Raw genomic sequence first — 57671 nt, 5'->3', positions numbered from 1 at the left:
CGCGCTGCGTCCCCATATTGGCCCATACAGGAGATGAGAAGCTGATCCAGCCTTTGGTAATCATTTCTTCGAAAGCCGGTTGCAGCTCCGGTTTGTACAGCCTTTTGGCTGCGGCGGTGGTAATTCTTTCTATGGCGCCTTTCACGGTTTCGCCTTTCAGCAGGTAGCCGCGGTTCAGCATTTGCTCAGACTCTTCGTTCAGCCACCATATATTGGTTTGTTCTTCCATTGTGTATATTTTTTTAACCCTTGCGGGTCAGCTATAATTATAGGTTCTTATTTGCGTTCAGTGCTTCGTTTTTTTTAGGAGCATCATGTAGGTTGCTTCATCCGGTGTGTGCCACCCGCTTTCCGCTGTATCTTTTCCGGTGATTTCGGCTCCGCTCATTCACCAGAAAAGGATGCCGCTGCAATCGGGGCTATCAAGACGCAGGTTTGTTTTTGCCGGGACATTCTTCTACAAAAGCTCTTTTCGGCGCTCGCTTCGCTCGCGCACACTCTCCACTCTCCACTCTCCACTCTCTAAGTCTCCACTCTCTAAGTATCCCGTCTCACCGCGCCCCGACTTGAGCGGAAATCCTTTTTATGGCTTTCCACAGAGATCACGCTGCTGCAGACAAGCGGCCGGGAGCCATAAAAAGATTGGGAGCGGAAGGCGGAAAAGGCGCCCCAAAAACATCAGAACAAATCGTTCTCTGTGATGCTTTTGTCGTGCTTGGTGTAATCTACCGGTCTTTTGGCAAAGAAATCATCCAGTGAATTGGCAAACACCTCTTCTTCAAACCAGACCATAGGTCTGTATTGTTCCGGCGTGATGTTGTACCGGGTTTTCATACCGATTTTCTTCAGGCTGTCATCTACGCGGTATTTCATAAAATTCAGCAGATCTTCTTTGGTAAAATTATCAATCTCGCCCAGTTCAAAAATCCAGCTCAGGATTTCTTCTTCCAGCTGTATAGAGTGATCTACCAGAGTATAAATATCTTCCAGATCCGAGTCGGTAAGCAGTTCGGGCTGCTCCTCCCGGATTTTATTGATCAGGTAAATGCCGGCATTGGCATGGATTTGTTCATCTACAGAGGTCCAGGCAATGATATTGGACACATTTTTCATGAATCCTTTGAATCTGGTAAAGGACAGGATGATGGCAAACTGCGAGAAGAGGGACACATTTTCAATCAGGATACTGAAGAGCAGCAGTGACGAAACGTATTCTTTCGGGGTGGTAGAATTGGCATGTTTCAGTACATTGCTCAGGAAGTCAATTCTTTTTTTCACTGCCGGAATCTCCACTACGTTCATAAATTCATCATTATACCCCAGCACTTCCAGCAGTCTGGAATAGGCTTCAGAGTGGCGGAATTCACACTCTGCAAAGGTAGCCCCCAGGCCGTTCAATTCCGGCTTTGGCAGGTGGTGGTAGAGATTTCCCCAGAAGGTTTTCACCGAAACTTCAATCTGGGCAATAGCCAGCAGGGCATTTTTCACCGCATTTTTTTCATGCGGCTCCAGTTGCGACTGGAAATCTTGCACATCGGCAGTAAAATCTACTTCAGAATGCACCCAGAATGATTTGTTGATGGCTTCTACGAACTGTAAAACTTCCGGATACTCAAACGGTTTGTAACTTACTCTTTTATCAAAAATTCCCATATATGTCTGCTCTGTTTTGTGTTTAACTTTAAATTTTGTGAAAAGTTCTTCATGAACATGAGAACTTGATACTGTTCTGTTTCCGGCGGGATTTCATCCTGAAAAACAGTCTGAACCGCACGGTTTTGAACGTAAACAAAAGTATAGATTCTTTAGGTCATTTGAAAGCGGGAAAGCCTAAATGGCTGACTTTTAAGCGGAAAAGTTTTCCACAAATGCAGTAAACCTTTTGCTACAGCAAGTTACGGCGAAGCGGCCGCCGCAAACCCCGGTCAATGGCAGAAATTATTTAAACAGCATTGTAAAACCACTTTTTACATGGGATTCCGGCATTAAACATAGGTGGAGACGAGAGACTGAGAGACATGAGACATGAGATGAGAGATTGGAGATTGGAGATGAGAGATTGGAGACTGGAGATGAGAGATTGGAGACTGGGGGACTTGGGGACTTGGCGAGGGGGAGATGAGGAGATGACACAACGCCAAAATGGAAACACAGAAACAACGCAGGAGATTCTTCGGCTCCACTTCGTTCAGCTCAGGATGACAAAGTGCAACTCCCAGCATGACAAAACCTACTGTGCACGTCAACATAAATGACCCCTGCCCCATCCAAGGAGACTTTAATCCGAACCATGTAACATTTTTTTATAAATTTATACTCATTATGAAACAATCAGAAATCCATGCTGAGCATTAAGGACCTTCATAAATCCTACGACACAGGAAAAAGTAAACTGCACGTGCTGAAAGGCATCAACCTGGAAATTGGCGAAGGTGAGTTTGTTTCCATCATGGGAAGTTCGGGCTCGGGAAAATCTACCCTCCTGAACATCATCGGTATTCTGGATGAAAAAGATTCCGGGACTTATGAGCTGGACAGCATTCCCATCGAACAACTTACCGAAGTGAAAGCCGCCGAATACCGCTCGCGTTTTCTGGGATTTGTGTTTCAGTCCTTCAACCTCATCGGTTACAAAACAGCACTGGAAAATGTGGCACTGCCTCTGTATTACCAGAATGTATCCCGTAAGGAAAGAAATAAACGCGCACTGGAATTTCTGGACAAGGTAGGTCTGGCTCCATGGGCAAACCATTTGCCCAATGAACTTTCCGGAGGTCAGAAACAGAGAGTGGCCATAGCCCGGGCACTGATCTCGGACCCGAAAGTAATTCTGGCCGATGAACCTACCGGCGCACTGGACTCCAAAACCACGCACGATATTATGAAATTGCTGCAGCAGATTAACCGCGAAGGCAAAACCATCATTGTGGTAACCCACGAACCCGATGTGGCCGCCCAAACCAAAAGAAATGTAGTGCTGAAAGACGGTATTATAGAAAGTGACGAATTCATCAGCCAGAAAATTCTGGAATAAAGATATCCTAAATACAAAAATAATAGTCGAACATGTTTGATCTGGACCGCTGGCAGGAAATATTTGCATCCATTCGGAGCAATGTCTTGAGAACCGTACTCTCGGGGTTTACGGTAGCCCTCGGCTTGTTCATATTCATTGTGCTGTTCGGAATCGGGAAAGGCTTACAAAATGCATTCACAGATGAGTTTACGCGTGATGCCCAAAACCTCATATCCATTTCTACCGGTAAAACTACCATCGCTTACAGCGGACTGCAGGAAAACCGGACCGTGGTCCTGAACAATGAAGATTACGATGCCCTTGTAGACAGTGAACCTGCAAAAGTGCAAACCTCTACCCCGCGCTACAGCACGACTATGCTGGTAAAATACGGCAAGGAAAGCGGTACCTACCAGATCAGCGGAGCCAATGAGAATGAAGTGGTCATTGAAAACCGAAAACTCCTGAACGGCCGTTTTCTCTCTCCACGGGACATGGAGAACAAGCAAAGTGTGGCAGTAATTGGCCGTATGGTGCAGCGTGACCTTATCAAAGACGGCGATCCTGTGGGCAAGGAACTGAACATTAACGGAACCATGTTCAAAGTAATAGGCGTCTTTTCTGATGACGGCGGAGACTGGGAAGAGCGCTCCATCAGCATCCCCATTACGACGCTGCAGCAGATGAAAAAAGGTTCTGATACCGTAAGCTCTGTGTACATCACCTACCGGGAAGATATGCAGCCCAAAGAAGCCATAGCATACAGTGACCGCCTGGAAAAAGAACTGAAAGCGCGCAAAAAAGTATCGCCGGATGATGAAAATGCCGTGCGGGTAAGGAACCGGGCAGAAAGCCTGGAAGATTCTTTTATGTTTCTCTTTGTGATTACCGTCATTGTAGGATTTATAGGCTTGGGAACACTGTTGGCAGGCATCATTGGCATCAGCAATATCATGGTGTATATTGTAAAGGAAAGAACGCAGGAAATAGGCGTGCGAAAAGCCATCGGTGCCAAACCCCGAAGCATTGTCTCCCTCATCATGCAGGAAAGCATGGTCATCACAGTAGTGTCCGGTCTGGTGGGTGTAGGACTGGGCGTGCTGACCCTGTACCTGATTGGCAATCATCTGGAAGAATACTTTATAAAAAATCCCAGTGTAGGCTGGGGACTGATTATGGTAGCCTTTGTATGCCTGGTGATTGCCGGAATGATAGCCGGATTTGTGCCAGCGTATAAAGCAAGCCGAATAAAACCAATAGAAGCCCTGCGGGCAGAGTAACTAAAAATTAACCTCAAAAGAAGCAAACGTGAACATTATATTCAGATTAGACACGTGGCAGGAAATTTATCATTCCCTCCGGAATAATAAAGTCCGCACCTTCCTCACCATGATTGGGGTGGGCTGGGGCATGTTTCTTTTTGTGAGCCTGCTGGGAGCCGCCAAAGGAATGGAAAATGGTTTTGACAAACTGTTTGCAGGATTCGCCACCAACAGTATCTTCATGTGGGCACAAAGCACCTCTATGCCGTATGACGGATTCCCCAAAGGCAGACAGATGCACCTGCACCTGCCCGATATGGATCTGCTGAAAAACAACATCAGGGAAATTGATTATATCTCCCCTCAAAACTCCCGTGGCAATTTCGGAAGTCCGGGGGAAATCATGAACCGTGCAGGTAAAACCGCCACCTATACCCTGACCGGCGATTATCCTGTGGGCAATAAAATATCTGAGAAAAAGCTGATGTTCGGCCGTTATATCAATGATGCAGATGTAGCCGGCAACAAAAACGTTGTGGTACTGGGCGAAGGCATCTATAAAAACTTTTTTGATTCCGGAAAAAAAGAAAATCCGATTGGCCAGTCGGTAAACATTAAAGGAATATTCTTTAATGTCATCGGTGTTTATAAAGTGGCGCAGAGCGGCGGACCTATGGATAATGACGTCACGGCCTATATCCCGCTTTCCACCTTTACCAAAATGTACAATAACGGAGACAAGGTAGATTTCTTTGCCATTGTAAGCAAGCCTGATGCAGACCTCAGCATTGTGGAAGAACAGGCCAAAAACCAGCTGAAAACAAAAAACAACGTTTCGCCGGAAGACACCAATGCCTTCGGTTCCTTCAATCTGGGAAAAATGTTCGAAAAAATGACCGGCTTTCTTACCGGTATGCAACTTTTAACGATTATTGTAGGATCATTAACGATTCTGGCCGGCGTAATAGCCATCTCCAATATCCTTCTTATTACCGTAAAGGAAAGAACCAAGGAAATTGGAATCCGCAGAGCACTGGGTGCAAAACCGGCAGAGGTCAGAAATCAGATTCTGCTGGAAAGTGTAGTCATTACCGTGGCCTCCGGGATTATCGGATTTATTTTTGGTATTTTCCTGCTCATGATCATCAATGTCATGACGCAGAATCAGGATACATTTCCGTTTTACAATCCCACGGTAGAATATTCGCAGGTCTTTGCTGCCATGGCCATCATGATTGTACTGGGACTGGTCATCGGGATGATTCCTGCACAACGGGCAGTAAAAATACGACCCATAGAAGCCCTGAGAAGTGAGTAACAAGATTAACTATAGAATCAAAAATCCTTTAAATGGTCGCACTGAAACCCTTGAGAATAAAAACGGTGCACAAAACCATTTCACAACAATAAATATATACCTATGAAAAAGAAATTCACCTGGAAAAAAGTGGTTTACATCATTCTCGGACTGATCTTCGCCGGGGCACTGCTTTCTGGAATCGCCTATCTGATCCAATCCAATTCCCGGAAGAACGAAGTATTTCTCACGAAAAAACCGGAAGTTCAGGATATGGAAGACAAAGTGATGGCTACAGGAAAAATTGTGCCGCTGGAGGAAATTGAAATCAAGCCTAATATGTCCGGCATCATCGATAAAGTACTGGTGCAGGAAGGCGACCAGGTAAGTATGGGCCAGCTGATTGCCACACTGAAAATTGTGCCCAGCGTGCAAAATGTGAATGCCACCACCCAGGAAGTGAATAATGCCAATCTTCAGATTTCAAATGCCAAAATAAACCTCAGCAACCAGCAACAGCAGTTTGCCATGCAGCAGCGTCTCTTTAACCAGGGCGTCATTTCACGGCAGGAATACCTCACGGCTCAGCAGGCCTTGCAGAGTGCAGAGATTCAACTGAAAAACGCAAACCTCCAGTTGCAAACCGCACAAAAGAATCTGCAGATTGCCAGGACCGGTGTTACTCCGGAACTTCAGGGCATGGCTACCACACAGATTCGCTCCAAGGCCAATGGAACTGTGCTGGAAGTGCCGGTAAAAGTGGGAAGCCAGGTCATAGAGGCCAATCAGTTCAACGCCGGAACCACCATCGCTTCTGTAGCCAACCTGAACTCGCTTATTTTTGAAGGTGAAATAGACGAGGCCCAGGCCGGTAAACTGAAAGAAGGGATGAATATGAACATCTCCATCGGGGCGTTGCAGAACAAAAAATTCCCGGGCAGACTCACCATGATTGCCCCGAAAGGAAAAGATGAAAACGGAACCATTAAATTCCCGGTGGAAGGAGATGTCTTTAACCCGGATAACGAATTCATCCGTGCAGGATTTTCGGCAAATGGCGAGATCATTCTGAGTTCACAGAAGAATGCATTATTGCTGGATGAATCTCTGGTGCAGTATGAAAAACAAAATGGAAAAGATGTACCCTTTGTAGAAGTAAAACAAACCGACGGTTCCTTCAAAAAAGTATATCTGAAACTGGGCGCCAGCGACGGCATTAAGGTTCAGGTGCTTTCCGGAATCGATAAGAATGCAGAAGTAAAAGTCTGGAACCCGAGTGACCGGGACAAGGAAGCGCTGAAAGAAAAGAACAAATAACAACCCTAAAATCCTGATAACCTCAGGATTTTTTTTTGACAGAATGGCTAACTTTAGTTAGTGCTTTTTGCCCAGCAGTACTATATTTAAGAACAGTAATATCAGACTCAGAACGGTCCAGACTGCTGTTCCTATATCTTCCAGTCTTTTTTCCTGAAACTGCTCCCGTGCTTTGTCTGCCAGTTTAATGCTCTGCATAAGGTAGCTGTTTACTTCCACAATCTGGTCACTGCCGGCATCGGGCACGGCATGTTGAGAGAAGTACACCAGCTTGTCCTTGCCCATCAGTCCGCCAATCCAGTATTCCCGGGAATGATCCATATTGAGATACTCCAGCTGATAATGCTCCGGACGTATTTTCCCGGCACGAATCAGGTCATTCTTTATATTTCCGGAATCGTTTACGGTAATCACAAAAAAATCCAAAGTAGATGGCAATTTGTTGATGATCTGTAGAGACATGGCGTTGCCGCGGTCCGGGTAGCTGCTTTTCTGAACAAACCAGACCACAAAATAAATCAGTGCGCCGGCAACAATGGCGTAGCGGAGCACTCTGACGTGGCGGGCATACGCGGATTTTCTGAAAACCCAGAGTACCAGTCCCAGGCACAGCAGCAAAAAGATAATGAAGGTAAAATGTTCCATGCGGCACAAAGATAAAAAATTATGACATCATCAGCGGTCAGGTTCTCCGTTCCACTCCCTCAGAAACTGATGCAGAAAAATTTCCATAAACCGGTGCCGCTCAGCAGCAATTTCTCTTCCCTTGCGGGTATTCATCATATCTTTCAGCAACAGTAATTTCTCATAAAAATGATTGATGGTAGTCCCCTCACTTTTTTTGTACTCCGCTTTGGACATGTGAAGGCGCGGCGGCTGTACAGGATCATGCATGAGGTTATTTTTAAACCCGCCAAAATTAAATGTACGGGCAATCCCTATGGCTCCTATGGCATCCAGCCGGTCTGCATCCTGTACGATCTGCAGTTCAATGGGCGGATGTTCCGGTGCGTCACTTTTGTTTTTAAATGAAATATTCCGGATGATGTACAAAACCGCTTCACGCACGTCCGGATCCACTCCCACAGAATTAAGAAAATCACCGGCAATTTGGGGTGCCAGCAATTCATCACCCTGGTGAAACTTGGGATCGGCAATATCATGCAGCAGTGCCGCCAGTTCCACTACCGGCAGATTACAGTTTTCTGAAGCTGCAATGTGAACCGACATTTTCCAGACACGCTCTATATGAAACCAGTCGTGACCGGCTTCGGCACCTTTCAGGGTTTCCTTTACAAATGCAGTGGTTTTGTTGATGATTTGTTCCATATTTTATTTCTAAACGGTATCATTTGTGCTGAATCAGGAACAATAATCCAATACCTGTTGCCACAGATTCTGGTTAAAACTTCTGAAAAAGTTTATATGGCCAATCTGATTCTGTGGGCTGTCTTCAGGTTTCAGGAGTCTGTATTCCGGTTTCATCCGCGGGAAAGTTTCTTCCATCATTCTGCGTACTGCTTTTGCGGTAAGCCAGGAATCATCTTCGGCACGGATTACCAGTACTTCCTGTGTGAGCAGCGCTGAATAGTGTTCCGGAAGTTTATGCAATAATTTGTTCGTAGATTGCGGATGTACAATGAGGGTACGCCAGTCACGACCTGCGCCGGCAGGAAGGCTTTCTCCCAGACCAAACCAATGGGCAGGAAAATAACCGGCCAGTCCGGAAAGTACCGGCTGCAGAACTCCGAATCCCATAAAACCCAACATCATAATCTTAAAATTCAGATGGGCGGCGTACGCTTTTTGTGCCCCAAAGAAAACCAGTCGCCGGAACTGAACGGCATCAGGATTCATCCCCATGATCAGTCCGCCTACCGAATGACCTATTGCAAAACAACTGTATTGTTCATAATGTTTTTGCATAAAGGTGGTAGCCGCTTTAAAATCCAGCGTACCCCACTGCCGCATATTCGCTTTAAATCCTTTCAGCGTATCAGGCTTTGACAACCCTACTCCACGGTAATCATAAGTGAGCACCGTGAAGCCTTGCTCTGCAAAATAACGGGCAAAGGCATAATATACATGCTGCCGGACTCCTGTAGCCGAATTGATGAGCAGAAATTTCTGACAGGAAACCTCTGGTTCAAAAAGCGTTGCTGCAACGCTGAAGCCATCATCTGTGATGAGTTTCAGTGATTTCATCTGATGCTGCACAGTGAGAAATTTTATCACAATCCTAATTCCGTCAACGTGGGCAGACCGGCCTGTGAACCTTTCTTACGGGCTACTTTCAGGGATACATCATTGCCAAACTTCACACACGTACTGATGGGATTCTGATGACAATATGCAATGGCAAAACCGCTGGTAAATGCATCTCCCATTCCGATTCTGAACTGTTTGTCCTCATGGTCATTGCGTTTATATTTCATCTCGGTGCCATTATACCAGGTCGTAGAATTACTGTTGTCCCGTACAAAAACCTTATTCGGGTAATTGCGGAGGACATCTTCGGCATTCTCCTCCCCGAAAATCGTGGTCAGCTCACTGCTTTTGGCCACTATAAAAGCGGTATTTTCCAGCACTGCTGTGCTCAGGGGCATGGCTGGCGCCGCGTAAATCATGACTTTTTTGCCATATTTTGAAGCCAACTGCACGGTGTACTCCACCGTTTCCATAGGAATTTCAAGCTGAATAAGAATCAGATCTGCTGTTTCAAAATATTTTTCAGCCAGTGCAACATGTTCCGGTTTCAGGCAGAAATTGGCTCCGGGAACCACCACAATGGTATTTTCACCATCCACAGAGGTCACATATGCAGAACCGGTGGCGGCGTCTTCGGCTTCATAGACATAACCTACATTCACGCCCTCGTCTACCATATTGCGCAACACCTGCTGGCCCAGCGGATCCATGCCTACGCTTCCTATAAAATAGACACTGGCCCCCAGACGTGCTGTGGCTACGGCCTGATTGGCACCTTTTCCTCCGAAAAAACTGTCGGCACGAATGGCCATAACGGTTTCATTGGGTTGCGGATGTTTCGCTGTGAGCAGCACCCGGTCTATGGATGTGCTTCCTACTACAATTATTTTGGGCTGTACGGAACTTAGTTTCATGTGGTCTTCTGAATTAATTTTACAAATAGCTGCAAGTGTAACGCCAAACTACTCCAGGATTTCTATGAATTCGGTGATTAGTTTTACGGGTCTACCTCCCTTTGCAAAACCAATATAACTGGCGTAAAAACCTTCGCCATAGCCGGTTTCGAAGGCAAAGATATTTCCGGCTTTATGCTCGTCCGGTTTCAGGAACGCAAACTGATCTATGGCTCCGTTTTCGTCAAAAAAATGCTCATGGAAAAATTCTTCGTAAATGCCCATGAAATCTGCACCTTTTCTTTGAAACAAACGCTGTTCCAGCCGGCTCAGGTCTTCCTGGGTTTCGGCATCCATCAGACAACCCATGCCGCTTTCTACCGGATATCCGAAGATTTCTTCTCCCTTCAGATCAGCAATATGCTGTCCTTTTGTGGTGGCAAGCTGCCAGGACGCTACCGGCTGTTCACTGAAGATTACCTCTGCATATGCCACACAATTGCTCCCCTTTTCCCTGTGCACCAGTACCGGAAAACGACCTTTAGGAAATACCACCTCAAAAGGAAGCATATCATTGGTAATCAGCGGATCACATGCTACAAGCCGCCCAGTGGAGAGGTATAATTTTCCGGCATCAAAAGTTTCGATAAGAGGATGCTGAACAAAATTTTTAGAAAAGAGTTTATGGATGTTTTCCAGATGCTTCATGGGATTAAATAAAGAAGTAAAGATAATAGAAAAATGGGTTGAAAGCAATGGCACTCTGCAGATTCTATGCACAAAAAAGACTCCGGAATGATTCCGAAGTCTTTATATCCTGAACCGTTTCGGGTTACAAACTTTTTAATTTCTCTTCCAGAATGGCAATTTTATCCAGAGCATCTTTCTGCTTTTTGCGCTCTGTTTCCACCACTTCCGGCTTGGCATTGGCTACGAATTTCTCGTTGCCCAGCTTTTTATCCACCGAAACCAGGAAGCCTTTCAGGTATTTAAGTTCTTCCTCGGTTTTGGCTTTTTCTTCTGCCAGATCCAGATGTTCGCTCAGCGGCACAGAGAGTTCTGTAGCACCCACCAAAAAGGTAAAGCTGGGTTTATCGGTCTTGCTGCCAAAATGTATGTCAGAAACATTGGCCAGTTTGCGGATGACTGACTCACAGGCAAAGGATTGCGCACCGGTGAAAATTTCAACGGTTTCTTTAGGCGAAATCCCTTTGGTCTGACGGTAATTCCTGATTCCTGAGATCATTTCCGTAGCCGTTTCAAAGTTTTTAATGATTTCTTCATCATATGCCTCTGCCTGTTTCTGCTGAGCAATGATCAGGGCCTCGTCTGATGAGCGTTCTGAAATCGTCTGCCATACCTCCTCGGTAAGGAATGGCATGAACGGGTGCAGCAGTTTCATCAGCTCTTCGAAAAACTCAATAGTTTTGACATATACTTCTTTGGATACAGCCTCCCCATAATTCGGTTTGATGGCTTCCAGATACCAGGCGCAGAAATCGTCCCAGATGAGTTTGTATACAAGATGAAGGGCATCAGAAATTCTGAATTTTTCAAACTGTTCATTAATTTCCGCAATGGTTTTATTCAGTTTATGTTCAAACCAGATGATCGCCTCCTGTTCGGTAGTGCCGGCAGGTTTGTCTTCATGATTCCACATATTGATCAGCCGGAATGCACTCCAAATCTTGGTCATGAAATTACGGCCCTGCAGCATCAGGTCTTCATCAAACAGCAAGTCGTTTCCGGCAGCCGAACTGAGTAAAATTCCGACCCGGACTCCGTCTGCACCATACTGATCCATCAGTTCCACAGGATCCGGTGAATTGCCCAGTGATTTGGACATTTTACGTCTTTGTCTGTCCCGTACGATTCCGGTAAAATACACATTTTTAAACGGCACCTCACCACGGTACTCCAGACCGGCCATGATCATTCTGGCCACCCAGAAGAAAATAATATCCGGACCCGTAACAAGGTCTGAGGTGGGATAATAATAGCTGATGTCTTTATTTTTAGGATCCAGCAAACCATCGAACACAGACATGGGCCAGAGCCAGGAAGAGAACCAGGTATCGAGTGCATCCTCGTCCTGTTTCAGGGAATCTGCGGTAAGTGTGTCATTGCCGGTTTTCTCACGTGCCAGTATCAGGGCTTCTTCTGGCGTTTCTGCCACCACGAAATCATGGGCACCCTCACCGAAATAATAGGCCGGAATCTGCTGTCCCCACCACAACTGGCGGGAAATATTCCAGTCGCGGATGTTTTCCATCCAGTGTTTATAGGTATTCTTGAACTTTTCGGGATAAAATTTCACCTCATCATTCATCACCACATCCAGAGCAGGCTTTCCGATTTCTGACATCTTCAGGAACCATTGTACCGAAATCTTCGGTTCTATCACCGCACCGGTACGTTCTGATGTTCCCACTTTGTTCACATAATCTTCTGCTTTCAGCAGCAGTCCCAGCTCATCCAGTTCGCGGGCGATTTTCTTGCGGACGTCAAAACGATCCATACCTGCATAGTGCATGCCGTGTTCGTTCAGGCGTGCCTCATCATCCAGCGCATCAATGATCTCCAGCTGGTACTTCTGGCCCAGTTCATAATCATTCAGGTCATGCGCCGGGGTAATTTTCAGGGCTCCGGTTCCGAATTCGATGTCCACATAATCATCCTCAATTACCGGAATGGCACGGTTTACCAAAGGTACAATCACCTTTTTGCCTCTCAGATGGCTGTATCGTTCATCCTGCGGATTGATGCACACGGCAGTATCCCCAAAAATAGTTTCAGGTCGCGTAGTAGCAACAGAAATATAAGATTCTTCACCTTCAATTTTATACTTCAGGTAATAGAGTTTTCCATTTTGTTCCTTGAAGATCACTTCTTCATCAGAAATATTGGTCCGGGCTTCAGGATCCCAGTTTACCATACGGTATCCTCTGTAAATAAAGCCTTTACGATATAAATCTACAAAAGACTTGATTACCTGCTGAGACAGCTTGGGCTCCATGGTGAAGCGCGTACGGTCCCAGTCACAGGAGCATCCCAGTTTTTTGAGCTGCTCCAGAATGGTTCCGCCATACTGATGGGTCCAGTCCCAGGCATGTTTCAGAAACTCATCGCGGGAGATTTCTGATTTGTTAATCCCTTCAGATTTCAGCCTGGCCACCACCTTTGCTTCTGTAGCAATGGACGCATGGTCTGTACCGGGTACCCAGCAGGCGTTGAATCCCTGCATCCGTGCGCGGCGCACCAGCACATCCTGTATGGTGTTGTTCAGCATATGACCCATATGCAGAATTCCGGTGACATTGGGTGGCGGAATGACTACCGTGTAGGGCGGCTTCTCATTCGGCTCAGAATGGAAATATCGATTTTCCATCCAGTAACTGTACCATTTTTGTTCGGAATCCTGTGGATTGTATTTTTCTGAAATCTGCATATATTCTTTCTTTGTCCTTGTAACAGGTGCAAAAATAGGCAAAAGAAAAATTTATTATGAATATTTAAAATTATTTTTAACTTTGCTTGTCAATTTAAATCCAAAAAACATATTAAAAAGTTAAAGAATATGAAAAAGTTATTAGCAGGTTTTGCAGTAGTAGGTACGTTTTTTCTGGCGTCAGCACAATCCATCAGTTTTGACCAAACCGTACTGGATTATGGAAAAGTAAAACCGGGCTCAGACGGAAACAGAAAATTCATCGTAAAAAACACAGGAGACAAGCCTTTGATTATCTCTAATGTGAGACCAAGTTGCGGCTGCACTACACCGGACTGGACGAAAGATCCTATTCTGCCCGGCAAAACAGGTGAAATCAAAGTACACTACAATACCAATATTGTGGGTCCTGTGACTACCAAACTGATTGAAGTATTTTCTAACGACCCGGAAAATCAGAGATCTGTTGTACACATTAAAGTACACGTAGATCAAAATGCACCCGATCCTAAACCGCTTACGGCCGCTGAAAAAAAAAAAATTGAAATAGACGCTAAGGCAGAAGAAATCTCTAAGGTGGAAACCCAGATTCAGGCCGCTGCTGAAAGCAAAGATAAAACTCAGCTGAAAGCACTGAAAAAGAATCTGAAAACACTGAACAAGGATCTGAAAGCGCTGAACACAGAACTGAAAACACTGGGATAATGCCGGTTTTTCTGTCAGAAATTATTATATTTAACCGTTTCATTCATTTGAAACGGTTATTTTTTGTTCATCATTTAAACAACAGGTATGGATTTGGATTTTAGCGATAACTTCATGGTCAAGGGAAAATTTTCACTGAAGGATTTCAGTACCGAGTACAAGGGAAAACTCACCAAAGATGATGGAGTGCGCCTGCTGCAGTACGAAAAAGCAAAACTTCGGGAGTTACAGGAAAAACTTTATGCAGACGGCAGCCAATCCTTACTCATTGTACTTCAGGCAATGGATGCGGCGGGAAAAGACTCACTGATTGAGCATGTCTTCGGCGGGGTAAATCCGCAGGGCTGCCATGTGACCAGTTTCAAAACCCCCAGTACCAAGGAATATTCGCATGATTTTCTGTGGCGGCACTATATGGCGCTTCCGGCAAAGGGAATGATCGGCATTTTTAACAGGAGCCATTATGAGAGTGTGCTGGTGTGCAAAGTGCATCCGGAATACAATCTGAAAGAAAAAGTATGGGACTCTCCGAAACAGTTTAACAAAAAGTTCTGGGAAAACCGGTATGAAAGCATCCGCAATTTTGAAAAACATCTGGCATCCAACGGCACGAAAATTATTAAAATCTTTCTCAATGTATCTAAAAAAGAACAAAAAAAGCGGTTGATAGACCGGATAGATGAGCAGGAGAAAAACTGGAAATTTTCCATGGGCGATTTACCGGAGCGCGCACTGTGGAAGGAATATATGAAAGCATACGAAGAGGCCATTAACGAAACGCATGACAAGAATGCGCCCTGGTTCGTGGTTCCTGCAGATGACAAATGGTTTGCCCGGGTAGCCGCCATCCAGATTATTATAGATGCTCTGGAAGAGATGGATTTAAAATTTCCGGTATTGTCTGCTGAAGACCGAAAAGATTTACAGACCGCAAAGCAAACGCTGGAAAAGGAATAGCCTTCTAATATGACGACAAAGAAGGACGGATCTTGTGACCCGTCCTTCTCTTCAGAACTATTCTGCTTTTATTTCTTAAGGAATTTCTTGGTAGACATTCCTTTATCTGAAGACATTTGCAGATAATACACTCCGGATGCCAGATCCGCAACATCTACAGAAAAGCGCTCACTTCTCGGCTGCTGAGTCAGTACCAGCCTTCCTTCCGGAGAAAAAATGCGGAATTCTGTGATTTTTTCTGTGGCTTTCACAAACAACGTTTCCGTTACCGGATTCGGATACATTTCAAAATCAACCTTTATGGTTTCTGCGGTAGACATGGAATTGTCGGTAATTTTGGTGAAATACTGGAAGGTACCGCTCTCTATCAGGGTAGAAGTTCCCGTAACAGGATCCAGCAAATGCATGGCATTATTGGAATACAGATAATTTCCGTTTCCAAGCTGGACAACACCGCTGTTTCCGGAGGTTCCGGTACTTGGCCAGTAATTCAATATCGCACCTGTGGTAGGCGACAATTCATAAATTCCGCGATTGTTGCCGCTGGAATGGTTGCTGAAGGTCACAACTACCAGATTATTGGCTGCATTAAAGATCATCTGCTCTACATTGGCGAGGGTAGGCGTCGCAAAAAGATTTCCCTGCACCACACCGTCGTAACCCAGAATTTCTATACCGCCTGAAGCAGTAAAGGAAGAAACAAAAGCAGCCGTGCCGTTATCGAGCACATCAAATGGAGAACTTACGGTAGGATACGTACCGATGGGAACACCGGCTTTGGTAAATCTGCGGATGGAATTGGCCGTAGCGCCGTTTCCGCCACCTGCATTGGTGACCCACACTTCATTATTAACCACATTCAGTCCGCGGATATTATCGAGATTGACCACGGTTCCGTCCAGCGTACTGTGCGGCGTTCCGTCCAGATTATAAATGTAAATGTCATCATTCACCTGATCTGCAATCCAGATTTTATCATCAACCTGTGTAATCCCCTTGGGGGTTCCGGAGGGCAAAGTAATGAAAGCAGGATCGATGATGGTTCCGTCTGTTGCATTTAATTTGTACACCACATCGGTGGACGAATTAAGAACTAAAATACTTGTTTGTGCAGACACTGTCTGAGCGGCAGCGATTGCAAAAACCGAAAAGAAAATAGATTTTAATTTCATTTTTTGTTTAAAGGTATGAAAACCTTATGAAAACCACAAGAAAAACTATAAGCCGGATTCTGTCTGTGCCGAAGCACGAGCCTGTTATTTATCTGCGCGTTACATTGCTGCACCGCTTTAGCTGTTTACCCCTCATCAACGGGCGGGCCGCCCTTAACTGATGATATACTTAACATTGCACCGCAAAGAGTTTACCTGATTTCACTATAAATTAATATACATTCTTTCTGTTGCACTGGTCCTGATCTCACGACCGGCGGGCGTTACCCGCTTTGCTGCCCTGTGGTGTCCGGACTTTCCTACCTCCGCTGATGCGGAAATCAACAGGCCGTTTTTCTTGTGGACGGCAAAGATAGCGAAAACCATTGTGTTCTGTGAACACCGGGTACCGAAAATATAGGAGTCTGATGGCTGCAGTTGATGATTTTTTTAGAATATATGAGTATCTTCGTGCAGAAAAAAAATCATCCATTGATCTCCAGGGAAAAAGAATTTGCAAAACTCATCAGTGATAATCAGGGTCTGATTATCAAAATTTCCCGGCTCTATACCAATACACTGGAGGACGAGGAAGATCTTGTTCAGGAAATAGTGTTACAGTTATGGCGCAGTTACGACTCATTCAAAGGTGAAAGCAAAATTTCTACCTGGATGTACCGTGTAGCACTGAATACCGCCATCACCCTGTTCCGGAAGAAAACCAAATCGCCGCAAACCGATGAACTTCTGGACTTTCACCATAAAGATTTTGAAGAAGAAAACCAAGAAAAGCAACAGCAAATTTCACTGTTATACAAGGTGGTGAAGATGCTGCCAAAAGTAGAAAGAGCCATCGTGATGATGTATCTGGACGATCTGCCCTATCGTGAAATTGCCGGAAACCTGGGGATTTCAGAAGTGAATGCTCGTGTGAAAATGAACCGTCTGAAGAAAAAACTTAAAGAACTAATGGAAAAACATGCCTGAATTTAATTTAGATCAGTTTAAGAAAACGTGGCAGGAGCAAAACGTTAAGGCGAAATACGGCAATTCCGATATTCTGGAAATGCTGAACCGCAAATCGCGGAATTATGTAAAATATATTCTGTGGATCAGCGTAGCCGAGTTTTTGTTTTTCCTGGCGCTTACGGTTTTCTATACCATACTGCCCGAAAATAGTGACAATTTCCTGACCGTGACAGAACGGCTGGGCGTGAAACGAACGCCGGAAGTAGAGCATGATTTCTCTGTGCTGTACATGATTCTGAAAATCCTGAGTCTGTGTGTTACCGCCTTCTTTGTCATCCGTTTTTACACCACCTACCGGAAAATCCACGTGGAATCCAACATCAGAAAATTCATCCTGCAAATCATCAATTACCGCAAAACGGTGAATTATTTTATCCTGAGCAACCTGTTATTGCTGGTCATTTCCACCATGGCCCTCACGCTCTTCATCTTCCGCAAGCTGTCTATACAGCAGGTGGTACTGGAACCTTCTACCCTGTGGGGTTTCCTGCTGGGAATCACACTTTCCCTTTTATTGAGCATTGCACTGATCTGGCTATATTACAGACTGGTGTACGGCATCATCAGCAGAAGACTGGGCAAGACCCTCATTCAGCTTCAGGAAGCCGAAAACGACCGGGAAAACGGAGAATCTGACAATATTTAAAGAACATGCAATGCACAGCAGCTGAAATTTCTAATCGTTTACACTAAAAAAGAAACTGCTGTATCACAAATTTGCAGACACCCCATAAAAAAAGCCGTTTCACAAGGTTATGGAACGGCTTTTTTTGTCATTACAATTCTTTTCTTAAACGTGCCACCGGAATATTGAGTTGTTCGCGGTATTTGGCTATGGTACGGCGGGCAATATTATACCCCTTTTCCTTCAGAATCCCAACCAGTGCATCATCGGTATAAGGTTTTCTTTTGTTCTCTTTTTCTATGGCTTCCTGCAGGTGCATTTTAATTTCTTTGGTAGACACCTCCTCGCCATCATCATTGGTGAGACTGTCTGAAAACAGATCCTTCAGGTACAGAATCCCGTTTGGGGTATCTGCATACTTGCTTTTTACCACCCTTGAAATGGTAGAAATATCAAATCCTGTAATATCTGCCACATCTTTCAGAATCATTGGTTTCAGAGATTTTTCGTCGCCGGTGATGAAGAATTCCTTCTGCAGTTTTACAATAGCGGTAATGGTTTGCAGCAAGGTATTTTGTCTTTGGTTAATGGCATCAATATACCATTTTGCCGCGTCCAGTTTTTGCTTGATGAACAATGCTGCCTGCTTATGCTCAGACGAAGTTTTATCATGTGAGTAGGTAGATAAAATATCTTTATACTCATCAGAAACCCGAAGCGAAGGCGCATTTTTACTATTGAGCAGAGGCGTCACCTGTGGCTGCTCCCCTTTTTTGCCTTCTTTCACCTGAATAACAAAATCCGGGATAATTTCCTGATTAATGGTAATGGTCTGAGTATCAAAATTACCACCAACTCTGGGCGAGAGTTTTGAAATTTCATCCAGCGCATCTTTCAGATCCTCTTCTTCCACATCATACTTCTGCATGATTTTGTTGTAATGCTTATTGGTAAGCGCATCAAACTGATTCCGCAGGATATTGGCTGCCAGCGTAATGGCTTTATCGGCGCTTACTTTCTTTTCGATTTGTAAAAGCAGACACTCCTGCAGATCGCGGGCTCCTACGCCTGCAGGATCCAGCTTCTGAATATAATTTTCAAGGATCTCCTCTACTTTCTCTCTAGTGGTATAGATTCCCTGTGAGAACGCAAGATCATCTACCACAGATTTCACCTCACGACGCAGATACCCATCTGTATCTAAATTTCCGATGATGTATTCTGCTATTTTCAGATCATCATCTTCTATATTGATCAGCCGGATTTGCTCCAGCAGGTAATCATACAGGGACTGACCCTCCGTAAGCAGACTTTCATTGTCAAATTCCTCATCATCTGCCGAGTAATTGCTGGATGCTGTTTTGTAACTGGGTTCATCATCAAAGAGATATTCCTCCACATCAAAATCAGTTTCTATGCTTTCGGTTCCTTCTTCCTCGTATTCCGAAACCTGTTCCTCTTTAATCTCTTCCTTCTCCTCCACTCTTTCAAGTGCAGGATTTTCTTCCAGTTCACGCTCCAGCTCTTCCTCAAACTCCAGTGTATGCAGCTGTATCAGCTTCATGAGCTGTATTTGCTGCGGTGCGAGTTTTTGTCCGAGTCTCAGTTGAAGATTTTGTTTCAGCATTTCGTTTTCTACATTTTATTAGTCATTGGCAAAAATAAAGGCTATTTCCCCTATACTGTTTACAGTTTAAGATCAATACCTTACAGAATTTCCTTAAAATTCAGCATTATTGGGCGTTCTGGGGAACGGAATGACATCGCGGATGTTGGTAAGACCGGTCACAAACAGAATGAGACGCTCCAGCCCCAGACCGAACCCGGCATGCGGCACAGAACCAAATTTGCGTGTATCCAGATACCACCACAGTTCGTGCTCATCTACGTTCATTTCCTGCATTTTGCTGCGCAGTACTTCCAGGCGTTCCTCTCTCTGGGAACCTCCGATGATTTCACCGATTCCCGGGAATAGTACATCCATAGCGGCTACGGTTTTCTGATCTTCGTTCAGCCTCATATAGAATGCTTTGATGTCCTTGGGATAATCAAACAGTACCACAGGTGTTTCAAAATGCTTTTCTACCAGATATCTTTCATGCTCACTTTGCAGGTCTATACCCCACTGCTCTACCGGAAACTGGAATTTTCCTTTTTTGTTTTCTTTGGAGTTCATGAGAATCTCCACCGCTTCTGTATAGGAAACACGCTTGAAGCGCTTCTTTACCACATTTTCCAGTTTCTCAATCAGTCCTTCCTTTGCACGGTCTTTTTCCGGTTTTTGTTTTTGCTCTTCTGCAAATCGTTTATCCAGAAACTCCAGATCGGTTTTACAATGATCCAATACATAGTTAATGACGTATTTCAGGAAATCTTCTGCCAGATCTATATTATCTTCCAGATTGTTGAAGGCCACTTCCGGCTCTACCATCCAGAATTCTGCAAGGTGACGGGTAGTATTGGAATTTTCTGCGCGGAATGTAGGCCCGAAGGTATACACCCGGCCCAGACCCATAGCGGCAGTTTCTGCTTCCAGCTGACCGGATACCGTAAGGTTGGTTTTCTTCCCGAAGAAATCTTCAGAAAAATCGACTGTACCCTCTTCGGTTTTGGGCAGATCATTCAGATCCAGATTGGTTACAGTAAACATCTCACCAGCTCCTTCTGCATCAGCCCCGGTAATGATGGGCGTATTGATATAGAAAAACCGGTTCTGACGGAAGAAATCGTGAATAGCAAAACTCACGGCACTGCGCACCCGGAATACCGCCGAAAAAAGATTGGTCCGGAAACGCAGATGAGCTTGGTCCCGCAGTACTTCCAGCGAGTGTCTTTTGGGCTGAAGAATGGTTTTGTCCCGCTCTTCGGTAAAATTATCACCCAGAATTTCTATTTTCTTTGCGATGATTTCTATCTGTTGTCCGCTTCCCTGACTTTCTACCACTTCGCCTGTGATTTTCACTGAAGAGGCTACAGATATTTTGTTCAGGGTATTTTCATCAAACTGTTCATAATCTACCACAATCTGAATATTATCCATAGCAGAGCCATCGTTGAGTGCAATAAAACGGTTGGAGCGGAATGCGCGTACCCAGCCGTACACCGTGATGTCATGATGGAGTATCTTTTTGTAGTCCTGTAAAAGTTCGTGTATCGTAATTTTTTTCATTGTTTACAATTGGGTATTGATGCAAAAATACAGAATTTTGGCGTAATTTTTGATTAAAATAGCGGTTTTTCCTTAAAATAAAAAGGATTCCAACGTTCTGGAACCCTTATATTTATGAAATGTTAGCTGCTGAAACTTGTTTTTTACACCTGCATTCAAAAATTTTTCATTTTTTATTCATCCTTTACCACCGGTTTGGTGAAAACGTCTATTAATCCTTCCGGCAGTTGCATCCGGATTAGTTTCTGTTCACGGTTTACCTCCAGAATCCAGTCTCTGATGATGGGAACAATAACCTCCTGTCCTTCCAGATTCAGGATGAAATAATGTTGCGCCACAGCATCATTTACCTCGCGGATGATTCCGCAGGATTCACCGTTTTCATTCTGCACTTCAAAACCGATGACTTCATGGTAATAGAACTGGTTTCCGGAGAGTTCCGGCAGTGTAGAGAGCGGCAGAAAAACATTTTTTCCCACCTTTTGCTCGGCAGAGGCCAGCGTGGCATTTTTAAAGAAGATGATTTTGGTATCTTCTTTTGTCCACTGTTGTTTTTCTACAAAAAAGGGCACCAGCAGACCGTTGATCTCCACAAAAACGGCGTCCAGTTTATCATAGAGCTGCGGCTGATCGGTATCCAGCTTCATCATCACATTTCCGGCAAGTCCGTGGGTGCGGGTAATTTTGCCCAGAAAATAGCAGTCTTCTTTTCTCATGTGTACGTACTTTATTTGACAAAGGTAATATTCTTATGACGGACGTCTGCATCCATATTTGCATTTTCAAGAAAAATAAAACGGATGACCAACAAAAAAGGTGCGAAGAATCGCACCTTTATCTGTATAAGTTCAGGAGATTAAGCCTGAGTTTCTTCAGTTCCTTCAGTTCCTTCAGCTTCAGCAGCCGGAGCTTCAGTAGTTTCTTCAGCCGGAGTCTCAGCAGCTTCTGCAGCCGCCTGCTCTTCAGCAAGTTTTGCCTCTGCTTCTGCTTTTGCCTCTGCTTCTGCCTGAGCCGCAGCTTCCAGTCTTGCCTGGTTCACTTTTGCTTCAGCTTCCAGAGCAGCTTTTTTAGCTTCTTCTTTAGACTTCGCCAGACCTTCAACTTTTCCTACCACCTGCTTTTCTTTTTGCTCTAACCAGGCGTTGAATCTTTTTTCTGCTTCAGCTTCATCAAAAGCTCCTTTTGCCACACCACCCATCAGGTGTTTTTTGTACAGCGCTCCTTTGTAAGAAAGAATTGCTCTGGCAGTGTCTGACGGTTGCGCACCGTTATTCAGCCATTGTACTGCTGCATCTACATTCAGTTCGATGGTGGCAGGGTTGGTAATAGGATTGTAGGTGCCGAGTTTCTCGATGAATCTACCGTCTCTTTTTGCTCTTGCGTCTGCAACTACGATGTGGAAAAAAGGCTTCCCTTTTTTACCGTGTCTTTGTAATCTGATTTTTACTGACATAATTGTTTGATTTTGTGGGAACTCGTCCCGTTGATTATTAAGGCTGCAAAGATAATTATTTTTTTGATTTCCCGAAACTTTTTTTGAGCGAATCATACAACTGCCAGTTTATCCGGCTACAGATGATTCCATGCCCGTGAATGAACAAAAATTAACCTTGAAACCGTTTCTTCACAGGGTATATTTGCGCTAAATTTTTTCCAATGAAGTACGCTGCTTTGCTATTGCTGATTTCACTTCAGTCCTACGCTCAGGACTTCACTGTTTTTGCCCACCGCGGATTCCGTGGCCTTCATCCGGAAAACACGGTGAGCGCCTTTAAAAAGACTCTGCATTACACACCCGTTCTGGAAATGGACATCATGATCAGCAAAGACATGGAAGTCGTGGTTACCCATGACGCGGTGCTTAATTCCAAACTATACACCGATGCATCGGGAGAACCTCTGGCAAACGGCTACACGCCCCGTATTTACGAATTGAATGCAGCAGAGATCCAGAAATACCATATCGGCATTACCCCACATCCCGGTTATCCGAGTCAACAACAAATCAAAGAGACCATCCCCACCCTGAACCGCGTCATGGAAGAAGTTACCGCATATGCGAAAACCCATGGAATGCAACGACCAAAGTATTTTATTGAAACCAAAATTTCAGAAAAAACCGATCACCTGAAACATCCGGATCCTAAAATTGTGGTAGAATTACTGATGAAAGTACTTCAAAAACACACCCAGCCACAGGAGGTGATCATTCAGTCTTTCGACCCGCGCACGCTGAGCTATATAGAAAAACATTACCCGGAATATGAAACGTGTCTGCTGGATGGCAAAAAGATTCCGCTGTCTGTCTATCTGGAACAACTGGACTTCAGGCCCGATTATTTCTCGCCCCGGTTTGAACAAATCACCGCACAGACTCTGGAAGAATCCAAACAGTATGGCATTCCGCTCATCGGTGGCAATGCCAATTCCCGAAAAGCAGTGGATCAGATGAAAAAGTGGGGCATCCGCTACGTGATATCAGATTTTCCGTACGAGATGCTCACAGACTGACCCTGCATTACACCATTCCCATATAAAAAAGTCCCAGGCAACGCTGATTCCCGTCCAGGATCAGTGATTCCTTCAGGTGTTCTACAATTTTCGGAGAGCTCCAATAGCAACCCACTCCATTTGCCGTGCATGCCAGGTACATATTCTGCACCGCCATAGAAACCGCCGCTATTTCTTCCCACTCGGGAACCAGGCCGCTGAAGTTTACAACAATTGCGATCACCGCACCCGCCTTGTTGATTTTAAAACCTATATCCTGATATTTTTTCTCCAGGTAGAGTGCGGGAGGCTGCACCGTTTTATAGATCGCCTGTATTTCTGTCGCAAGTGCTGCCTTGTCCTGCCCCTGAAAAACCTTGAACCGCCAGGGCTTCGTCCGTTTGTGATTTGGCGCAAGTACGGCCATACCAAGAATTTCCTCAATCAGTTCATCAGATATAGGTGCATCGGTATAGTCTTTGGGAAAGGTACTTTTTCTTTTCTCCAGAACTTCTTTTAAAACGGCTGCATGATTCATACCTGCAAAAGTACAAAAAAGAACGTGCCGGTCGCCGTCAGATAATGCTCAGAATACTTTTTCTATCAGCTGGTGGATTCCGTTCAGCGTAAATTCATCGCCGGCTTGTTTTCCCATCATCATTCTGGCCATGGGACTTTCGGCTGAAATAGCATAAAACCTTTCCCCATCATAGAAAAATTCACCCAGTGACACAGAGATATAGAACCGTGCTTTATTGGTAATGACCAGCGAGCCCAGTTTCACCACATCAGTGGAAGAGTTGAGCACCTTCTGCATATCGCGCTGCATATTTATAAGCGCAGACATTTGCCGGTCCAGATGGTAAATTTCATTCTGAATTTCCTCACGCATGGAATCGTACTTGGTTGTTTTTTTGATATCGCGGCTGGCTTCCAAAGTAAAATTCCGATAAAACTCCAGAGTTTTCACTTTCCCTGTAATCATATCTTTCACGAAGGCTCTGATATCACTTTTGCTATAATTTTTCAACTGCATACGGCTCCATTCTTTATAACGAAGATAAAACTAAAAAAAATAACGCCGCAAACAGAGCTCCATGACAACAGTTCACACCAGGAATGAATACCACAAAAAAACCGGGAAAAACCCGGCAATGCAAATGAAATGAAATTCTTATTTCTCAGAAAGAACCTTCAGCTGTTCCAGACCGCTTCCGTAAGACTTTTCCATTTCTTTGTCCATAGAAATCCCCATCAGATTAAACGGATAATCCAGTTCGCAATCCATACTCCACGTCACTTTTGTACCATTTCCCTCCGGAGTAAGCACCAAATCTGAAGTAGCCTCACTTTCAAAAGGCACTTCAAACATCAATTTGGTAGAGTGCTTAAGATTTTAGTTCATCAAAGATACCGCATAATTTTCAGTAAATTTGTGCTTCAAAAGTAATTTCATACATGAACAACACACGAAATCCTTTACTGAAACCTTTTCAGACCCCATATCATTCGGCTCCTTTCCATGATATTAAGGAAGAACATTTTCTTCCCGCGTTCCGGGAACTCATCCGACAGGCAGAAGATGAAATCAACGCCATTGTCAATAATCCGGAGCCACCCGACTTTGGGAATGTGGTTGAAACCCTGGCCTACTCCGGCGCACAACTGGATGTGGTTTCCAATATTTTCTTTAACCTGAACTCGGCCGAAACCAATGATGAAATCCAGAAGATTGCACAGGAGGTATCACCGATGCTGACAGAATTTTCCGCAAAAATTTCGCAGAATGAACAGCTGTTTGCAAAAATCAATGAAGTGTACAATCAGAAAGACCAGTACGAACTGGACAGCGAGCAACTAATGCTTCTGGAGGAAACCTATAAAGGATTTGTACGGAGCGGTGCACTGCTGAACGACGAAGACAAGGAAACACTGAAAAACATCAGCATTGAACTGTCTAAAAAATCATTGCAGTTCGGCCAGAACGTACTGGCAGAAACCAACAATTACTTTAAGCACATCACCCGCAAGGAAGATCTTGCCGGAATCCCCGGAGCCATACTGGAACAATACCGGGAAGAAGCCCGCGATCGGAAGCTGGAAGGATACGTCATTAGCCTGCAATATCCCAGCTACATTCCCTTCATGACCTATGCAGAAAACCGGGATCTGCGCAAAGAGCTGGCACTGGCCAACGGAAAAAAAGCCTTCAGCACTAATGAGTTTGACAACCAGCAACTGATTAAGGAAATTGTAACCCTGAAACAACAAAAAGCCGTACTGCTGGGCTATGAAAACTACGCCGAATTTGTTCTGGAAGAAAGAATGGCCAAATCTCCAGATAAAGTGCTTTCATTTTTAAATGAACTACTGGAAAAAGCAACACCATATGCACAGAAAGAAACAGAAGCGCTGAAATCTCTGGCAAAAGTGGACGGAATTTCTGAAATGCAAAGTTATGACCATGCCTTCTACGCCGAGAAACTGCGCAAATTGAAATTTGACCTGAACGACGAAGAACTGAAACCTTATTTCCGACTGGAAGCGGTTCTGGAAGCAGTCTTTTCACTGGCCAAAAAACTCTTTCATCTGGAATTCAAAGAAACACAGGATGTTCAGAAATACCACCCGGAAGTAAGCGTTTATGAAATTTTCGAAGAAGGACAATTCAAATCACTGCTGTACACGGATTTCTTCCCGAGAAAGGGCAAACGGGCCGGTGCATGGATGACCAGTTTCAGAAGTCAGTTCCGGAAAGACGGAAAAAATCACCGGCCGCACATCTCGGTGGTCTGTAATTTTTCCAAACCTACCGCAGACACGCCCAGCTTGCTGACCTTTCAGGAAGTTACCACCCTGTTTCACGAATTCGGGCATGCCCTGCACGGCGTGCTGGCAGACACCCGGTATCCGAATCTCTCCGGAACGTCGGTAAAATGGGATTTCGTGGAACTGCCCTCACAGTTTCTGGAAAATTACTGCTATGAGCCGGATTTCCTGAAAAGTTTTGCCAGACATTATGAAACCGGCGAAGTGCTGCCTGATGATAAAATCCGGAAACTGTCTGACTCCAAAAACTTTATGGAAGGCTATCAGACCCTCAGACAAATCGGCTTTGGATTGCTGGACATGGCTTATCATACCAAAGCAGCACAACTGAACCCGGAGAGCAACACCTCTATAAAAGATTTTGAAGACCAGGAAACAACCCAAGCACAGTTGTATCCCGTGAATCCCGAAACGGCCATGAGCCCTTCTTTCTCGCACATTTTTCAGGGCGGATATTCGGCTGGATACTATTCTTACAAGTGGGCTGAAGTGCTGGATGCAGATGCCTTTCAGTATTTTAAGGACAACGGAATCTTCAATGCAGAAATTGCGGCCAAATACAAGATGCTCCTTTCTTCCGGAGGAACTAAGGATCCGATGGAACTGTACATAGCCTTCCGCGGCAGTGAGCCACGAGTAGAAAGCCTGTTAAAAAGAGCTTTCGGTTAGGCAACAAAAAAAATCAGATGAACAGTTCATCTGATTTTTTTTATAAAGAATCTGCAATTATTTTTTTACCAGTTTGGTGGTCTTTACATTTTTACCATCATCAATTTTTAACAGATAAGTACCTTTTGGCAAGTCACCTACATGGTAAGATTCGGCATATTTCATTGTTTTCACCAGCTTACCGGACAAGTCGTAGACCCCTACAACGGTTGCTGTGCGCTGACTTTCCTTAGGCAACTGAATATGGAACACATCTGCTACAGGATTTGGATACACCACTACCCGGTTATCATACTGCAGGATTTCGTTGGTTCCCAGCACAGAATAGTTCACGATAAACGGAACAGCCTGCGGATAATCTGGTGCGGTGTCTGGAATACCATCATCAATAAGATCAGTCCACGCACCGGTAATGGCATTAAACTGTTTTCCATTAAACTCCGGCAAACCTCTGGTTCCGGGTATCGTAACACCGGGTGAAAAGCCGCCACTTGCAGTAGTAGCGTTCTGCAACTGATATTTAAACCAATATGTCCCCGGAGTCAGATTTACCGCTGCGTTCCCCGTCATTTTCCAGATGGTCCTGGTAGTTCCCGGTGCGCTGCCACCCTGTGCATTAAAGATTCTGTAAAGCATCGTATTGGCAGAAGACGCAAAACGGTTGGTGGTATCATCTCCGAAAACAGGAGTAGCACCTGCCACAGAAGGATCAGAATTGTAGATACTGAAACGCAGGGTATTAAATGGTGCTGTACTGCCCACATAGCCGGTTTGGTAAGCAAACACTTCTACAGAAGTTACTTGCCAGGACTGACCGGCAGGCACCACAAAGTCATCTGCCAGAAAAAAACTGGTTGTGGCCGAATTATACGTACTGGTATACCCCGCATTCGTGTTGGATTCTGTAGTATTTCCAGTGTTCCGCTGAACCTCGGACCATTCATAACCGGCAGGTGCTGCGACACCTGTGCTGGCTGTGGCACCAGTGCTTAGACCTCCGTTGGAGTACTGAGCAAATGCTAAGACTGGAAGAAGCGCCAGCGCTGAAAGTAATTTTGTTTTCATAAGTATATAATTTGATTTGAGTCAAAATTAATAATTTTTATCATTAATTGATATTAAATTTTAACCAAATAACAAAAATGATAACAAAATAACGAATTGCAGCAATCAAAAATTATTCACGAAAGGAAATCACAGGAGCCTGCCCGGGAAACACATGTCACCACTGAAAGAATAAAAAAAGAAGATCTAAATCAGATTTTTTCTGAGGAAAGCATTTTATTTCTAGCTTTCGTAAGGAAAGGAACAGAAATAACACCCACTACAAGCATAATCACAAACTGCATGGTGTGGGAAATAAACGCATACGCCAAACCGGCTTCCGCCCCTTCTTCAAAGGTCTTGCCCATGGAGAGGAATAACGCCCCGATCCCTAACTTAAGAGCTGCATGAAAAGCACCTATCCCTCCAGATGCCGGCACCATCATTCCCAAAGTACCCACTACAATAATGAAGAAACCATCAGCAATGCTAAATTCTGAAGTTTCAGGCAGGGAAAAACAGACCAGATAAGCGGCAAAATAATAACATATCCAGATGGCCAGTGAGAGCAGGATGAATTTTCCTTTCTGTTTAAGTTTAAAAATAGAAGTAATTCCATGGAGAATTCCATTGGCAAAAGAAACAAAACTGCTCTTCTTTTTCACGAAAATATATCCCAGACCCACAATTGCAAGAATAACCAACGCTATTTTAATCGTATTGAAAAATGCCGAAACATCTGCAATACCCCAGCCAGCCAGCAATTGCTCCAGAAAACCTTGTTCAGTACTCACTTCCTTTTTCTGCTCCTGAGTAACATATGAATAGAATGAAAGAATTGCATCATACTTAAACAGAAGGGTAAGCCCCAGAAATCCAACCATACAGACCAGATCAATCACCCGTTCCAGGATTATGGTTCCGAATGATTTATCTACCGGTACTTTTTCTACACCATAGAGCGCTGTAGACCGGGCCAGTTCTCCGCTTCTGGGAATAGTCAGATTCATGAGATAGCCAAACGAAATGGTCCAGAAGGCATTGGCATTAGAAATTTTATACCCCATGGGCTCCAGGAGCAGATTCCAGCGTACTGCTCTGAACCAATACGCAAGAAGGCCAAAAACAGTAGCAGCCACTACCCAGAAATAATTGGCTTTTGCAAAATAGCCGGAGATGGTTTTAAAATCCATTCCCCGCAGGGCAAACCACATAAAAAAAGCAGCGATTCCCAATGACAGCACAATGGTCATCACAGTTTTCAGGGGATTATTCTTTTTAGCTTCGTTCAAAAGGAGTAATTTTAAGGGACTGATGATGGAGCATCAGGAAAGAAGGTTAGTTTTTTCGTCTGGGAAAATAATTTTCGGTTGGAAATCTCTGGCTTCCTCGGGGGTCATCTGTGCGTAGGAAATGATGATGATGATGTCTCCTTTTTGCACCCGTCTCGCCGCAGGGCCATTGAGGCAGATTTCGCCGGATTTCCTTTTCCCTTTAATGGCATACGTATCAAAACGTTCGCCATTGTTTACATTGACAATGTACACCCGTTCGCCCACCATAATCCCGGAAGCTTCCAGTAAATCCTCGTCTATGGTAATGCTCCCTATATAATTAAGGTCTGACTCTGTAACGCGGACCCGGTGTATTTTAGATTTGAAAACTTCAATAAGCATTCTGCAAATTTATTAATAAATATCAAAATACCTCATAAAATTACAGGCACTCTCCCAAAAAAGAAAATTCTGAGATAAACACCACGAATCCGAGATTTTTACCAAATAATTAATAAAAATATAGTATTAATGTAAAATCGCTTAAAATTTAGGAATTCGCAATTGAATATATGAATTTATAAAATATACAAAAATCCGACAGACAGAGGATAAGAGGGCATACCGAACTTCGTAAAAGCCGATGGATTGCCTTTGACTAAAATTATCATTTTTAAACCTTTGTCCATATTTAAGTAAAATTTTGATTAAATTTTTGTAAAAAATTTGCACATATTGAATTTTGTTTTATATTTGCTATTGTAACACAGAACAAACTAACTTTTTAATATTAAAATTATGAACAAGTCTGAATTAATCGATGCAATGGCAAAAGATGCCGGAATTACCAAGGTTGCCGCAAAAGCTGCTCTGGAATCATTTATGTCCAACGTGACCAGTACTCTGAAGAAAAAAGACGGCAAAGTTTCTTTAGTAGGTTTCGGAACTTTCTCTGTAGCCGAAAGAGCTGCGAGACAAGGTATCAACCCAGCTACTAAAAAACCAATCAAAATTGCTGCTAAGAAAGTAGCGAAATTCAAAGCAGGTGCAGAACTGGCTACTGCTGTTGCTGGAGCGAAGAAAAAATAATTTAGATTATTTACAAAAATTAACCTCATCTGCTGATGAGGTTTTTTTTATGGAGCCAAACGAGAAATCTGCCAGTCAAAATCACCCGTCAGGCTATATAAAATCCGGTCGTGCAAACGGTTCGGACGGCCTTGCCAAAATTCAATCTCATACGGACGGGCCATAAAACCACCCCAATACTCCGGTCGTGGAATCTCCTTTCCTTCGTATTCCTGATCTAATTCCTTCAGCTTTTCGCCCAGAAATTCACGATCCGGAATCTCCGAACTTTGTGGGGAAACCAAAGCACCCAGCTGGCTTCCGCGGGGTCTGGCCGCAAAATAGCCATCACTCAGATTCTCCGGAAGTCGCTCCAGTTCAGCTTTAATGATGACTTGACGCTCCAATGGCGGCCAGAAAAAATGAAGACAAGCCCGCTTTGTACGTTCTATAGCCTTCCCTTTCCTGCTGTTGTAATTGGTATAAAAAATAAAACCTTCCCAAGTGTAAGCCTTCAGTAGAACCATTCTGGATCTGGGGCAACCATCTTCCTCCACCGTAGAAATGCACATGGCATTCGCTTCAGAAATGGCAGTATGGTTCTGTGCATCCAGAAACCAGTCCCGGAACTGCTCAATGGGATTGGCTTTCATTTGATTTTCAAAAAGTTCAGATTTCTGGTAAAGTTTTCTATTATCGTGCAGGTTTTCCATCAATAATTTTATTAAATTTGGTACAGGGATTTCATCCTTCAAGCAAAAAAACCATGAATTACTCCTACAAAGGTAAAGTTTTAATCTCTACACCAGATGCTTCGGGCGATATTTTTTCCCGCTCGGTGGTTCTTATTGTAGATCATAATGAAAATGGTGCTTTCGGGTTAATTCTGAACAAAAAAAACGAGCAGGTAAGCCAGACCATAGGTGAGCTCTTCGGCTTTCCGGTTGATGTTTTTGAAGGCGGCCCGGTAGAGAATGATAAAATATTTTTCATTGTAAAAGGAACTGCCGTAAATGAATACTACCTGAAGATTAATGAAGAATTTTACCTTACAGAAGATACAGAAACCATTATAGAAGAAATGATAAACGGCCGGCTGAGCACCGAAAACGTGAAAGTATTTTCAGGGTATTCCGGATGGGCAGCCCAACAACTGGAAGGGGAAATACAACGTAAATTCTGGACGGTGGCAGATGTATATCATCTGGATTATACGGGATTCAACGATCACAACCTCTGGAAAAAAATCATGCAGAATCTGGGCGGAGAATTCCTACTTTGGGCGAATGCACCTGAAGATGTTTCAATGAATTAAATTTTAACATATTTTTAACTTTTAGCCAAACAATTTTCTATCTTATTTTTAGTTTTTAACTTATGTTATTGATAATGAATCAATTTAACAATAAGTCGGAAAAGCTGAAACAGCGACTCAAAATTATTCTGAAAGTAGGCAATAAAATTAAATAATAAATAAAATAGAAAATTTTGATGATGCTCTCACAAGAGAACAAATTACGCAAATATGTGATTTACATAACGAACATTTAGATGAAACTTTTGATTATCTTTTGAACAATGAAACACTAGAAGCAAAAGAGACTGTAACAGTCGAAGATATAAATGATGAAGGAAGATTGTTCAGTCTTAACAAAATTTCAAATGAAATTTCAAATGATGAACTGAGGTCTTACTTTACAGATATTATCAGTAACGATAGTTACGGCGATCCTGTAGATTCATTAAATGAAAATGATAGAGCTTATATTAATCAAATGAATAATTATACGGAATTGCCTTTTGAAGAAATGACCAATCAAATCCAAAATACTCTTAACGAAGTAAATCAGTCAGATTCTGAAAACAAAAACGTTTTAACTCTTTATGGAGAAATGTTGATATCATCTTCTAGATATTTTTTAATTGAAGGTGGCGGTGATAAGTTATTATCTGTTTTTGACAAGTATAAAGTAGAATCAGCGAATAGAAGGGTCGGCGGTGGGCCTAGAGCTCAAGCTGATGGTACAGCAGCTGCAGGAGGCTTTTTAGGTTTAGCTGTTGTAGGAGCCGCTGTAGCTCTGAGTGGTGGAGTCTTGGCTCCTGTTGCTCTATTAGGTATTGTTGTATCTGCTGGTTTTGCATCATTCGTTTGCTGTAACAGATAATAAATTTACGTAAATGAAAATCTCAGTTTGGATTGCATCTTTTATCATTGCTTTTTTAATAATATTTTTTTTGTATTCGAGAGGTGTTTATAATTTAAAAAACACTGCCATATCTTTTGCGATTACGTTGATAGTTTTTGCTTTCGTGCTTTTTACAACTAATAACATTATTAATAAAGATAAATAAAAAGTTTTTTGATGCGATTTTTTCAATGATTTAGTGAAAAATAAATTTACTTTTATTTTGCAATTAAATATAGTTAATTCAAAACCCGATAAACGACTATTAACAATGGTTATTTATTGGGTTTGTCAATTTTATAAAGTGGCTTTCCAACCTTCGATAATTTCTGAAAATCTTTCAAAACCAAATGTTTTATTTCTAATTTTTGAGACCGGAAAAATTCCTTTTTCATCAGAAACTAACAGAATTTCATCTGCCTTCTGACTTTCAAAAGCAATGAGTTCTGTTTCCTGTATGTCTCCCAGTTGATTTTTATGGATAAAGGTAACCAGATTTTCCAGCAGTGGTGAAATATACGCCCCTTCAGAATGTTTCGGAATTTTAATGCTGTCGCCCTGCAGAAAAATCAGATTGCCGGTACCGGCCCGGGCAATGCGCTTGTCCGGATTCAGCAAAATAACATCATCTAATCCATTTTCTCTGGCATAAATTTCAGCATAGGTATTCTCTGCACAATGCACTTTAATATTGCTCAGCAAATTACAGTTGATGTTAATTTCCTTAATCAGATCGAGCTCTACCTCGTTTTGTAGAGCCAGCACAGACTCCTTCTTCTCCACACGGAAATAGTATGCCACTCCGGTTTTGTGAAGCGGGAGACTTGTGATGTTGCGGTACACCATAAACTGTATTACGGCATGTTGTATCCCCTGATCCAGCACATGTTTCTGAAAAAGATCCTGAAAAAAATCCAGCGTGTAGGACAGCGGAATATTCATCCGAAGCTTCCGCATGGATGCCATCAGGAAAAAATAGCATTCTTCGGCCATAATAAGCCGGCCATGGTGCACAAAAAAAGAAACGGTAACGGCATCACCGTTCAGAAATGCACGGTTTACCGGTTGAAAATCTTCGTTGCTGAAGGTAGAAATATTTGACATTTTCTGGAGTTTTCGGAAAAAATAAATGAACGATTGCTCGTCCATGAATTTATATATATAAGGTATATCTTTACAAACAATCAGGCAGCGCCTAGTTTAATCTGAAGATTCTCGATCAGGTTATCCCAGTACAAGCGGTTCTCTTCTTCATCTCCCGGCTCGCAGAAATCCGTGATATTCAGAGACAAATCTTCAGTAATCTCGTCTATCACAATGGTCATTTCAAAGAAACTTTTGGTTCCCTCATCTTCTTCCCAGCGGAAACGCACAAAACTCTCAGGTTTGTACCGGATCAGCGTGGCCTTTTCTTCCGGTCCGCCCCCCCAGCTGAAATAGAAATCGTCTCCTTTTTCTACCACTTCATCGGCAAACCATTCAGAAAGCCCCTCGGCGCTTGCCAGGTACTCATATAAAATTTCTGAAAGACAGTGCATGGGATATTCGTACTGCACTTTCTGCTTCACCATATAGATTTCTTTTTTTATTGTTGCGCAATATATAAATTAATTTCTCAACTATGCAACATAAAGGATATGATTTTTCTAATCTTGATTTAAAACATCTATGATGATCTGACAGCCGAGTCTGATTTCTTCTTCGGAGATGGTTAGAGGCGGTGAAATCCGCATATACTCGTTACGGTATAATTGCCAGAACACAATCAGTCCCTGCTCCATACAGCGGCGGGCTACGTCTAAAGTAATTTCCGGTGTACCCAGATTCACGGCCAGCATCAAACCCTTTCCATTGATATTCCGGATTTTTGGATGCACCAGCATTTCCCGGAAAATCTGTTCTTTCCTTTCTGTCCCGGCCATCAGTCCACTGTTCAGAACTTCTTTCAGTGTGGTGTATGCCGCAGCAGCAATCAGCGGGTTGCCGCCAAAAGTGGTGATATGTCCCAGTTTGGGAGAATGGGAAAGGCTTTCCATTATTTCTGCGGAACTCATAAATGCGCCTACCGGCACACCACCGCCCATCCCCTTGCCCATAACCAGAATATCCGGTACCATGCCATAATGCTCAAATGCGAAAAGTTTACCGGTGCGTCCGAATCCGGGCTGAATTTCATCCAATATCAGCAGTGCTCCAACCTCTTCACAGCGCTTTTTCAGATTGCGGAAATAATCCTTGTCCGGCATCAGAAATCCGGCTGCTCCCTGTATGGTTTCGGCAATAACACAAGCAGTATCTGTGGTAATTTTACTGAACTCCGACTCATCATTAAATGTTATAAAATGAACCAGTGGCAACAAGGGTCTGAATTCCCTTTTGTGGGTTTCATTTCCGGAAACCGAAAGGGCACCGTGGGTATTGCCGTGATAAGATTGTTTCATGGAAATAATTTCCTCCCGGCCGGTGTAACGTTTGGCGAGTTTCAGCGCACCGTCTATGGCCTCGGCACCGGAATTAACCAGATAAGTCACTTCCAGAGGTTCCGGAGTGGCTTCTGCCAGCAATTTGCATACTGCTACCGGCATTTCCTGGGCATACTCTCCGTACACCATCACGTGCAGGTATTTCTCTGCCTGTTCCTTAATGGCTTTCACTATTTCCGGATGCGAATGTCCGAGCGTATTGGCCGAAACTCCGGCTACAAAATCCAGATAACGGCGTCCGTCTTTGCCGTAGATAAAGGAGCCTTCTGCGCGTTCTACCTCAAACCCGGAGGCAAACTGTGTTGTTTTGGCCTGGTACTTAAAGAAATCATTTTGCATGGTGCAAAAATACAAAAAAACCACTGCGTGGCGCTGTTTATAATGAAGATTGCGGGATTCCGGACACGTACGCAGCAGCGCATTAACGCCGCTCCCGCTTCGGATTTTTGGCCTCTTCTGCCGCTCTTATACGGTCTGCTTCAGTTTTTGCTGCTTCGTAAAACGGATTATCTGCAGTATATTGTATGTCCTCGTAACCGGGACTGTCCAGAAAGATGTCCTGCCACCGCTGAAGCCGGTCTTTGGTATTCCAATTGAAACCGGACAGAAATCGCATTTCATCTGATATCTGACTCATGGGATAGACATCTGTGGTAGCGCCGATATTGCAGGAAATAATCTGAACGCGGCGCTCTTCAAACAACGCCTCTATAATTCCGCAGGTAGAGACGGAGACGCCCAGCCGTTCAGTCTCGCGGGTCTGCTCATTTTCATCGTCTGCATAGGTAATGGCCTCACCATTGCCAATGACCTTAGCCATATTCACCTCGTTATCTTCATAATACACAGACATCAGTTTCCCTTTCACCTGGTTGAATTCATCTTTCAGGTTCAAAGAATCTGCTTTACTGATGGCAAATGCATTCCCGATGATATTCAGCGAGTCAATGCTTTCATTTTCGGTATCAAAATAAGCTTCAATTTTATCTCCCGAGACTTGTTTGGCTCCACTCCACGCTATAGGCTCACCTACCAGATGCAGGATGCCGTCGGTTTCATTAAAGCTGAGCGAATCTGCTCTTGCCTGAATATTGGTCTTAAAAAACCTGGCCTTTTTGTAGGCACGTAAAAAACTTTTCTTGACATCCAGAGAATCCGCATGCTGATACGCCAGAATTTTTTCTGCCGAGAAGTAAATGGAATCTTTTTCCAGAATTTTTACCGCATAGGCTTTATCGGTGACCATAGCAGAATCTATTTTTTCATAGATTTCGCCGTATTCGCCTTTAATGTAACGCTTTTCCAAAGGATCATTCAGCGTCACATTTCCCTTCGCCGTACCGAAACCGGTGATCTGGTTGTAATACATTTTATCACCCACCAGTGTCTTTCCGTTATAATAAATAATGGAATTGTAATCCAGCCACGCTTCCTTGGTAGTCTGGTTGTAGGCGCCTTTTTCCGTATAAATTCTGTTGTCCGGGTTGGCCCGGTTGATGATGGTGGTAGGTCCGTTAAATGTAGCGGTATTGGTATTCTGATTCTGAATGATGTTACTGCCATCTATGATGTACTGGTTATTTTCAATTTTAACATTTCCGGTGAAATCAATCAGTTTGGACGCTATATTATAAGTTGCAGATTTAGCATACATAATTCCCTGACCGTCTGTAATGGTGCCCCCTGTATTAAAATACGCTTTATTACTGACGCGGTCATAGTACAGGGTCTGGGTACGGATGGTTTGTTTGGGATCTGTAAGAACCACATCCTTACGGGCGATTCCGCGCTGGGTATTGCCGTCATATTCCATTTCCTGAGAAGTAATCACAGAACCGTCGGCATTCTGAAGTTTCACATTGCCGGTAGCTTTTACAAAGTTTTCTTCTTCGTACCAGATCACAAAATCTGAAGTCACCACAGATCCCTGATGGGTAAACTGCACATTCCCTTCAAAGTAGGTATTTCCGTCAAATTTAGCGGGATCTTTTTTTACAAAATCTGCGTGAACCAGTTTTACTTTTTCACCTTGTTTCTGCTGTGCCTGCTGATTAAAAAAGGGATCTTTCACCAGCGGATTATTAGGGCGGGGCGTAATCTGTGCAAACAACTGTACAGAGGCAAAGAGAAAAAGCGCGAAAAGTTTTTTCATTAATCTTTCTTGGTTCCGTAAAAATACAGGGAGTGAGAATCAATATTTACGCCAAAAGCTTCTTCTATAGCCTCCTTGATTCCCTGTATACGGGGATCGCAAAACTCTATAATCTCTTCTATCTCCTTGCCGGAATCGTTCTTGTAAATGACCAGGTGGTCGTGTTGCTTATCAAAATAAGATTTTTCATAGGAAGACGATGTCAGGGTTTTTTCTCCGAACTGATGTTTGCGGATGAGACCTGCATCCAGAAAAATCTCAATAGTATTGTAAATAGTGGCCTTGGACACATGGTATTTTTTCTGCATCATGATGAGATACAGATCGTCCACATTGAAATGATGGTCCATAGAGTAAATCTCCTCCAGTATGGTGTAGCGTTCCGGAGTATTCCGGAATCCCTTTTCCTGAAGGTACTGTCTTAAAACATCCTTAATCTGTGTTAAATTTTTATCTTTCTGTCCGGGCTCCATTTCTAGTATTTGGTACAAATTTATTGAAATTTTTCCATCTTATGAAAAGCAGTCTGTCCGGCAGGTCACTTTTCTAATTCTCTGATCTGTTGAACGACCCCTGTTCTATTTTCTTTACTGCGATATCATGATCCAGAAGCGGTGCAGATTCTACCACCACATTGTGCGGAGACACGCCCCATGCTTTGAAATCGTCACTTCCTATGTACTTTACGAAATTATAAATATTGAGTGTCAGTTTTTCTTTTACGGTCAGCAGCGCATCATTTATATAGGTATTATCAATGATGACATACTTCAGGTCCGGTGGAATATCATGTGCCCGGAGTGAGGGATGACTGCTGCGCGAAGGAATCACATCGCCGGCCATCAGATCCTTCAGCACATCATCAAAATAATCGTTAATGCGGCGGTCTATTTTGAAGCCCAGCAAAAAATTAACCCGGTAAATGGTTCCCGGCACAATTTCATCTACGGTATATTTAAAGGTGTAAGGATCTTCCTGATTGACAATATTCAGAATAAAATAATGATCGGCGCGCTTGGGCTGTTTACGGATGATGGAATAGATAATTTTTGCTTCAATTTCGTCATCTCTTTTAGAGCGGCTCAGAAACGCAAGATTGGTGGCATATTTGGGAATGGTTTCATCCAGTTTCATGTCTTTAATGACCGGCACATACTTATCAAACCGTACAAACTTGATGAATTTATTTTTAATCTTCCGCCCGTTGTACCACGCGTACATACACACGGCAATAAAACCACCCAGCACAATGGTAAGCCAGCCGCCTTCAAAAAACTTAATCACATTCGCGCTGAAAAATCCAAGTTCAATAAAGAGATATACACAGGCAAACAGTACAATGAGCAACGGGTGCGCTCGCTTGCGGCGCAGCCAGAAAATCAGCAGCACGGTAGTCATCAGCATGGTAATGGTAATGGTAAGACCATACGCCGCTTCCATTTTACCGGATTCCTGAAAATACAGCACCACAATGATGCACATCAGCAGCAGACCCCAGTTGATTCTGGGGATGTACATCTGACCTTTCACCCCGGACGGATAATCAATTTTCTGATTGGGCCAGAAATTAATGGACATACCTTCTGAAAACATGGTGAAAGCACCGGTTATCACTGCCTGGCTCGCAATAACCGCAGCGGCAGCGGCCAGAATAACACCGGGGAGAATAAATAATTCCGGCATTATGGCGAAGAAGGGATTCAGATTCTGAGATTGTACCAGGTCTATATGATCCAGCAACCAGGCGCCCTGCCCCAGGTAATTCAGAATCAGCATAATTTTCACAAAAACCCAACTCACCCGTATATTTTTGATGCCACAATGCCCCAGATCAGAATACAAAGCCTCTGCCCCTGTAGTACACAGAAAAACAGCCCCCAAAATAATGATGGCGCTGGGCGAATGCGTGATCAGCTGATACGCATAATAAGGATTAAAAGATTTAAAAATTTCTATATGATCCGAGATGTGAAGGGCCCCAAATATTCCGAGTGCAAGAAACCAGATGACCATGACCGGACCGAAAAACTTACCAATGAAACTGGTACCGAACTGCTGCACAGCAAACACTACGAAGAGAATTCCGCAGGTAATGAGCACTACCGGGGTTTCCGGATTAAATATTTTCAGCCCTTCTATGGCAGACATCACGGTTAGTGACGGGGTAATAACGCTGTCTGCTACCAGTGTTGCAGCACCAATAATTGCAATGAGATACAGCCACGGTTTGGGGAATTTTTTCACCAGGGAATAAAGCGCCAATATTCCACCTTCTCCTTTATTGTCTGCACGAAGCGCAATAATGACATACTTCAGGGTGGTTTGCAAAGTGAGCGTCCAGATAATGCACGAAAGCGCCCCTTCTATATATTCATCAAGCGGAAGCTCTGTAGTTTCCTGCCTGGCTCCTACAATGGCCTTCATCACATAGAGCGGCGAAGTACCAATATCACCAAAAACAATTCCAAGTGAAACCAGAACGCCCACGAAAGAGAGCTTCTTCAGATTGAGATGCTTAGCTTCAGATTCTGTTGCCATCCAAGTAAAAATAATGGCAAAGGTATTCCATTTGCAGAATTGCAGAAACAACTTTTTATCAATAAAAAAACCTGCTTCCGAAAGTTTTTATCTATTTTAAAACAAGACTGACAGCATCTGAAATTCAATAAAAATGCATCTGAGGTTCAATCTGCCAGCATTTATGTAACACCGAGTAAATTATAACAGCTATCAGATCTATCACAAATTGATGATGGCTGAATTTAAAGCATATGGGAATCAGAATTGCCAAAGACATTTCCGGACGCTTTGGTTTTAACCAAAAAAAACTCCCTTGCGGGAGTTCGATATTATGCTTTGATGTACATGGCTTTTTTTATTTCTTCTTTCACGGTTTCCAGTTTCGGGAACCATTCTGCAAATAATGCAGAAGAGTACGGCGCAGGCGCATCTGGTGTGGTGATTCTTTTAATAGGCGCATCCAGATAATCAAACGCTTTCTGCTGAACCATATAGGTGATTTCTGAGGCAACAGACGCAAACGGCCATGCTTCTTCCAGCACCACCAGGCGGTTGGTCTTCTTCACAGAAGTCAGAATAGTGTCATAATCCAGCGGACGAACAGTTCTCAGGTCAATCACTTCTACAGAGATGCCTTCTTTTTCCATATCCTCTGCTGCCTGCATGGCCAGTTTCATGATTTTACCGAAAGACACCAGCGTTACATCTTTTCCTTCTCTTTTAACATCTGCTTTACCAATGGGTAAATAGTATTCTTCTTCGGGGATTTCCATTTTATCACCATACATCTGCTCAGATTCCATAAAAATGACCGGATCATTGTCCTGAATTGCAGATTTCAGAAGCCCTTTGGCATCATAGGGATTAGACGGCACAATCACTTTCAGACCCGGGCAGTTGGCATACCAGGATTCTAATGCCTGTGAGTGAGTAGCCCCCAGCTGACCGGCAGAAGCAGTAGGTCCCCGGAAAACAATAGGGCAATTCCATTGTCCGCCGCTCATCTGTCGGATTTTTGCAGCGTTATTAATGATCTGATCTATTCCTACCAGCGAGAAATTGAAGGTCATAAATTCTACAATAGGGCGGTTACCGTTCATTGCAGATCCCACGGCAATACCGCTGAAGCCCAGTTCAGCAATCGGAGTATCAATAACTCTTTTAGGTCCGAATTCATCCAGCATTCCTTTCGAAGCTTTGTAGGCTCCGTTGTACTCTGCCACTTCTTCACCCATCAGATAAACGGATTCATCTTTACGCATTTCTTCGCTCATTGCCTGTGCAATCACTTCCCGAAAAGTATATTCTGCCATAATCGTATCAATAATAATTCGTGCAAAATTAACGAATTTTTCTTGATTGCAAGACAAAAAAAAGCAGCTCGTTACCGAACTGCCGTTTCTTCTGTAGCGGAGGTAAATTAATTCACTTTATGCCAGGTCTGGGTTCTGCCTATCAGAGAAAACCCGATGTATCCACGGACATTCAGTTCGTCGCCCTGCCGTTTAATGGTGCATTTGTACACTTTACCCGAAGAAGGATCCATAATGGTACCGCCGGTAAAATCATTACCCTCTTTCTTCAGACCGCGGATGATTTCCAAACCTATGAGTGGCTTGTTCTTGCGGTCGTCAGTGCACTTTACACAATTATTATTGGCCGGTTTATTCACCAACTGAATAATTTTGCCTACATATTGTCCGTTTGAATTCTTTGAAATTTCTACAATAGATTTTGCCTTTCCGGTTTCATCATCAATAGTTTTCCACTTTCCTTCTATCTGCGCAAAGGAAAAGGTGGCAAAAAAAACAGCCAGCGTACTGAAAATAAATTTCTTCATCTTAAATAATTTAATTTTTGATTTGATAAAAGTAATTAAAAAAAGTTAAAAAGCAAGTGTTTTTATTATTCGAACCATACCACAATGACAAAACGTTTTGAAATTCATTAAACATTCCGCAAATACCATACTGCAATACCCTGATTCCGGAAAAAGAAGCGGAATAAACATAGGGAACTCATCCGGACCGATAAAAAGCCTTATTTTTGCGGCATGACGTTTTTGAAAAACAACCTTGCCAATATGTTCACCCTCGGGAATCTGTTTTCCGGTTGTGTGGGCGTGGTGCATCTGCTTGGCGGCGATTATACCGCTGCTGCAATCTGCATCATCATTTCCCTCGTGCTGGATTTTTTTGATGGTTTTGTGGCACGGGCTATGAAATCTGACTCTGCTCTGGGGGTACAGCTGGATTCACTGGCAGATATGGTAAGTTTCGGACTGCTGCCGGGCGTGGCCATGTTTAAATTACTGGAACCCTTCGGAAACCAGGTTGGTGGTATAGAATTCCCGTTTCAATTGCAGTATCTTGGATTTCTGATTACCGCATTTTCGTGCCTGCGTCTGGCCATCTTTAATCTGGACGATGAACAAAGATATTACTTCAAAGGACTGAATACGCCCAGCAATACTGTTTTGATTTTCGGAATATACTATGCGTATCAGTCAGAAGGGGCATTCAGTTTTCTTGCCGGAAACAGCCTTGTTCTGATTATCATTACCCTGCTATCATCATGGCTATTAGTCTCTCCGCTGAAAATGATTGCCATGAAATTCAAATCTACACGCCTCCGGGATAATTATCCAAAACTGGCTTTACTCGTGGGTGGAATTTTGATTCTGCTGGCATTCAGAACTGCGGGAATCCCACTCCTTGTAATATGGTACATGATGATTTCCCTTATTTTTCAGAAACAACTTCAATAATATCTTTTCAATATGATGAACCTAAAACTCCATAAACCCTTCTGCGTCTTTGATCTGGAAACCACCGGAACCAATGTCAGCAAAGACCGGATTGTAGAAATCTGTGTTTTAAAAGTAAATCCAGACGCTTCGCGAGAAAGCAAAACATGGCTGGTAAATCCCGGGATGTTTATTCCGAAAGAAGCCAGTGAGATTCACGGCATTACTGATGAAGACGTAAAAAATGCACCTAAATTCAGTGAAATTGCACCGAAAATAATGGAGATGATTGCCGGAAGCGACCTTGGAGGTTTCAATTCCAATCGTTTTGATGTGCCGCTGCTTGCTGAGGAACTGCTGCGTGCCGGCATTGACTTTGACCTCAGCAAGTTCAAACTCGTAGATGCCCAGACCATTTTCCATAAAATGGAGCCCCGTAACCTGAGTGCCGCCTACCGTTTTTATTGCGGAAAGGAACTGGAAAACGCCCATTCTGCAGAGGCTGATGTGCTGGCAACCTTTGAAGTGCTGGATGCACAGGTGGCTCATTATGAAGATTTACCCAATGATGTTGCGGGATTAAGTGAACTTTCCTTTCATCATAAGTTTGCAGACCTGGCCGGCATGATTCATTTTGATCCGGATGGCCAGGAAATCTTTGCGTTCGGGAAATATAAAGGTCAGCGGGTGAAGGATGTTTTTCAGAAAGACATCGGCTATTATGGATGGATTCAGAACGCGGATTTCCCGCTGTACACCAAGAAAGTACTGACCGGAATTCAGCTCAGAAGCAAATTTTAATAGCATTTTAAACCTCAAATAAAATCTGATGAAACTGATTTGCATTGGCAGAAATTATGCAGACCACGCCCGGGAATTGGGCAATGAAGTCCCGGAAAACCCCGTGATCTTCATGAAACCGGACACCGCTGTTCTGAAAAAAGGCAGTGATTTTTATCTGCCCGAGTTTTCAGATGACGTCCATTATGAGCTGGAAGTAGTTCTGAAAATCAGCAAAGGCGGAAAATACATCACCGAAGAACATGCAGCAAAACACATTGAGGAAATCGGACTGGGAATTGATTTCACCGCACGTGACCTGCAGTCTGAACTGAAAAAGAAAGGACTTCCCTGGGAACTGGCAAAAGGTTTTGACGGAAGTGCTGTGCTGAGCGAATTTTTCAAAAAAGAAGATTACGACCTCAGCCGTCTGAATTTCAGCCTGATCAAAAACAAAGAAACCGTTCAGCGGGGCAACACCTCACTCATGCTGTTTTCACCGGAAAAAATCATTGCATTTGTATCAAAATTTTTCACTTTGCGCACCGGCGATCTTATCTTTACCGGCACTCCGCAAGGCGTAGGAAAAGTGGCGGAAAATGACGTACTGGAAGCATTTCTGGAAGACCGGAAAGTACTGGATCTGCGGATTCAGTAAAACTTTAATACACATCAGCGTTATAAATCAGGACGGGAATCCTGCTGTTTCCGAAAATTTTCTTAACTTTAAAAAACAAAATTTAAAGGTCATGGTAAACATTGTATTACCTGTAGATTTCGGAAATTCTACAGACAAACTGGTAGACGAAGCGGTACAATTTGCTAAGCTAACGAACGGAAAAATCAACCTGATTCATGTGGCACCGTCAGACATCGGATTTGCCATCGGGGATATGGGTTTTCAGTATTTCCCCGAGGTTGAAGAAAACGAAATCAAAGAAGAACTGAAGCAACTAAACGCTATCCAGGAGCGCATTACTGCGCAAGGGGTAGAATGTGAGCACCTGCTGAGACAAGGTATTTCCAAGGACATTATTCTGGAATATGCTGCAGAAAAAAACGCCTCCTATATTGTGATGGGCTCCCATGGGCGCAGCGGCATTTACGACGTTTTTGTGGGAAGCCTAACTAAGGACCTCACCAAAAACTCTCCGGTTCCTGTACTGGTGATTCCGTGTCATGAGTAACCGGGAACTCACCAAACATAAAGAACCGTCTTTCTTATCAGAAAAACGGTTCTTTCTATAGCATCAAATTATTTAATCTTTTTTATAGATTTTGGGGTCGTAGTACGGGCGAATGTCTTTGGATGGCGGTTCGTAATCGTAATCCTTACTGTTTCCCAGTTTTACCACCAAAACATAACACCAGTAAATGAATAATATACTGGCTACTGTAAACAAAATCCAATTGATTACGTTTCCAAACAGATCGTAAAATCCGAAAGACCATCTGAAAACATCACCTAAGAACAGGAAGAAAGACGTCATTATTTTCTTTTTTAGATTAACTTTGCACAAAATTAAGAAAAATGTTCAGATTACTTTCAAAAGAAAGCAATATTTTTTCCACACTGGTATATCCGGGATTATTACTTTTGGTTGTCGCAGCATTTAACATCTTTAATTTCAGTAACTTATACTCAATTTCCACCCTCATTACTTTTGCAGGTATTACGCTTGGTTTTTTCTGTTTCAATACCATCGGGCTTACCTATCACACCCATTTGCCCCTTTTTCTCTATACGTTCTTCGTGATTTCCTTTTATCCGGGTTCGCTGGATATTGGATTAGCTGTGGCGCTGCTCACCAATTCCTTTCTTATTCTGCTGCTCACCAGTACGAATGATGAATTCCGGAAAAAATCATACCTTCTGGTAGGCTCTATACTGGCAATAACCTATATATTTTTGCCTGTCACCTGGCCGATGACCTTATTTGTCATCCTGCAGATTTTTGCGACCTCCAACCGGATCGGATTGCATCTGTTCCGTTTATTTTTTGGAATAATGCTCATTGCAATCAGCTATTTTTCACTGATGTATTTCCTGAATTACCAGTCATGGGATGATGCCTATTTCCCTTTTTACGGATTCAGTTTTCATCTGGATTTCACCGCGCTTGTCTTTCTTTCGCCGGTAGTTTTGATGCTATTGTATGCATTATGGGACCACTTCCGGCACTATAATAAAAAAAGTCCGGTCAGTAAATTTAAATATACTTTTCTGTTGCTTTTTTTGATTGCCCAACTCATTACCGTAATTTTGTACATGGGGAGCTCCTATGAATACCTTTTGCTTCTGGCCCTGCCAGTCAGCATTATGCTGAGCAGAGTATTGCGGTTTGCAGACCGGTACTGGAAACAGGAACTCGGATTATGGATCATAATAGGCTCGCTGGCAGCCTTTAAAATAGCCACCACCTTAAATTGACGATTAGATTATGATACAGATAGATGACAAACTGATTTCTGAAGAAATTTTCTCAGAAGAATTTGTATGCAACCTCAGCAAGTGCAAAGGAGCCTGCTGTGTGGAAGGAGATGTGGGTGCGCCCCTGGACAAGGAAGAGACGACAATTCTTGAAAATATTTTTGATAAAGTAAAACCCTACCTACGCCCCGAAGGCGTGAAAGCGCTGGAAGAACAGGGAACCTGGACCACAGACCCCCTGGATGGCGATTACGTGACCCCCATGGTAGACGGAGCCGAATGCGCCTATGTAATTTTTGACGAAAAGGGAATTACCAAATGTGGCATCGAGAAAGCTTATGAAGATGGCGCAGTAGACTGGCAAAAACCTATTTCCTGCCATCTGTACCCCATCCGGGTAAAGGAATATTCCAGCTTTACCGCACTGAATTACCATGAGTGGCCCATCTGCAAAGATGCCTGCGCTCTGGGCAAAGAATTGCAGGTTCCGGTGTATAAATTTCTGAAAACACCCCTGATCCGGAAATACGGTGAAGAATTTTACATCACCCTTTCTGAAGCCTATACGGAGTGGCAGAGAGAATTTGGCGGATAAACGGTAGAATCCGGACTGCTTGGCAGTACATTTGCACACTTTCTCTGCTAAAGGCATTCAAAAATGATTGCAGAATTTATAGAAATACATGACGTTTACAAAGCTGCACTCTCACTGGTAGCAGGTTTTATACTGGGATACGAACGGGAAATGAAAGATAAGGCTGCCGGCCTGAAAACCATTACCATTATTTGTCTCGGCTCTACCCTGTTCACCATTTTATCTTATAAATACAGCGGCAGTGGAGATCCCACCCGCATTGCTTCTTATATTGTTTCCGGCGTGGGATTTCTGGGTGCCGGCGTCATCTTCAAAGAAGGTTTCACTGTTTATGGACTTACCACCGCGGGCATTATCTGGATTTCAGCCGCCATCGGGATGTCTATAGGATTTGGCGAAGCACTGCTGGCATTTGTTTTTCTGATATTTGCGCTGCTCATCATTTATTCATCTAAATTGCTCAACCGCTTTATCCTGCCGAATCACAGCAGCCGGATGCTGCGTTTCGAAATTGCTGCCGATTGTGCGGAAGAACGGTTTCAGGTGATGCAGGATCTGAGCCGCCTCTCAAAATCCATTAAAGAAGTAAATATGGAGCGCAATAACGACGCATTAATTATAAATGCGGAACTGTACCTCAACGATAAAAAGATTACACAACTGGAAAATTACCTGCTCAAAAGTCCGTACATCAGGAGTTTTTCACTGTAAACAATTCGTTTTCCCCACAAAATCAAGAAGGGATGCTGCTGTTTTCTCTGCCCTTAGCTTACTCTTTCCGATACAACCTTTCCCTAAGGATGCTTTTAACCAAAACCATACTTTCCGCCATTGTTTTGTTAATATTATTAATATTATTTGATAAATATTAGTAAATTTTTATCTAATTTTAAATTTCAATTTTGTTTTATAAACCATTAACCTAAGTTTGCTGTACAAAAAAATAACCAAAGAGAGATTTATGGTTGCTTCCCTGAAAACATCAACTTAAAAAAATTAAAATTATGTGCGGAATTGTATGTTTGTTTGATGCCAAATCAAAAACAGAAGACCTGAGACCTCAGGTATTGGAAATGTCCGGGAAAATACGCCACCGCGGTCCGGACTGGAGCGGTATTTTCCAAAATGAAAATGCCATTTTCTCTCACGAAAGGCTTGCCATCGTAGATCCTGCTTCCGGGAAACAACCCCTGTTCTCCAGTGACGGTAAAGTAGTTCTGGCTGTAAACGGTGAAATCTATAACCATCAGGAACTCCGGGAGGAATTCCCCGACTATGATTTTCAGACACGCTCTGACTGCGAAGTGATTCTGGCACTGTACCAGCGTTACGGAAAAGCATTTCTGGAAAAACTGAACGGTATTTTTGCTTTTGCTTTATATGATACTGAAAAAGACCTTTACCTGATAGGCCGGGACCACATGGGAATCTGCCCGCTGTATCAAGGTTGGGACCGCCACGGGAACTTTTACGTAGCCTCCGAACTCAAGGCTCTGGAAGGAATCTGCAAAAAGATTGAGGTTTTTCTGCCGGGACACCTTTTGTACAGTCCGGACGGACCTGAACTACAACAATGGTATATCCGGGAATGGGAACAATACAAAAACGTAAAAGACCAGATCACCGACATTGGCCGGATCAGGGAATCGCTGGAAGCGGCGGTACACCGCCAGTTGATGAGTGATGTGCCCTACGGCGTGCTCCTTTCCGGCGGGCTGGACTCTTCCATCATTGCCGCGGTAACGGCAAAATACGCCCGCAACCGCATTGAAAGTGGTGATACCCAGGAGGCGTGGTACCCCCGACTGCACAGTTTTGCGGTCGGCCTGAAAGGATCGCCTGATCTTGTTGCCGCACAAAAAGCTGCAGACCACATTGGGTCTATCCATCATGAAGTACACTTTACAGTGCAGGAAGGCATGGATGCCATACGGGATGTTATTTATCATCTGGAAACCTACGATGTGACTACCATCCGCGCATCCACACCAATGTATCTGCTGGCCAGGGTCATTAAATCAATGGGCATCAAGATGGTGCTCTCCGGCGAAGGGTCTGATGAAATATTTGGCGGATACCTGTATTTCCACAAAGCCCCGAATGCAAAAGAATTTCACGATGAAACCGTAAGAAAACTGGGTAAACTGCACCTGTACGACTGTCTGCGTGCCAATAAGGCACTGATGAGCTGGGGAATTGAAGGCAGAGTACCCTTTCTGGACAAAGAATTCATGGATGTTGCCATGACCATCAACCCGAAAGATAAAATGACGGCTCAGTCTAGCGGAAAAATGGAAAAATGGGTATTGCGGAAAGCTTTTGAGCATCTGTTACCGGAATCCATAGCCTGGAGGCAAAAGGAACAGTTTTCGGATGGCGTAGGCTACTCATGGATTGATGCGCTGAAGGAGCGCGCTGAGCAGGAAATAACCGATGAAATGATGGCCAGTGCAAGGTTCCGATTTCCGCTGAACACTCCTCAGAATAAAGAAGAATACCGCTACCGGAGCATCTTCGAACAGCATTTCCCCAGTGAAACCGCTGCCGCTACGGTACCTTCTGTTCCGTCTGTAGCCTGCTCTACGCCTGTTGCCCTGGAATGGGATGAAGCATTCAAAAAACTGAATGACCCCAGCGGCAGAGCAGTGATTACCGTTCATGAAGACAGCTATTGATGTTTTATGGTGAAGTGGCTGCTTATAGTTTGGCGGCCAAAGTTTTGCAGCCCCGCACAGTTCGGGGCTTTTTTCATAATTTTGCGTCATGCCTGAATTTTCCAGAGCCACTACTCCGGTAAAGAAGTACTTACCTTTCATCCTTGCAACTGCTATTTTTATGCAGATGCTGGACTCTACCATTCTGAACACTTCGCTGCCGTCTATCGCAAAAGATTTGCAGGAGTCACCACTCAATATGCAGAATGCCATCATCAGTTATGTACTGACTCTGGCGCTTTTCATGCCGGTAAGCGGGTTTCTGGCAGATAAATTCGGGACGCGGAATATTTTCATATTTTCCTTAATTATTTTCAGTGTCGGTTCTCTTTTCTGTGCGATGTCCCAAAACCTCACACAGCTTGTAATTTCCAGGGTAGTACAAGGTGTAGGCGGTAGTCTTATGATACCGGTAGGCAAACTGGCACTCATGAAAACCTTTCAGAAAAACGAATTACTGCAAGCCATGAATTATGCGATTGTCCCGGCACTCATCGGTCCTGTACTGGGCCCCCTTGTGGGTGGCTATATGGTAGATTATTTTTCCTGGCACTGGATTTTCCTCATTAATATTCCGATTGGTTTGCTGGGTATATTCTTGGGGTTAAAATATATGCCGAATTACAAGGCAGAAGCAGAAGAATTTGATCTGAAAGGATTTCTCATTTTTGCCTCTGCATCACTTTTGCTTTCCATATCTCTTGAGTTATTAGGAACTTCATCCCATACTACTTACATCTTGCTGATCTTCACTTTGGGTTTTCTGATGATCTTTTACTATTACCGCCACGCCAGAAAAACCCGAAATCCTATTTTTCCGCTGAATTTATTTCAGGTGCGTACATTCCGTGTAGGCGTTCTGGGAAATCTTGCCACCCGGCTGGGCATCAGTTCTGTCCCCCTGCTTTTACCCCTGATGATTCAGATTGCCTATGGGGAAACAGCGGTGGTTTCGGGTTGGATTGTAGCGCCGATGGCACTGACCGCTATGTTCGGAAAGTCTTCTGTAATCAGAATACTGAATCGTTTTGGTTACCGGCGAACCCTCATGACCAATACCTTCATTATTGGAATTTTAATATTCTGCCTGGGAATTCCCACTTTACAGACGTCCATTTACTGGTACATTCCGATTATTGCCGTAATGGGATTCTTTAATTCCATTCAGTTTACGTCTATGAATACCATTTCCATTGCAGATTTGCGCAACAGCCATACCAGCAGCGGCAATTCACTCATCTCCGTGAACCAGCAGCTCGCCATTGGATTCGGAATTGCAGTGGGTCTTATTGTGCTGAAGTTTTTTGAAAATACCACTTTGCTCCCGCATGAAAACAGTCATCAGGCATTCCGGTACACATTTTATGCAATGGGAGTGCTCACCATTCTCTCAGGATTCGTATTTCGCAGATTACATATCCGGGATGGCGACAATATGAAATCTGAACTCTGAACGGGAATAGATAAGGAGACTTTTCCATCACGAATCCATTTAGTCTACTACAGAAAATTAACAAAATACTCCCTGCGAAGAGGAATGGTGCATTGGCAACTGACCCAAAAACGGTATTTGAAAATTCATCTGAAAAGCATCAGAACCCATTGAAAATCATCAAGATCAACTAAACCAAAAACCAGAAATTATTACTGCAGATCCACATTCCGAATGCTGAACCCTACATCTGAAACACTAACCGGTCAAAAATTTAAATTTCAAATTTAACATTTGCACACTTAAAATATCCAATAAATAACTATATTTGAACATTGATAAAAAATTCATATAAAAATGAGAAGAAAATTACTTTTACTTTGCACTCTATATCTTGCCTCGAACTTTGCAATCGCTCAGAACAAGTTTGAATCTGTACTGAATTCCAGAAAGTTGGGTGTTTCTTATAAAAGTGTAAAATCAAAAGCTAAAGAGGATTATTACCAACAGTATTTTTGGCTTACCAAAACAGAGGAACTTACCAAATTCCCGCATCTGGATGGCATAAAACCGAGAGTACTGTATTCGTTTGTGAAAGAAATCTATCCGCAAATTCCAACCAAGTCCCTCACCGAAGAAAATAAAAAATACAGAGCAGATGCCGAGTTGTCCCTGGATCAGTATTTCAAAAATAAGGACTGGACCAACCCTGTACTGGCGCTGAATCTGGACACCTATGTAGATCCTCAAAATGAAAAATACCACGCTCACGTAAAGCCGGAAAGCATCAAAACACTGATTCCGAAAAGACTGTATGCTTTCACATCAGACAATACACAGACCAGCGAGCGAAAACTGCAATACCTTTGGGTTCATGACAATGAATACAAAATTGTAAACATCATTCCGGATGAAAAGAAAAACCCGGTTTTCTATGAAGAACTGAAAACGATTCTGCCAGGTTACACATTCCCAGACTTCTATCCTGAAAGTGCATCTATGGGTGACAAAAAAGTACCAAGCGATGTGAATTACCATTACATTACGGCTTTCCAGGTAGGCAATAATAATATTGTGTACAAAACAGAAAACTTTGAAGATTTTATCTTTGTACGTTATAAAAAAGACGGCGGGCCGTGGACGGATGTAGAACACCGCGAAAAGAAATACTAAACTCAAAACCTGCCGGCCGGCAGGTTTTTTTATGCCCGAAATCTCAAACACAACTGTTCTGTTAATATTCCGGAGCAATCAGTTTTCATGAACTGGAGTTAACATACATCAATGTTTTTCAGGACCAACAGTCCTACCTTTGTCACATCAAATCAGATGATTACTCATCTAAAAACAATGTAATATGTCAACAAAAAAAATAGAAATCGTAGTATCCCCGAAAGAGCCACATTTTGTAGGCGACGGGTTCCGGGTGCACAACTTCATTCCGAGGGCATTCCGGCTGGACATGAAACGAATGGATCCGTTTCTTGTCCTCGATTATAATTCCAAGTTTCACTTTGGAGCCACAGATACCCCACGGGGCGTTGGTGCACATCCGCACCGCGGTTTTGAAACCGTGACCATAGCCTATAAAGGCCGTGTGGAACATAATGACAGTGCCGGGGGCGGAGGCGTCATCGGTGAAGGAGATGTACAATGGATGACTGCTGCAGGAGGAATTCTGCACAAAGAATTCCACGAAACCGAATGGGCCCGCAAGGGTGGTATATTTCAGATGGTTCAACTCTGGGTAAACCTGCCCGCAAAAGACAAGATGAGCCCGCCGAAATATCAGGCGATAAAAAATGCTGAAATGTCTCGCGTGGATCTTGGCCAAAACGGAATGGTGGAAGTCATTGCTGGTTCGTATAAAGGACACCAGGGCCCAGCATCCACTTTCACACCGGTACATATGATGAATGCCAAACTGAAGAACGGCGGCAAAGCCGAATTCAGCTTTCCTGCACACTATAACACCGTTGCACTGGTCATAGAAGGAAGCATTACCGTAAATGACACCGCGAAAGTGCCCACCGACCACCTGGCTTTGTTTGAAAACGAAGGTAAAAACTTCAGCATTGAAGCGTCAGAAGATTCCATCATACTGATACTGAGCGGTGAACCACTGAACGAACCCATCTATCCGCACGGGCCGTTTGTCATGAACAGCCGGGAGGAAATCATGCAGGCTTTTCAGGATTTCAATACCGGAAAATTTGGTTATCTGGAATAACCGGCACAGCAGCAATCCTGCAGGATTGCTGCGTTTATTTAACATCACCAACCCATCACAACCTTAAGATTATGAAAAAAATAGAATTTGGCTTAATGACATTTGCCGATATGGCTCCCGAAACAGATCCCCGCAAAGGCGTTCATGCCCACCAGCGGATTCAGGAGTTACTGGAAGAAATAAAACTTGCCGATGAACTCGGAATTGATGTATTCGGCGTGGGCGAGCATCACCGCCCGGACTATGCTGTATCTGCCCCTACTACGGTTTTGGGCGCTGCAGCAGCCATTACCAAAAATATTAAACTCTCTACTGCGGTAACCGTGCTCAGTTCTGAAGATCCGGTACGGGTATATCAGCAGTTTGCCACGGTAGATGCTATTTCCGGAGGCCGGGCAGAAATCATGGCCGGCCGGGGTTCCTTTATAGAATCCTTCCCGCTCTTTGGCTACAATCTGGATGATTATAACGAATTATTTGACGAAAAACTGGATCTGCTGTTAAAAATCAACAACTCAGAAAAAGTGACCTGGAGCGGAAACCTGCGGGCACCGATTCATAATCTGGGCGTGTACCCACGGGCATTGAACGGAAAAATACCGGTATGGCTGGCCGCCGGCGGAACACCTGCCTCTGCAGTGCGGGCGGCGAAACTTCATCTGCCGCTGATGCTGGCCATCATCGGCGGGATGCCACGACAATTTGTTCCTTTCGTTGACCTTTATAAAAAAACCGCTTTGGACAGCGGTGTACAACCCGAAGATTTGCAAGTAGGCGTCAATAACCACATGTATGTAGCCGAAACACCTGAGCAGGCCGCAGAAGAATTTTTCCCGCATTATGCTCAGATGATGGATCGCGTAGGCAAAAGCCGCGGCTGGCAACCCATGACCCGGCAGCAGTTTGATTTCATGGCAAGTCCCGAAGGTTCACTGCTGGTAGGCAGCCCGGAGCAGGTGGCAGATAAACTCGTGTACCAGCACCAGTTGTTCGGATACACCCGATTCCTGGCGCAGGCCAGTTTGGGAACTACACCACACACGCTGAACCTGAAATCCATCGGGCTATTTGCTACCCGGGTGATTCCGGCTGTAAAAAAACGCTTGGGTATCCCGACTTAAAAAGCTAAATTTAACCAAACAAAAAATCAGAAGCCATGTCAAACATCGGACTCATCATAGAAGAAAAAGCGGCAGATATCGGTAATTTTTTAGTCGGGAGGCTACTTCCGTTCCGTGAGAAAAGAGCGGTAGGACCTTTTGTATTCATAGACCATATGGGTCCGGCGGCCCTCCGGGATTATCAGAATCTGGATGTGGCTCCACATCCGCATATCGGGCTCTCTACCCTCACCTATCTCTTCGAGGGAGCCATACAGCACAAAGACAGTCTGGGCAATGACATCGAAATTCAGCCGGCTGCTGTGAACTGGATGACGGCCGGCAAAGGTGTGGTCCATTCTGAAAGGACACCGGAGTATTTGAGGAGCACTGATAAAAACCTTCATGGTTTTCAGATCTGGGTGGCTTTGCCTAAAGACCTGGAACAGAGTGAACCTACCTTTCATCACACCGAAGCCACAGACATTCCCGTATGGACAGACGGTGATGTGGATTATAAACTCATAGCCGGACAACTGAGCGGCAGAAAATCACCGGTACCGGTGTATTCGCCACTGTTTTTTCTGGAAATCAAGAGTAAAACTGCGCAGAAAATCAATATCGGAAAAGATCTTTTCGGGGAAGTGGCCATGTATGTACTGGATGGAACGGTTTCCATAGAAGGACATACTTTTGGCGGAAAACAACTGCTGGTTGCCAAAGAGGCTACGCTCTGCGAATTTGAAATCGGAGCCAATACTTCTGTATATCTTTTCGGAGGGGAGCCGTTTGATGAGGAGCGGTTTATTTTCTGGAATTTCGTAAATTCTGACAAAGAAATCATTGAACAAGCCAAAATGAACTGGCATCAGCAAAACCACGACGCTTTTCCGCTTGTTCCCGGAGATGATGAAGAATATGTACCGCTGCCCGAAGCCGTACGAAAATCCAGGCTTTCCTAAAAGACACCCGATCAGAATACTTGAACTGTACCTGACTTCCGGTATAATTTCCGGGAGACGCACCCGTGAACAAGTCTGAAGAGCAGCAGGAAAATCAGAAATCCGGGCCGGAGAATCATTGTTCTGAATTTAATGGACCCCCTGCATCGGGCGGATCATATAATTCTGGCAGCATGGAAAAATCTGATTACGAACAAAATGAAACTTGATTGCCTGATCTCTGGATTGACAGTGCTTTCCTTTATCTTTTCCAAATAACAATATGACCGTTTTAGATAATATAAATAACTTCGTGACGAAATATTGCTTAACTTTATTTCATTAAAATTTGACTATTTATGGAAGACAAGCAAAAACTAACAAGACATACCGGAGCACCGGTTCCGGACAATCAAAATGTGCAAACCGCAGGACCCAGAGGCCCGCTGCTGATGCAGGATTTCTGGTTTTTGGAAAAGATGGCCAATTTTGACCGCGAGGTAATTCCGGAGCGCCGGATGCACGCCAAAGGGTCGGGAGCTTTCGGTACATTTACCGTAACCCATGACATTACTCAATACACCAAGGCCAATATTTTCAGTGAAATCGGAAAGCAAACAGAGATGTTTGCCCGTTTTTCTACCGTAGCCGGTGAGCGTGGCGCAGCAGATGCGGAAAGAGACATCCGCGGATTTGCATTGAAATTTTACACAGACGAAGGCATCTGGGATCTGGTAGGAAACAATACACCGGTATTCTTTTTCCGCGATCCCATGAAATTTCCGGATCTGAATCACGCCGTGAAAAGAGACCCGAAAACGAATATGAGAAGTGCCAATAACAACTGGGATTTCTGGACGCTGCTGCCGGAATCTCTGCACCAGGTAACGATTGTGATGAGTGACCGTGGAATCCCGAACGGGTACAGACACATGCACGGTTTCGGAAGTCACACCTACTCTTTCATCAACAAAGATAATGTAAGACACTGGGTGAAATTCCACTTCAGAACCCAGCAGGGAATTGAAAACCTTTCTGACGAAGAAGCAGCCAGAATCATCGGTATGGACAGAGAATCTGCACAACGGGATCTGTTTGATAATATAGAACAGGGAAATTTCCCAAAATGGAAACTCTTTATACAAATCATGACCGAAGAGCAGGCCAAAACCTATCGTTTCCATCCGTTTGATTTAACAAAAGTATGGTCTAAGAAAGACTTCCCGCTGATACCTGTAGGGGAATTTGAGTTGAATAAAAATCCTGAAAATTATTTTGCTGATGTAGAGCAGGCTGCATTTAACCCAACGAATATCGTTCCGGGAATTGGCTTTTCGCCCGACAAAATGCTTCAGGGACGTCTGTTCTCTTACGGAGATGCACAACGTTACAGACTGGGAGTAAACCATTTCCAGATTCCTGTAAACAAGCCGAGATGTCCGTACCATGCCTTCCACAGAGACGGAGCCATGCGGGTAGACGGTAATTATGGTGCTGCCAAACATTATGAACCCAACAGTTTTGGCGAATGGCAGGAACAACCTGAAACCAAAGAACCACCTCTGGAACTGAGCGGCACTGCCTACGCCCACAATTTCCGCGATGATGATGAAGATTACTTCACCCAGCCGGGAGATTTGTTCCGGATCATCAAAGCAGACGGTAAAGCTGATGTACTGTTTAAAAATACAGCAGCACAAGTTGGCGGAGCCGATAAATTCATCCAGATCCGCCACATCAGAAACTGCTACAAAGCGGATCCGGAATATGGCGCCGGTGTTGCAGCAGCACTGGGACTGAGCATGGAAGAAGTCAATGCATTTGACATGACCCCATATGACCGGTGGGCACCCAGAAGATCTTAATATTGAATACGGAGTGGAAGGCGGCTGCCTTCCACTTTTTATTTAGACAGCCGGCGGCTTTCCCTAATTTATTTTCAAGGCAAATGTCCGCTTTCATCCTATTCATTATTTTTACACATTCAGATTATGACAGAAATAAAACACAGCAACAACGACAAAAACGGTATTTTCGAGATTTATTATGACGGTAAACGAGCCGGCGAGATGACCTATACCTGGGCAGGAGAAGATAAATTCATTATAGACCATACGGAAGTAGACGAAGCATTCGGCGGAAAAGGTCTTGCCAAGCAGTTGGTCATTGCGGGAGTGGAATTTGCCCGCAAAAAAGGCGTCAAGGTGATTCCCCTCTGTCCGTATGCCAAAGCGACGATTCAGAGAAACGCAGATCTTCAGGATGTTCTGTAGGCCGGTAATTATTTACAGATGTTTTTCAGACAGCCCACGGTTGAAACCGTGGGCTATCTGAAAACTACAGGCTGTTGCGCCCCGACTTGAACGGAGCTCTTTTTTACATGCGGCAGCAGCGTGTATGCACGGATCTGCAAAATCCTCCGGAATGGTGTCTGCCCACGGCTAAAGCCGTGGGTCGGAACGGAAAACCCGAAAAACGCCTGAAAAAAAAGCGGGAGTGGTAGGCGGAAAAAGGCGCCCCAATAAAAAACAAAAAAACTATATTTGTGGCAATTAAAATCTGAATTCTATGAACCCGATTGTGCTGTTGTGTATTATTATCGCCTATTTTGGACTTTTATTATGGGTAGCGTACCAAACCGGAAAAGGCAGTAACAACGACAGTTTCTTCATTGGAAACCGGAAATCCAACTGGATGCTGGTGGCTTTCGGGATGATTGGAACCTCACTTTCGGGGGTTACTTTTGTATCTGTACCCGGAGCGGTGGGGCATGATGCGTTTCATTACCTTCAGATTACCATAGGCTACCTCATCGGGTATGTGGTCATTGCCTATGTGTTGCTTCCGCTCTATTACCGGCTGAAGCTCACCTCTATCTACGGATACCTGCAGCACCGCATGGGCCGGCTG

58 protein-coding genes and 1 other RNA gene (2 of these 59 only partly in view) are annotated in these 57671 nt (G+C 43.8%); 29 read left to right on the top strand and 30 right to left on the bottom strand.

Annotated elements, in window-relative coordinates; translation table 11 throughout:
• Both LKO26_RS07675 and LKO26_RS07670 read right to left on the bottom strand, forming a co-directional pair.
• Positions 1 to 229, bottom strand: the start of a protein-coding gene (locus tag LKO26_RS07675) for a ribonucleoside-diphosphate reductase subunit alpha (RefSeq protein WP_227587265.1). The gene continues 1427 nt to the left of window position 1, outside the view; only the first 229 of its 1656 coding nucleotides appear in the window; the start codon lies at positions 227 to 229; the stop codon falls past the left edge of the window.
• 449 nt (positions 230 to 678) lie between these two features.
• Complete coding sequence (locus LKO26_RS07670; RefSeq protein WP_227587264.1) at positions 679 to 1653, bottom strand: ribonucleotide-diphosphate reductase subunit beta; 975 nt, start codon at positions 1651 to 1653, stop codon at positions 679 to 681.
• Between the two features lie 688 nt (positions 1654 to 2341).
• Between LKO26_RS07670 and LKO26_RS07665 the strand changes: the two genes are divergently transcribed.
• The 4 genes from LKO26_RS07665 (at position 2342) to LKO26_RS07650 (ending at position 6892) form a co-directional block, all read left to right on the top strand.
• Positions 2342 to 3034, top strand: a complete 693-nt coding sequence (locus LKO26_RS07665) for an ABC transporter ATP-binding protein (RefSeq protein WP_227587263.1) — start codon at positions 2342 to 2344, stop codon at positions 3032 to 3034.
• 32 nt (positions 3035 to 3066) lie between these two features.
• Entirely contained in the window at positions 3067 to 4296 is a 1230-nt protein-coding gene (locus LKO26_RS07660) for an ABC transporter permease (protein WP_227587262.1), read from the top strand.
• Positions 4297 to 4324: 28 nt separating this feature from the next.
• Positions 4325 to 5596: an ABC transporter permease gene (locus tag LKO26_RS07655; RefSeq protein ID WP_227587261.1), complete on the top strand. Its 1272-nt coding sequence runs from the start codon at positions 4325 to 4327 to the stop codon at positions 5594 to 5596.
• A gap of 102 nt (positions 5597 to 5698) precedes the next feature.
• Positions 5699 to 6892: an efflux RND transporter periplasmic adaptor subunit gene (locus LKO26_RS07650; protein WP_227587260.1), complete on the top strand. Its 1194-nt coding sequence runs from the start codon at positions 5699 to 5701 to the stop codon at positions 6890 to 6892.
• A 57-nt stretch (positions 6893 to 6949) separates the two neighbouring features.
• Here LKO26_RS07650 and LKO26_RS07645 read toward each other — a convergent pair whose 3' ends face one another.
• The 6 genes from LKO26_RS07645 to LKO26_RS07620 form a co-directional block, all read right to left on the bottom strand.
• Positions 6950 to 7537, bottom strand: a complete 588-nt coding sequence (locus LKO26_RS07645) for a hypothetical protein (protein ID WP_227587259.1) — start codon at positions 7535 to 7537, stop codon at positions 6950 to 6952.
• Between the two features lie 30 nt (positions 7538 to 7567).
• Positions 7568 to 8221 carry an HD domain-containing protein gene (locus tag LKO26_RS07640; RefSeq protein WP_227587258.1) on the bottom strand — a complete coding sequence of 218 codons (654 nt, stop codon included), beginning with the start codon at positions 8219 to 8221 and terminating at the stop codon, positions 7568 to 7570.
• 33 nt (positions 8222 to 8254) lie between these two features.
• Positions 8255 to 9127, bottom strand: coding sequence for an alpha/beta fold hydrolase (locus LKO26_RS07635; protein WP_317206373.1), 873 nt, complete (start codon positions 9125 to 9127; stop codon positions 8255 to 8257).
• Positions 9124 to 10014: a ribokinase gene (locus tag LKO26_RS07630; protein ID WP_227587257.1), complete on the bottom strand. Its 891-nt coding sequence runs from the start codon at positions 10012 to 10014 to the stop codon at positions 9124 to 9126. The genes LKO26_RS07635 and LKO26_RS07630 overlap by 4 nt, the downstream gene beginning before the upstream one ends.
• 48 nt (positions 10015 to 10062) lie before the next feature.
• Positions 10063 to 10701 carry a DUF4241 domain-containing protein gene (locus LKO26_RS07625; RefSeq protein WP_227587256.1) on the bottom strand — a complete coding sequence of 213 codons (639 nt, stop codon included), beginning with the start codon at positions 10699 to 10701 and terminating at the stop codon, positions 10063 to 10065.
• Positions 10702 to 10825: 124 nt separating this feature from the next.
• On the bottom strand, positions 10826 to 13441 hold the full coding sequence (locus LKO26_RS07620; RefSeq protein ID WP_227587255.1) for a valine--tRNA ligase: 2616 nt from the start codon (positions 13439 to 13441) through the stop codon (positions 10826 to 10828).
• Between the two features lie 129 nt (positions 13442 to 13570).
• On the opposite strand from LKO26_RS07620, the gene LKO26_RS07615 reads away from it, so the two are divergent.
• Together LKO26_RS07615 and LKO26_RS07610 are read left to right on the top strand one after the other, a co-directional pair.
• Positions 13571 to 14146 carry a DUF1573 domain-containing protein gene (locus tag LKO26_RS07615; protein ID WP_227587254.1) on the top strand — a complete coding sequence of 192 codons (576 nt, stop codon included), beginning with the start codon at positions 13571 to 13573 and terminating at the stop codon, positions 14144 to 14146.
• Between the two features lie 87 nt (positions 14147 to 14233).
• Positions 14234 to 15103 (top strand): polyphosphate kinase 2 family protein, encoded by an 870-nt coding sequence (locus LKO26_RS07610; RefSeq protein ID WP_227587253.1) that lies wholly within the window; start codon positions 14234 to 14236, stop codon positions 15101 to 15103.
• Between the two features lie 68 nt (positions 15104 to 15171).
• Here the strand turns inward: LKO26_RS07610 and LKO26_RS07605 are convergent, their stop codons facing one another.
• On the bottom strand, positions 15172 to 16275 hold the full coding sequence (locus tag LKO26_RS07605) for a T9SS type A sorting domain-containing protein (protein ID WP_227587252.1): 1104 nt from the start codon (positions 16273 to 16275) through the stop codon (positions 15172 to 15174).
• A gap of 32 nt (positions 16276 to 16307) precedes the next feature.
• Positions 16308 to 16615: RNase P RNA component class A (gene rnpB, locus LKO26_RS07600), an RNA gene on the bottom strand.
• An 80-nt stretch (positions 16616 to 16695) separates the two neighbouring features.
• Between rnpB and LKO26_RS07595 the strand changes: the two genes are divergently transcribed.
• Complete coding sequence (locus LKO26_RS07595; protein ID WP_410681579.1) at positions 16696 to 17241, top strand: RNA polymerase sigma factor; 546 nt, start codon at positions 16696 to 16698, stop codon at positions 17239 to 17241.
• On the top strand, positions 17234 to 17929 hold the full coding sequence (locus LKO26_RS07590; protein WP_227587251.1) for a beta-carotene 15,15'-monooxygenase: 696 nt from the start codon (positions 17234 to 17236) through the stop codon (positions 17927 to 17929). Before LKO26_RS07595 ends, LKO26_RS07590 begins: the two co-directional genes overlap by 8 nt.
• 130 nt (positions 17930 to 18059) lie before the next feature.
• Here LKO26_RS07590 and rpoN read toward each other — a convergent pair whose 3' ends face one another.
• The 4 genes from rpoN to LKO26_RS07570 all read right to left on the bottom strand — a co-directional run bounded on the left by rpoN (position 18060) and on the right by LKO26_RS07570 (position 22530).
• The gene (gene rpoN / locus LKO26_RS07585) at positions 18060 to 19535 is read right to left on the bottom strand and encodes an RNA polymerase factor sigma-54 (protein WP_227587250.1); all 1476 of its coding nucleotides are present in this window, start codon (positions 19533 to 19535) and stop codon (positions 18060 to 18062) included.
• 93 nt (positions 19536 to 19628) lie between these two features.
• Entirely contained in the window at positions 19629 to 21077 is a 1449-nt protein-coding gene (asnS, locus tag LKO26_RS07580; protein ID WP_227587249.1) for an asparagine--tRNA ligase, read from the bottom strand.
• A 173-nt stretch (positions 21078 to 21250) separates the two neighbouring features.
• The gene (rimM, locus tag LKO26_RS07575) at positions 21251 to 21793 is read right to left on the bottom strand and encodes a ribosome maturation factor RimM (RefSeq protein WP_227587248.1); all 543 of its coding nucleotides are present in this window, start codon (positions 21791 to 21793) and stop codon (positions 21251 to 21253) included.
• Positions 21794 to 21933: 140 nt separating this feature from the next.
• A complete protein-coding gene (locus LKO26_RS07570) occupies positions 21934 to 22530 on the bottom strand; it encodes a 30S ribosomal protein S16 (protein WP_227587247.1) in 597 nt (198 codons plus the stop codon).
• 203 nt (positions 22531 to 22733) lie between these two features.
• Here LKO26_RS07570 and LKO26_RS07565 point away from each other — a divergent pair, with 203 nt between their 5' ends.
• Positions 22734 to 23588 (top strand): glycerophosphodiester phosphodiesterase family protein, encoded by an 855-nt coding sequence (locus tag LKO26_RS07565; protein WP_227587246.1) that lies wholly within the window; start codon positions 22734 to 22736, stop codon positions 23586 to 23588.
• A gap of 7 nt (positions 23589 to 23595) precedes the next feature.
• Here LKO26_RS07565 and LKO26_RS07560 read toward each other — a convergent pair whose 3' ends face one another.
• The 3 genes from LKO26_RS07560 to LKO26_RS07550 all read right to left on the bottom strand — a co-directional run bounded on the left by LKO26_RS07560 (position 23596) and on the right by LKO26_RS07550 (position 24939).
• Complete coding sequence (locus LKO26_RS07560; RefSeq protein WP_227587245.1) at positions 23596 to 24105, bottom strand: nitroreductase; 510 nt, start codon at positions 24103 to 24105, stop codon at positions 23596 to 23598.
• Between the two features lie 48 nt (positions 24106 to 24153).
• On the bottom strand, positions 24154 to 24603 hold the full coding sequence (locus tag LKO26_RS07555; protein ID WP_227587244.1) for a hypothetical protein: 450 nt from the start codon (positions 24601 to 24603) through the stop codon (positions 24154 to 24156).
• A 138-nt stretch (positions 24604 to 24741) separates the two neighbouring features.
• Positions 24742 to 24939 (bottom strand): hypothetical protein, encoded by a 198-nt coding sequence (locus LKO26_RS07550; protein WP_227587243.1) that lies wholly within the window; start codon positions 24937 to 24939, stop codon positions 24742 to 24744.
• An 86-nt stretch (positions 24940 to 25025) separates the two neighbouring features.
• Here LKO26_RS07550 and LKO26_RS07545 point away from each other — a divergent pair, with 86 nt between their 5' ends.
• A complete protein-coding gene (locus LKO26_RS07545; protein WP_227587242.1) occupies positions 25026 to 27065 on the top strand; it encodes a M3 family metallopeptidase in 2040 nt (679 codons plus the stop codon).
• 57 nt (positions 27066 to 27122) lie between these two features.
• Here the strand turns inward: LKO26_RS07545 and LKO26_RS07540 are convergent, their stop codons facing one another.
• The 3 genes from LKO26_RS07540 to panD all read right to left on the bottom strand — a co-directional run bounded on the left by LKO26_RS07540 (position 27123) and on the right by panD (position 29785).
• The gene (locus LKO26_RS07540; RefSeq protein ID WP_227587241.1) at positions 27123 to 28130 is read right to left on the bottom strand and encodes a T9SS type A sorting domain-containing protein; all 1008 of its coding nucleotides are present in this window, start codon (positions 28128 to 28130) and stop codon (positions 27123 to 27125) included.
• Positions 28131 to 28321: 191 nt separating this feature from the next.
• Entirely contained in the window at positions 28322 to 29362 is a 1041-nt protein-coding gene (locus LKO26_RS07535; RefSeq protein ID WP_410681582.1) for a lysylphosphatidylglycerol synthase transmembrane domain-containing protein, read from the bottom strand.
• A 72-nt stretch (positions 29363 to 29434) separates the two neighbouring features.
• Positions 29435 to 29785 (bottom strand): aspartate 1-decarboxylase, encoded by a 351-nt coding sequence (panD, locus tag LKO26_RS07530; protein ID WP_227587239.1) that lies wholly within the window; start codon positions 29783 to 29785, stop codon positions 29435 to 29437.
• A gap of 396 nt (positions 29786 to 30181) precedes the next feature.
• Here panD and LKO26_RS07525 point away from each other — a divergent pair, with 396 nt between their 5' ends.
• A complete protein-coding gene (locus tag LKO26_RS07525) occupies positions 30182 to 30472 on the top strand; it encodes an HU family DNA-binding protein (RefSeq protein ID WP_227587238.1) in 291 nt (96 codons plus the stop codon).
• Positions 30473 to 30519: 47 nt separating this feature from the next.
• Here the strand turns inward: LKO26_RS07525 and pdxH are convergent, their stop codons facing one another.
• Positions 30520 to 31164, bottom strand: a complete 645-nt coding sequence (gene pdxH, locus LKO26_RS07520) for a pyridoxamine 5'-phosphate oxidase (RefSeq protein WP_227587237.1) — start codon at positions 31162 to 31164, stop codon at positions 30520 to 30522.
• Between the two features lie 53 nt (positions 31165 to 31217).
• On the opposite strand from pdxH, the gene LKO26_RS07515 reads away from it, so the two are divergent.
• Entirely contained in the window at positions 31218 to 31766 is a 549-nt protein-coding gene (locus tag LKO26_RS07515; RefSeq protein WP_227587236.1) for a YqgE/AlgH family protein, read from the top strand.
• Between the two features lie 256 nt (positions 31767 to 32022).
• Positions 32023 to 32616 (top strand): hypothetical protein, encoded by a 594-nt coding sequence (locus LKO26_RS07510; RefSeq protein WP_227587235.1) that lies wholly within the window; start codon positions 32023 to 32025, stop codon positions 32614 to 32616.
• Positions 32617 to 32934: 318 nt separating this feature from the next.
• Here the strand turns inward: LKO26_RS07510 and LKO26_RS07505 are convergent, their stop codons facing one another.
• From LKO26_RS07505 to LKO26_RS07470, 8 genes are all read right to left on the bottom strand, one after another.
• Positions 32935 to 33741, bottom strand: coding sequence for an aminotransferase class IV (locus LKO26_RS07505; protein WP_227587234.1), 807 nt, complete (start codon positions 33739 to 33741; stop codon positions 32935 to 32937).
• Between the two features lie 80 nt (positions 33742 to 33821).
• Positions 33822 to 34208, bottom strand: a complete 387-nt coding sequence (locus LKO26_RS07500; RefSeq protein WP_227587233.1) for an START-like domain-containing protein — start codon at positions 34206 to 34208, stop codon at positions 33822 to 33824.
• A 75-nt stretch (positions 34209 to 34283) separates the two neighbouring features.
• Positions 34284 to 35459, bottom strand: coding sequence for an aspartate aminotransferase family protein (locus tag LKO26_RS07495; protein ID WP_227587232.1), 1176 nt, complete (start codon positions 35457 to 35459; stop codon positions 34284 to 34286).
• A gap of 82 nt (positions 35460 to 35541) precedes the next feature.
• On the bottom strand, positions 35542 to 37272 hold the full coding sequence (locus LKO26_RS07490) for an OstA-like protein (RefSeq protein WP_227587231.1): 1731 nt from the start codon (positions 37270 to 37272) through the stop codon (positions 35542 to 35544).
• Positions 37272 to 37745 (bottom strand): Fur family transcriptional regulator, encoded by a 474-nt coding sequence (locus tag LKO26_RS07485; protein WP_227587282.1) that lies wholly within the window; start codon positions 37743 to 37745, stop codon positions 37272 to 37274. The genes LKO26_RS07490 and LKO26_RS07485 overlap by 1 nt, the downstream gene beginning before the upstream one ends.
• Positions 37746 to 37818: 73 nt before the next feature.
• Entirely contained in the window at positions 37819 to 39810 is a 1992-nt protein-coding gene (locus LKO26_RS07480; protein WP_227587230.1) for a KUP/HAK/KT family potassium transporter, read from the bottom strand.
• Between the two features lie 311 nt (positions 39811 to 40121).
• Entirely contained in the window at positions 40122 to 41117 is a 996-nt protein-coding gene (locus tag LKO26_RS07475; RefSeq protein WP_317206374.1) for a pyruvate dehydrogenase complex E1 component subunit beta, read from the bottom strand.
• 95 nt (positions 41118 to 41212) lie between these two features.
• Positions 41213 to 41632 (bottom strand): DUF2147 domain-containing protein, encoded by a 420-nt coding sequence (locus LKO26_RS07470; RefSeq protein WP_227587228.1) that lies wholly within the window; start codon positions 41630 to 41632, stop codon positions 41213 to 41215.
• 213 nt (positions 41633 to 41845) lie between these two features.
• On the opposite strand from LKO26_RS07470, the gene LKO26_RS07465 reads away from it, so the two are divergent.
• From LKO26_RS07465 to LKO26_RS07450, 4 genes are all read left to right on the top strand, one after another.
• Positions 41846 to 42559, top strand: coding sequence for a CDP-alcohol phosphatidyltransferase family protein (locus tag LKO26_RS07465; RefSeq protein ID WP_227587227.1), 714 nt, complete (start codon positions 41846 to 41848; stop codon positions 42557 to 42559).
• Between the two features lie 15 nt (positions 42560 to 42574).
• Positions 42575 to 43339, top strand: a complete 765-nt coding sequence (locus LKO26_RS07460) for a 3'-5' exonuclease (protein WP_227587281.1) — start codon at positions 42575 to 42577, stop codon at positions 43337 to 43339.
• A gap of 28 nt (positions 43340 to 43367) precedes the next feature.
• Entirely contained in the window at positions 43368 to 43976 is a 609-nt protein-coding gene (locus LKO26_RS07455) for a fumarylacetoacetate hydrolase family protein (RefSeq protein ID WP_227587226.1), read from the top strand.
• 91 nt (positions 43977 to 44067) lie between these two features.
• The gene (locus LKO26_RS07450) at positions 44068 to 44505 is read left to right on the top strand and encodes a universal stress protein (RefSeq protein WP_227587225.1); all 438 of its coding nucleotides are present in this window, start codon (positions 44068 to 44070) and stop codon (positions 44503 to 44505) included.
• Between the two features lie 72 nt (positions 44506 to 44577).
• Here LKO26_RS07450 and LKO26_RS07445 read toward each other — a convergent pair whose 3' ends face one another.
• Positions 44578 to 44808 (bottom strand): hypothetical protein, encoded by a 231-nt coding sequence (locus tag LKO26_RS07445; protein WP_227587224.1) that lies wholly within the window; start codon positions 44806 to 44808, stop codon positions 44578 to 44580.
• Positions 44809 to 44849: 41 nt separating this feature from the next.
• On the opposite strand from LKO26_RS07445, the gene LKO26_RS07440 reads away from it, so the two are divergent.
• The 12 genes from LKO26_RS07440 to LKO26_RS07385 form a co-directional block, all read left to right on the top strand.
• Positions 44850 to 45749, top strand: a complete 900-nt coding sequence (locus tag LKO26_RS07440; protein ID WP_227587223.1) for a DUF6427 family protein — start codon at positions 44850 to 44852, stop codon at positions 45747 to 45749.
• 10 nt (positions 45750 to 45759) lie between these two features.
• Complete coding sequence (locus LKO26_RS07435) at positions 45760 to 46344, top strand: DUF3109 family protein (protein WP_227587222.1); 585 nt, start codon at positions 45760 to 45762, stop codon at positions 46342 to 46344.
• 63 nt (positions 46345 to 46407) lie between these two features.
• Complete coding sequence (locus tag LKO26_RS07430) at positions 46408 to 47055, top strand: MgtC/SapB family protein (RefSeq protein WP_227587221.1); 648 nt, start codon at positions 46408 to 46410, stop codon at positions 47053 to 47055.
• Between the two features lie 293 nt (positions 47056 to 47348).
• The gene (gene asnB / locus LKO26_RS07425) at positions 47349 to 49019 is read left to right on the top strand and encodes an asparagine synthase B (RefSeq protein ID WP_227587220.1); all 1671 of its coding nucleotides are present in this window, start codon (positions 47349 to 47351) and stop codon (positions 49017 to 49019) included.
• Positions 49020 to 49107: 88 nt separating this feature from the next.
• Positions 49108 to 50511 carry an MFS transporter gene (locus tag LKO26_RS07420; protein ID WP_227587219.1) on the top strand — a complete coding sequence of 468 codons (1404 nt, stop codon included), beginning with the start codon at positions 49108 to 49110 and terminating at the stop codon, positions 50509 to 50511.
• A 336-nt stretch (positions 50512 to 50847) separates the two neighbouring features.
• The gene (locus LKO26_RS07415; RefSeq protein WP_227587218.1) at positions 50848 to 51663 is read left to right on the top strand and encodes a hypothetical protein; all 816 of its coding nucleotides are present in this window, start codon (positions 50848 to 50850) and stop codon (positions 51661 to 51663) included.
• A gap of 184 nt (positions 51664 to 51847) precedes the next feature.
• Positions 51848 to 52720, top strand: coding sequence for a pirin family protein (locus LKO26_RS07410; RefSeq protein WP_227587217.1), 873 nt, complete (start codon positions 51848 to 51850; stop codon positions 52718 to 52720).
• Between the two features lie 71 nt (positions 52721 to 52791).
• Positions 52792 to 53841: an LLM class flavin-dependent oxidoreductase gene (locus tag LKO26_RS07405; RefSeq protein ID WP_227587216.1), complete on the top strand. Its 1050-nt coding sequence runs from the start codon at positions 52792 to 52794 to the stop codon at positions 53839 to 53841.
• A gap of 35 nt (positions 53842 to 53876) precedes the next feature.
• Positions 53877 to 54782 (top strand): pirin family protein, encoded by a 906-nt coding sequence (locus LKO26_RS07400; protein ID WP_227587215.1) that lies wholly within the window; start codon positions 53877 to 53879, stop codon positions 54780 to 54782.
• A gap of 338 nt (positions 54783 to 55120) precedes the next feature.
• Positions 55121 to 56626, top strand: a complete 1506-nt coding sequence (locus LKO26_RS07395) for a catalase (protein ID WP_227587214.1) — start codon at positions 55121 to 55123, stop codon at positions 56624 to 56626.
• A gap of 126 nt (positions 56627 to 56752) precedes the next feature.
• Entirely contained in the window at positions 56753 to 57034 is a 282-nt protein-coding gene (locus LKO26_RS07390; protein WP_227587213.1) for a GNAT family N-acetyltransferase, read from the top strand.
• A 295-nt stretch (positions 57035 to 57329) separates the two neighbouring features.
• Positions 57330 to 57671 carry the 5' end (the start) of a sodium:solute symporter gene (locus tag LKO26_RS07385; protein WP_227587212.1) on the top strand. Its footprint extends 1095 nt past the window's final position, so 342 of the gene's 1437 nt are visible here — the first part of the coding sequence; its start codon is at positions 57330 to 57332; its stop codon lies off the right edge, out of view.

The sequence above is a fragment of the Chryseobacterium sp. MFBS3-17 genome, from assembly GCF_020687745.1.
GTDB lineage: Bacteria > Bacteroidota > Bacteroidia > Flavobacteriales > Weeksellaceae > Marnyiella.
The sequence above is the reverse complement of the archived record's forward strand: the minus strand, read 5'-3'. Positions and strand labels throughout refer to the sequence as shown.

Bases quoted from the DNA above. Each gene is read 5' to 3' on its own strand.
- LKO26_RS07670 (WP_227587264.1), bottom strand. From the start codon at position 1,653: ATGGGAATTTTTGATAAAAGAGTAAGTTACAAACCGTTTGAGTATCCG.
- LKO26_RS07665 (WP_227587263.1), top strand. From the start codon at position 2,342: ATGCTGAGCATTAAGGACCTTCATAAATCCTACGACACAGGAAAAAGT.
- LKO26_RS07660 (WP_227587262.1), top strand. From the start codon at position 3,067: ATGTTTGATCTGGACCGCTGGCAGGAAATATTTGCATCCATTCGGAGC.
- LKO26_RS07650 (WP_227587260.1), top strand. From the start codon at position 5,699: ATGAAAAAGAAATTCACCTGGAAAAAAGTGGTTTACATCATTCTCGGA.
- LKO26_RS07645 (WP_227587259.1), bottom strand. From the start codon at position 7,537: ATGGAACATTTTACCTTCATTATCTTTTTGCTGCTGTGCCTGGGACTG.
- LKO26_RS07640 (WP_227587258.1), bottom strand. From the start codon at position 8,221: ATGGAACAAATCATCAACAAAACCACTGCATTTGTAAAGGAAACCCTG.
- LKO26_RS07630 (WP_227587257.1), bottom strand. From the start codon at position 10,014: ATGAAACTAAGTTCCGTACAGCCCAAAATAATTGTAGTAGGAAGCACA.
- LKO26_RS07625 (WP_227587256.1), bottom strand. From the start codon at position 10,701: ATGAAGCATCTGGAAAACATCCATAAACTCTTTTCTAAAAATTTTGTT.
- LKO26_RS07620 (WP_227587255.1), bottom strand. From the start codon at position 13,441: ATGCAGATTTCAGAAAAATACAATCCACAGGATTCCGAACAAAAATGG.
- LKO26_RS07615 (WP_227587254.1), top strand. From the start codon at position 13,571: ATGAAAAAGTTATTAGCAGGTTTTGCAGTAGTAGGTACGTTTTTTCTG.
- LKO26_RS07610 (WP_227587253.1), top strand. From the start codon at position 14,234: ATGGATTTGGATTTTAGCGATAACTTCATGGTCAAGGGAAAATTTTCA.
- LKO26_RS07605 (WP_227587252.1), bottom strand. From the start codon at position 16,275: ATGAAATTAAAATCTATTTTCTTTTCGGTTTTTGCAATCGCTGCCGCT.
- LKO26_RS07595 (WP_410681579.1), top strand. From the start codon at position 16,696: ATGATTTTTTTAGAATATATGAGTATCTTCGTGCAGAAAAAAAATCAT.
- LKO26_RS07590 (WP_227587251.1), top strand. From the start codon at position 17,234: ATGCCTGAATTTAATTTAGATCAGTTTAAGAAAACGTGGCAGGAGCAA.
- rpoN (WP_227587250.1), bottom strand. From the start codon at position 19,535: ATGCTGAAACAAAATCTTCAACTGAGACTCGGACAAAAACTCGCACCG.
- asnS (WP_227587249.1), bottom strand. From the start codon at position 21,077: ATGAAAAAAATTACGATACACGAACTTTTACAGGACTACAAAAAGATA.
- rimM (WP_227587248.1), bottom strand. From the start codon at position 21,793: ATGAGAAAAGAAGACTGCTATTTTCTGGGCAAAATTACCCGCACCCAC.
- LKO26_RS07570 (WP_227587247.1), bottom strand. From the start codon at position 22,530: ATGTCAGTAAAAATCAGATTACAAAGACACGGTAAAAAAGGGAAGCCT.
- LKO26_RS07565 (WP_227587246.1), top strand. From the start codon at position 22,734: ATGAAGTACGCTGCTTTGCTATTGCTGATTTCACTTCAGTCCTACGCT.
- LKO26_RS07560 (WP_227587245.1), bottom strand. From the start codon at position 24,105: ATGAATCATGCAGCCGTTTTAAAAGAAGTTCTGGAGAAAAGAAAAAGT.
- LKO26_RS07555 (WP_227587244.1), bottom strand. From the start codon at position 24,603: ATGCAGTTGAAAAATTATAGCAAAAGTGATATCAGAGCCTTCGTGAAA.
- LKO26_RS07550 (WP_227587243.1), bottom strand. From the start codon at position 24,939: ATGTTTGAAGTGCCTTTTGAAAGTGAGGCTACTTCAGATTTGGTGCTT.
- LKO26_RS07545 (WP_227587242.1), top strand. From the start codon at position 25,026: ATGAACAACACACGAAATCCTTTACTGAAACCTTTTCAGACCCCATAT.
- LKO26_RS07540 (WP_227587241.1), bottom strand. From the start codon at position 28,130: ATGAAAACAAAATTACTTTCAGCGCTGGCGCTTCTTCCAGTCTTAGCA.
- LKO26_RS07535 (WP_410681582.1), bottom strand. From the start codon at position 29,362: ATGACCATTGTGCTGTCATTGGGAATCGCTGCTTTTTTTATGTGGTTT.
- panD (WP_227587239.1), bottom strand. From the start codon at position 29,785: ATGCTTATTGAAGTTTTCAAATCTAAAATACACCGGGTCCGCGTTACA.
- LKO26_RS07525 (WP_227587238.1), top strand. From the start codon at position 30,182: ATGAACAAGTCTGAATTAATCGATGCAATGGCAAAAGATGCCGGAATT.
- pdxH (WP_227587237.1), bottom strand. From the start codon at position 31,164: ATGGAAAACCTGCACGATAATAGAAAACTTTACCAGAAATCTGAACTT.
- LKO26_RS07515 (WP_227587236.1), top strand. From the start codon at position 31,218: ATGAATTACTCCTACAAAGGTAAAGTTTTAATCTCTACACCAGATGCT.
- LKO26_RS07505 (WP_227587234.1), bottom strand. From the start codon at position 33,741: ATGTCAAATATTTCTACCTTCAGCAACGAAGATTTTCAACCGGTAAAC.
- LKO26_RS07500 (WP_227587233.1), bottom strand. From the start codon at position 34,208: ATGGTGAAGCAGAAAGTGCAGTACGAATATCCCATGCACTGTCTTTCA.
- LKO26_RS07495 (WP_227587232.1), bottom strand. From the start codon at position 35,459: ATGCAAAATGATTTCTTTAAGTACCAGGCCAAAACAACACAGTTTGCC.
- LKO26_RS07490 (WP_227587231.1), bottom strand. From the start codon at position 37,272: ATGAAAAAACTTTTCGCGCTTTTTCTCTTTGCCTCTGTACAGTTGTTT.
- LKO26_RS07485 (WP_227587282.1), bottom strand. From the start codon at position 37,745: ATGGAGCCCGGACAGAAAGATAAAAATTTAACACAGATTAAGGATGTT.
- LKO26_RS07480 (WP_227587230.1), bottom strand. From the start codon at position 39,810: ATGGCAACAGAATCTGAAGCTAAGCATCTCAATCTGAAGAAGCTCTCT.
- LKO26_RS07470 (WP_227587228.1), bottom strand. From the start codon at position 41,632: ATGAAGAAATTTATTTTCAGTACGCTGGCTGTTTTTTTTGCCACCTTT.
- LKO26_RS07465 (WP_227587227.1), top strand. From the start codon at position 41,846: ATGACGTTTTTGAAAAACAACCTTGCCAATATGTTCACCCTCGGGAAT.
- LKO26_RS07460 (WP_227587281.1), top strand. From the start codon at position 42,575: ATGAACCTAAAACTCCATAAACCCTTCTGCGTCTTTGATCTGGAAACC.
- LKO26_RS07455 (WP_227587226.1), top strand. From the start codon at position 43,368: ATGAAACTGATTTGCATTGGCAGAAATTATGCAGACCACGCCCGGGAA.
- LKO26_RS07450 (WP_227587225.1), top strand. From the start codon at position 44,068: ATGGTAAACATTGTATTACCTGTAGATTTCGGAAATTCTACAGACAAA.
- LKO26_RS07445 (WP_227587224.1), bottom strand. From the start codon at position 44,808: ATGACGTCTTTCTTCCTGTTCTTAGGTGATGTTTTCAGATGGTCTTTC.
- LKO26_RS07440 (WP_227587223.1), top strand. From the start codon at position 44,850: ATGTTCAGATTACTTTCAAAAGAAAGCAATATTTTTTCCACACTGGTA.
- LKO26_RS07435 (WP_227587222.1), top strand. From the start codon at position 45,760: ATGATACAGATAGATGACAAACTGATTTCTGAAGAAATTTTCTCAGAA.
- LKO26_RS07430 (WP_227587221.1), top strand. From the start codon at position 46,408: ATGATTGCAGAATTTATAGAAATACATGACGTTTACAAAGCTGCACTC.
- asnB (WP_227587220.1), top strand. From the start codon at position 47,349: ATGTGCGGAATTGTATGTTTGTTTGATGCCAAATCAAAAACAGAAGAC.
- LKO26_RS07420 (WP_227587219.1), top strand. From the start codon at position 49,108: ATGCCTGAATTTTCCAGAGCCACTACTCCGGTAAAGAAGTACTTACCT.
- LKO26_RS07415 (WP_227587218.1), top strand. From the start codon at position 50,848: ATGAGAAGAAAATTACTTTTACTTTGCACTCTATATCTTGCCTCGAAC.
- LKO26_RS07410 (WP_227587217.1), top strand. From the start codon at position 51,848: ATGTCAACAAAAAAAATAGAAATCGTAGTATCCCCGAAAGAGCCACAT.
- LKO26_RS07405 (WP_227587216.1), top strand. From the start codon at position 52,792: ATGAAAAAAATAGAATTTGGCTTAATGACATTTGCCGATATGGCTCCC.
- LKO26_RS07400 (WP_227587215.1), top strand. From the start codon at position 53,877: ATGTCAAACATCGGACTCATCATAGAAGAAAAAGCGGCAGATATCGGT.
- LKO26_RS07395 (WP_227587214.1), top strand. From the start codon at position 55,121: ATGGAAGACAAGCAAAAACTAACAAGACATACCGGAGCACCGGTTCCG.
- LKO26_RS07390 (WP_227587213.1), top strand. From the start codon at position 56,753: ATGACAGAAATAAAACACAGCAACAACGACAAAAACGGTATTTTCGAG.